Annotated in this window: 50 protein-coding genes and 2 tRNA genes; 21 read left to right on the top strand and 31 right to left on the bottom strand. The window is 61.0% G+C overall.

Annotation, left to right across the window (positions count from 1 at the left end):
• Positions 1-180: 180 nt before the first annotated feature.
• Positions 181-543, bottom strand: coding sequence for a VOC family protein (locus EGN72_RS03725; protein WP_127045310.1), 363 nt, complete (start codon positions 541-543; stop codon positions 181-183).
• Between the two features lie 147 nt (positions 544-690).
• Between EGN72_RS03725 and EGN72_RS03730 the strand changes: the two genes are divergently transcribed.
• Positions 691-1,284, top strand: a complete 594-nt coding sequence (locus EGN72_RS03730; protein ID WP_127045311.1) for a glutathione S-transferase — start codon at positions 691-693, stop codon at positions 1,282-1,284.
• A 153-nt stretch (positions 1,285-1,437) separates the two neighbouring features.
• Here the strand turns inward: EGN72_RS03730 and EGN72_RS03735 are convergent, their stop codons facing one another.
• Positions 1,438-1,755 (bottom strand): DUF3775 domain-containing protein, encoded by a 318-nt coding sequence (locus EGN72_RS03735; RefSeq protein WP_127045312.1) that lies wholly within the window; start codon positions 1,753-1,755, stop codon positions 1,438-1,440.
• A 136-nt stretch (positions 1,756-1,891) separates the two neighbouring features.
• Here EGN72_RS03735 and EGN72_RS03740 point away from each other — a divergent pair, with 136 nt between their 5' ends.
• From EGN72_RS03740 to EGN72_RS03750, 3 genes are read left to right on the top strand one after another with little or no spacing between them, the layout of a single operon-like run.
• A complete protein-coding gene (locus tag EGN72_RS03740) occupies positions 1,892-2,572 on the top strand; it encodes a type 1 glutamine amidotransferase (protein WP_127045313.1) in 681 nt (226 codons plus the stop codon).
• A 24-nt stretch (positions 2,573-2,596) separates the two neighbouring features.
• On the top strand, positions 2,597-3,952 hold the full coding sequence (locus EGN72_RS03745; protein ID WP_127045314.1) for a glutamine synthetase family protein: 1,356 nt from the start codon (positions 2,597-2,599) through the stop codon (positions 3,950-3,952).
• A complete protein-coding gene (locus EGN72_RS03750) occupies positions 3,949-5,232 on the top strand; it encodes an FAD-binding oxidoreductase (RefSeq protein WP_127045315.1) in 1,284 nt (427 codons plus the stop codon). Before EGN72_RS03745 ends, EGN72_RS03750 begins: the two co-directional genes overlap by 4 nt.
• Before the next feature lie 39 nt (positions 5,233-5,271).
• Here EGN72_RS03750 and phaR read toward each other — a convergent pair whose 3' ends face one another.
• The 3 genes from phaR to phaC form a co-directional block, all read right to left on the bottom strand.
• Positions 5,272-5,832, bottom strand: coding sequence for a polyhydroxyalkanoate synthesis repressor PhaR (gene phaR / locus EGN72_RS03755; RefSeq protein ID WP_127045316.1), 561 nt, complete (start codon positions 5,830-5,832; stop codon positions 5,272-5,274).
• Between the two features lie 138 nt (positions 5,833-5,970).
• Positions 5,971-6,420, bottom strand: a complete 450-nt coding sequence (locus EGN72_RS03760) for a Phasin (RefSeq protein WP_127045359.1) — start codon at positions 6,418-6,420, stop codon at positions 5,971-5,973.
• A 135-nt stretch (positions 6,421-6,555) separates the two neighbouring features.
• A complete protein-coding gene (gene phaC / locus EGN72_RS03765; RefSeq protein ID WP_127045317.1) occupies positions 6,556-8,361 on the bottom strand; it encodes a class I poly(R)-hydroxyalkanoic acid synthase in 1,806 nt (601 codons plus the stop codon).
• Positions 8,362-8,465: 104 nt separating this feature from the next.
• Between phaC and phaZ the strand changes: the two genes are divergently transcribed.
• Positions 8,466-9,758: a polyhydroxyalkanoate depolymerase gene (gene phaZ, locus EGN72_RS03770; RefSeq protein WP_127045318.1), complete on the top strand. Its 1,293-nt coding sequence runs from the start codon at positions 8,466-8,468 to the stop codon at positions 9,756-9,758.
• A 76-nt stretch (positions 9,759-9,834) separates the two neighbouring features.
• Here the strand turns inward: phaZ and EGN72_RS03775 are convergent, their stop codons facing one another.
• The 3 genes from EGN72_RS03775 to EGN72_RS03785 are packed head-to-tail and all read right to left on the bottom strand — an operon-like array spanning position 9,835 to position 12,283.
• A complete protein-coding gene (locus tag EGN72_RS03775) occupies positions 9,835-10,545 on the bottom strand; it encodes an alpha/beta fold hydrolase (protein ID WP_127045319.1) in 711 nt (236 codons plus the stop codon).
• A 6-nt stretch (positions 10,546-10,551) separates the two neighbouring features.
• Positions 10,552-11,532 (bottom strand): carboxylesterase, encoded by a 981-nt coding sequence (locus tag EGN72_RS03780; RefSeq protein ID WP_127045320.1) that lies wholly within the window; start codon positions 11,530-11,532, stop codon positions 10,552-10,554.
• Complete coding sequence (locus tag EGN72_RS03785) at positions 11,525-12,283, bottom strand: carboxylesterase (protein WP_127045321.1); 759 nt, start codon at positions 12,281-12,283, stop codon at positions 11,525-11,527. The genes EGN72_RS03780 and EGN72_RS03785 overlap by 8 nt, the downstream gene beginning before the upstream one ends.
• Positions 12,284-12,499: 216 nt before the next feature.
• Between EGN72_RS03785 and thrS the strand changes: the two genes are divergently transcribed.
• The 6 genes from thrS to EGN72_RS03815 all read left to right on the top strand — a co-directional run bounded on the left by thrS (position 12,500) and on the right by EGN72_RS03815 (position 17,508).
• Positions 12,500-14,446 (top strand): threonine--tRNA ligase, encoded by a 1,947-nt coding sequence (gene thrS / locus EGN72_RS03790; RefSeq protein WP_127045322.1) that lies wholly within the window; start codon positions 12,500-12,502, stop codon positions 14,444-14,446.
• 206 nt (positions 14,447-14,652) lie between these two features.
• Positions 14,653-14,943, top strand: a complete 291-nt coding sequence (locus EGN72_RS03795; RefSeq protein ID WP_127045323.1) for a DUF2282 domain-containing protein — start codon at positions 14,653-14,655, stop codon at positions 14,941-14,943.
• Between the two features lie 59 nt (positions 14,944-15,002).
• Positions 15,003-15,851 carry a DUF692 domain-containing protein gene (locus EGN72_RS03800; RefSeq protein WP_127045324.1) on the top strand — a complete coding sequence of 283 codons (849 nt, stop codon included), beginning with the start codon at positions 15,003-15,005 and terminating at the stop codon, positions 15,849-15,851.
• Entirely contained in the window at positions 15,848-16,588 is a 741-nt protein-coding gene (locus tag EGN72_RS03805; RefSeq protein WP_127045325.1) for a DUF2063 domain-containing protein, read from the top strand. Before EGN72_RS03800 ends, EGN72_RS03805 begins: the two co-directional genes overlap by 4 nt.
• On the top strand, positions 16,588-17,154 hold the full coding sequence (locus EGN72_RS03810) for a DoxX family membrane protein (RefSeq protein WP_127045326.1): 567 nt from the start codon (positions 16,588-16,590) through the stop codon (positions 17,152-17,154). Before EGN72_RS03805 ends, EGN72_RS03810 begins: the two co-directional genes overlap by 1 nt.
• Positions 17,155-17,301: 147 nt before the next feature.
• The gene (locus tag EGN72_RS03815) at positions 17,302-17,508 is read left to right on the top strand and encodes a cold-shock protein (protein WP_127045327.1); all 207 of its coding nucleotides are present in this window, start codon (positions 17,302-17,304) and stop codon (positions 17,506-17,508) included.
• A gap of 46 nt (positions 17,509-17,554) precedes the next feature.
• Here EGN72_RS03815 and EGN72_RS03820 read toward each other — a convergent pair whose 3' ends face one another.
• From EGN72_RS03820 to EGN72_RS03830, 3 genes are all read right to left on the bottom strand, one after another.
• Complete coding sequence (locus EGN72_RS03820) at positions 17,555-17,878, bottom strand: arsenate reductase family protein (RefSeq protein WP_127045328.1); 324 nt, start codon at positions 17,876-17,878, stop codon at positions 17,555-17,557.
• An 81-nt stretch (positions 17,879-17,959) separates the two neighbouring features.
• Positions 17,960-18,370, bottom strand: coding sequence for a DUF2177 family protein (locus EGN72_RS03825; RefSeq protein WP_127045329.1), 411 nt, complete (start codon positions 18,368-18,370; stop codon positions 17,960-17,962).
• Between the two features lie 70 nt (positions 18,371-18,440).
• Positions 18,441-19,037 carry a TetR/AcrR family transcriptional regulator gene (locus EGN72_RS03830; RefSeq protein WP_127045330.1) on the bottom strand — a complete coding sequence of 199 codons (597 nt, stop codon included), beginning with the start codon at positions 19,035-19,037 and terminating at the stop codon, positions 18,441-18,443.
• Between the two features lie 136 nt (positions 19,038-19,173).
• On the opposite strand from EGN72_RS03830, the gene EGN72_RS03835 reads away from it, so the two are divergent.
• The 6 genes from EGN72_RS03835 to EGN72_RS03860 all read left to right on the top strand — a co-directional run bounded on the left by EGN72_RS03835 (position 19,174) and on the right by EGN72_RS03860 (position 24,706).
• Positions 19,174-19,479 (top strand): hypothetical protein, encoded by a 306-nt coding sequence (locus EGN72_RS03835; RefSeq protein ID WP_127045331.1) that lies wholly within the window; start codon positions 19,174-19,176, stop codon positions 19,477-19,479.
• 116 nt (positions 19,480-19,595) lie between these two features.
• Positions 19,596-20,882, top strand: coding sequence for a homoserine dehydrogenase (locus tag EGN72_RS03840; RefSeq protein WP_127045332.1), 1,287 nt, complete (start codon positions 19,596-19,598; stop codon positions 20,880-20,882).
• Positions 20,883-21,554: a ceramidase domain-containing protein gene (locus tag EGN72_RS03845; protein ID WP_127045333.1), complete on the top strand. Its 672-nt coding sequence runs from the start codon at positions 20,883-20,885 to the stop codon at positions 21,552-21,554.
• A gap of 116 nt (positions 21,555-21,670) precedes the next feature.
• Positions 21,671-22,636 (top strand): class II fructose-bisphosphatase, encoded by a 966-nt coding sequence (glpX, locus tag EGN72_RS03850; protein WP_127045334.1) that lies wholly within the window; start codon positions 21,671-21,673, stop codon positions 22,634-22,636.
• Between the two features lie 149 nt (positions 22,637-22,785).
• Entirely contained in the window at positions 22,786-24,531 is a 1,746-nt protein-coding gene (gene recJ / locus EGN72_RS03855; protein ID WP_127045335.1) for a single-stranded-DNA-specific exonuclease RecJ, read from the top strand.
• Between the two features lie 100 nt (positions 24,532-24,631).
• A tRNA-Glu gene (locus EGN72_RS03860) sits at positions 24,632-24,706 on the top strand.
• Positions 24,707-25,257: 551 nt separating this feature from the next.
• Here the strand turns inward: EGN72_RS03860 and EGN72_RS03865 are convergent.
• From EGN72_RS03865 to EGN72_RS03905, 9 genes are all read right to left on the bottom strand, one after another.
• Positions 25,258-25,347: transfer RNA gene (locus EGN72_RS03865), tRNA-Ser, on the bottom strand.
• 81 nt (positions 25,348-25,428) lie between these two features.
• Positions 25,429-26,148: an alanyl-tRNA editing protein gene (locus tag EGN72_RS03870; protein ID WP_127045336.1), complete on the bottom strand. Its 720-nt coding sequence runs from the start codon at positions 26,146-26,148 to the stop codon at positions 25,429-25,431.
• Positions 26,145-28,610, bottom strand: a complete 2,466-nt coding sequence (locus EGN72_RS03875) for a DUF3772 domain-containing protein (protein ID WP_127045337.1) — start codon at positions 28,608-28,610, stop codon at positions 26,145-26,147. The genes EGN72_RS03870 and EGN72_RS03875 overlap by 4 nt, the downstream gene beginning before the upstream one ends.
• Positions 28,607-29,638: a cysteine synthase A gene (locus EGN72_RS03880; protein WP_127045338.1), complete on the bottom strand. Its 1,032-nt coding sequence runs from the start codon at positions 29,636-29,638 to the stop codon at positions 28,607-28,609. The genes EGN72_RS03875 and EGN72_RS03880 overlap by 4 nt, the downstream gene beginning before the upstream one ends.
• A 99-nt stretch (positions 29,639-29,737) precedes the next feature.
• Complete coding sequence (locus EGN72_RS03885; RefSeq protein WP_127045339.1) at positions 29,738-30,868, bottom strand: gamma-glutamylcyclotransferase; 1,131 nt, start codon at positions 30,866-30,868, stop codon at positions 29,738-29,740.
• A 5-nt stretch (positions 30,869-30,873) separates the two neighbouring features.
• Positions 30,874-31,314, bottom strand: coding sequence for a TrgA family protein (locus EGN72_RS03890; protein WP_127045340.1), 441 nt, complete (start codon positions 31,312-31,314; stop codon positions 30,874-30,876).
• Positions 31,315-31,336: 22 nt separating this feature from the next.
• Entirely contained in the window at positions 31,337-32,557 is a 1,221-nt protein-coding gene (locus EGN72_RS03895; protein WP_127045341.1) for a cyclopropane-fatty-acyl-phospholipid synthase family protein, read from the bottom strand.
• A 45-nt stretch (positions 32,558-32,602) separates the two neighbouring features.
• Positions 32,603-34,030 carry a deoxyribodipyrimidine photo-lyase gene (locus tag EGN72_RS03900; RefSeq protein WP_127045342.1) on the bottom strand — a complete coding sequence of 476 codons (1,428 nt, stop codon included), beginning with the start codon at positions 34,028-34,030 and terminating at the stop codon, positions 32,603-32,605.
• Between the two features lie 150 nt (positions 34,031-34,180).
• A complete protein-coding gene (locus tag EGN72_RS03905) occupies positions 34,181-35,413 on the bottom strand; it encodes an aminotransferase class V-fold PLP-dependent enzyme (RefSeq protein ID WP_127045343.1) in 1,233 nt (410 codons plus the stop codon).
• 212 nt (positions 35,414-35,625) lie between these two features.
• Between EGN72_RS03905 and EGN72_RS03910 the strand changes: the two genes are divergently transcribed.
• A complete protein-coding gene (locus EGN72_RS03910) occupies positions 35,626-36,681 on the top strand; it encodes a PotD/PotF family extracellular solute-binding protein (RefSeq protein WP_127045344.1) in 1,056 nt (351 codons plus the stop codon).
• Between the two features lie 201 nt (positions 36,682-36,882).
• Positions 36,883-37,770, top strand: a complete 888-nt coding sequence (yghX, locus tag EGN72_RS03915) for a YghX family hydrolase (protein ID WP_127045345.1) — start codon at positions 36,883-36,885, stop codon at positions 37,768-37,770.
• A gap of 43 nt (positions 37,771-37,813) precedes the next feature.
• Here the strand turns inward: yghX and EGN72_RS03920 are convergent, their stop codons facing one another.
• From EGN72_RS03920 to EGN72_RS03960, 9 genes are all read right to left on the bottom strand, one after another.
• A complete protein-coding gene (locus EGN72_RS03920; protein WP_127045346.1) occupies positions 37,814-38,812 on the bottom strand; it encodes an ABC transporter ATP-binding protein in 999 nt (332 codons plus the stop codon).
• The gene (locus EGN72_RS03925) at positions 38,809-39,807 is read right to left on the bottom strand and encodes an ABC transporter ATP-binding protein (protein ID WP_127045347.1); all 999 of its coding nucleotides are present in this window, start codon (positions 39,805-39,807) and stop codon (positions 38,809-38,811) included. Before EGN72_RS03925 ends, EGN72_RS03920 begins: the two co-directional genes overlap by 4 nt.
• Positions 39,804-40,991 carry an ABC transporter permease gene (locus EGN72_RS03930; RefSeq protein ID WP_127045348.1) on the bottom strand — a complete coding sequence of 396 codons (1,188 nt, stop codon included), beginning with the start codon at positions 40,989-40,991 and terminating at the stop codon, positions 39,804-39,806. The genes EGN72_RS03925 and EGN72_RS03930 overlap by 4 nt, the downstream gene beginning before the upstream one ends.
• A 4-nt stretch (positions 40,992-40,995) precedes the next feature.
• Complete coding sequence (locus EGN72_RS03935) at positions 40,996-42,003, bottom strand: ABC transporter permease (RefSeq protein WP_127045349.1); 1,008 nt, start codon at positions 42,001-42,003, stop codon at positions 40,996-40,998.
• 84 nt (positions 42,004-42,087) lie between these two features.
• Complete coding sequence (locus EGN72_RS03940; RefSeq protein ID WP_127045350.1) at positions 42,088-44,127, bottom strand: ABC transporter substrate-binding protein; 2,040 nt, start codon at positions 44,125-44,127, stop codon at positions 42,088-42,090.
• A gap of 241 nt (positions 44,128-44,368) precedes the next feature.
• On the bottom strand, positions 44,369-45,904 hold the full coding sequence (locus tag EGN72_RS03945) for an alkaline phosphatase family protein (protein WP_127045351.1): 1,536 nt from the start codon (positions 45,902-45,904) through the stop codon (positions 44,369-44,371).
• A 107-nt stretch (positions 45,905-46,011) separates the two neighbouring features.
• On the bottom strand, positions 46,012-46,842 hold the full coding sequence (locus tag EGN72_RS03950) for a universal stress protein (protein WP_127045352.1): 831 nt from the start codon (positions 46,840-46,842) through the stop codon (positions 46,012-46,014).
• A gap of 14 nt (positions 46,843-46,856) precedes the next feature.
• Positions 46,857-48,347 carry a SulP family inorganic anion transporter gene (locus EGN72_RS03955; protein WP_127045353.1) on the bottom strand — a complete coding sequence of 497 codons (1,491 nt, stop codon included), beginning with the start codon at positions 48,345-48,347 and terminating at the stop codon, positions 46,857-46,859.
• Between the two features lie 270 nt (positions 48,348-48,617).
• Complete coding sequence (locus tag EGN72_RS03960) at positions 48,618-49,673, bottom strand: Ldh family oxidoreductase (RefSeq protein ID WP_127045354.1); 1,056 nt, start codon at positions 49,671-49,673, stop codon at positions 48,618-48,620.
• Between the two features lie 134 nt (positions 49,674-49,807).
• Here EGN72_RS03960 and EGN72_RS03965 point away from each other — a divergent pair, with 134 nt between their 5' ends.
• Together EGN72_RS03965 and EGN72_RS03970 are read left to right on the top strand one after the other, a co-directional pair.
• Entirely contained in the window at positions 49,808-50,527 is a 720-nt protein-coding gene (locus EGN72_RS03965) for a GntR family transcriptional regulator (protein WP_127045355.1), read from the top strand.
• Positions 50,524-50,946 (top strand): VOC family protein, encoded by a 423-nt coding sequence (locus EGN72_RS03970; RefSeq protein ID WP_127045356.1) that lies wholly within the window; start codon positions 50,524-50,526, stop codon positions 50,944-50,946. Before EGN72_RS03965 ends, EGN72_RS03970 begins: the two co-directional genes overlap by 4 nt.
• Before the next feature lie 8 nt (positions 50,947-50,954).
• Here the strand turns inward: EGN72_RS03970 and purN are convergent, their stop codons facing one another.
• A complete protein-coding gene (purN, locus tag EGN72_RS03975) occupies positions 50,955-51,548 on the bottom strand; it encodes a phosphoribosylglycinamide formyltransferase (protein ID WP_127045357.1) in 594 nt (197 codons plus the stop codon).
• Positions 51,545-52,588, bottom strand: a complete 1,044-nt coding sequence (gene purM / locus EGN72_RS03980; RefSeq protein ID WP_127045358.1) for a phosphoribosylformylglycinamidine cyclo-ligase — start codon at positions 52,586-52,588, stop codon at positions 51,545-51,547. The genes purN and purM overlap by 4 nt, the downstream gene beginning before the upstream one ends.
• Positions 52,589-52,906: the final 318 nt, after the last annotated feature.

Genomic DNA, 52,906 nt, shown 5'->3' on the forward strand with positions numbered 1-52,906 from the left:
CCCCCCCCCCAGCCCCCTCGTGCCCTTTCATCTATTCACAAATATCCCGGGGGGTCCGGGGGGCTGGCCCCCCGGCTTTTGGCTTGGTCCGGGGGGCTGGCCCCCCGGCTTTTGGCTTGGTCCGGGGGGCTGGCCCCCCGGCTTTTGGCTCGAACCGGGGCGCCAGCCCCCCCCCGGAATTCAATCCATCCGCTCCAATAACTCCAGACGGTTGCCAAACGGGTCCGCCACATAAAGGCGGCGGATGCCGGGCAGGTCGGCGTCTGGCTGAAACGCGATCTGATGCCGCTGCAATACAGCGATCACGGCAGAGAGATCCGCCGTCTCCAGCGCCGGATGTGCCTTCTTGGCCGGCATGAACGGCGTCTCAATCCCCAGATGCAACCGCAGCGCGCCGCTTTCAAACCAGACCCCGCCACGCGCTTGCAAGGTGGCGGGCTTTTCAACCGGGGTCAGGCCCAGCACGCCTTGGTAAAAGGCCAAAGCCTCGGCCTCACCGCCCTTGGGCATGGCAAGTTGAACGTGATGCAGCGCAAAGAACATGAAACACCTTTCATTCCAGCCTCTCCCCCAGCCTAACGCAAAGGCGGCCAAAGCCCAGCCCCGGCTTTTGCGTTGATCTCTGTTGCGGGCTGGCCGAAGATGGCCGCGCGATTGCCCCCATAGCCCGCACCCAAGCACAGGATTCCCATGGTTCCCATCCTCTATTCCTTTCGCCGCTGCCCCTATGCGATGCGGGCGCGGCTGGCTGTGCAGGTCTCTGGCTTGGCGGTGGAGTTGCGGGAGATTTTGCTGAAAGCCAAGCCTGCGGCCTTTCTGGCCGCCTCCCCCAGCGGCACAGTGCCGTGCCTTGTCACCCGCGCGGGCGTAATCGACGAAAGTCTGGATATCATGCTCTGGGCCTTGGCGCAGAATGACCCCGAAGGCTGGCTTGCGATGCCCGAGGCGGGCCGGGACTGGATCGCCCGTGCCGATGGGCCGTTCAAACGCAGTCTGGACCGGGTGAAATATGCCAGCCGCTTTGACGCGCAGGAGGTGGACGCTGCGCGGGCCGAGGCGATGGCGTTTCTGACCGACCTGAACGGCGCAATGGGGGAATGGATCTTTGCGCGCCCCAGCCTTGCCGATTTCGCCTTGTTGCCCTTCGTGCGGCAATTCGCCTTTGTCGACAAGCCATGGTTTGATGCGCAACCCTGGCCCAGAGTTCACGCTTGGTTGGCGCGGTTTCTGAGCTCCAACCGGTTTGCAGCGATCATGGAAAAGCAGGCGGTTTGGGCGGCATAGCGGGCGGTGGGTTGCACCCACCCTACGGCTTGTGGCTTCGCGCCTGCGCCCGCCATGCCAATGCGCCCCTTGCCAGCGGTGACAGGTATTTTTGCCAAGATGAAGCCAGAGGTCTGCGCCCAATCTTAAAGGGGGCGGCGCCCGGCTGTGGGATCAGAGCAGGTCTTCTTCCTCGGCATCCACATCAACGCCCAAAGCATCCAGCCCGGCCTCTAGGTTTTCGGCCAGATGCGGCATGCCCATCAGGTAATCCGCCGTGGGCGTCGTTTTTTCGGTGCGGGCGGTCATCAGCGCTTCGGCATAATCCTCGGCGTCAAAGCTGCCGCGTCCGACCCATGCAATCGCCGTCAGATGGGCTTGTTCATCGTCATTCAGGTTTTCGATGAAGGCAGAGAGTTCTGCCTCGGCGACGCGGCCCTCGCGCGCTTGAAAAATTACCTGAACCACTTTGCTGGCGCTGATTTCGATCATTTCGGGCATCCTTTGTGCTTTGTCCAAGTTTGCGCCAAGCCGGGGCGCAGGGCAAGGCCCGACGCACCGCCGTTTCCCCCCTTGCCGCCCGACGGGGGAAAGGGCTAGGCTGCGCTGATCAACAAAAAGGTACGTCATGCTGATTGGCATTCTGCAAACCGGTCTCGCCCCCGATCAATTGATGGGGCAGATGGGGGATTATCCCGATATGTTTCAACGGCTTCTGGCCGGACACGGGTTCACGTTCAAAACCTGGCGCGTGTTGGAAGGCGAATTTCCGCCCGATGTCACTGCGGCGGATGGCTGGTTGATCACCGGCTCCAAGTTCGGTGCCTATGAGGATCATGCGTGGATCCCGCCGCTGGAGGATTTCATACGGGCCTCCTACGCCGCGCATGTGCCCATGGTAGGGATTTGCTTTGGCCATCAGATCATCGCGCAGGCGATGGGCGGCAAGGTGGAAAAATTCACCAAGGGCTGGGCGGTGGGGGCCACCGAATATGATTTCGGCGGCAAGACCCTGCGTCTGAACGCCTGGCATCAGGATCAGGTGGTCGAAAAGCCCGAGGCGGCGCAAGTGATTGGCAGCAATGACTTTTGCAGCAATGCGGCCTTGTTATACGATGATCGCATGTTCACTGTGCAGCCCCACCCCGAATTTCAGCCCGCCTTTGTCGATGGCCTGATGAAAACACGGGGCAAGGGTTTGGTGCCCGACCCGCTGCTGGAAGCCGCCGAGGCCAAGCTGGCCGCGCCCTTGGACGATCAAAGCATGGCAGGCCAGATCGCGGCCTTTTTCAAACAGCCGCGGGGCTGAAAGCTACAGGACCGGAGTTTTCCGATGACAAGATGGACAGATCAGATACCGGATGCCGCCAAGGCCTATATCGAAGGGCGCAGGCTGGACGAGGTGGAATGTATCATTGCCGATATTGCAGGGGTGGCGCGCGGCAAGGCGATGCCTGCCTCTAAATTCGCGACGCAAAAGAACTATTTTCTGCCCAATTCGATCTTTTTGCAGACGATCACGGGGGAATGGGCGGATAACCCGACCGGGCTGTTCACCGAGCCGGATATGGTGTTGGTGCCGGATTATTCCACCACCACCGCCGCCCCCTGGACCGCCGATATCACCTTGCAGGTGATCCATGATGCCGAAGATCAATCAGGCAATCCGGTTCCGACCGCGCCGCGCAATGTGTTGAAACGCATTGTCGATCTGTATCGCGCGCAGGGCTGGCAGCCGGTGGTGGCACCAGAGATGGAATTCTTTCTGACCGCCCGCAACCTTGACCCCAATATGCCGGTGATGCCGCCGATGGGGCGCTCTGGTCGGCGCGCGGCGGGCAAGCAGGCCTATTCTATGAGTGCGGTGGATGAATATGGCAAGGTGATCGACGATATCTATGACTTTGCCGAGGCGCAGGGCATGGAGATCGACGGGATCTTGCAGGAAGGCGGCGCGGGGCAGGTAGAGATCAACCTTGCGCATGGCGACCCGGTGCGGCTGGCGGATGAGATTTTCTTTTTCAAGCGGCTGATCCGCGAGGCGGCGCTGCGGCATGATTGCTTTGCCACCTTCATGGCCAAACCGATTGAGGGGGAGCCGGGATCAGCGATGCATATCCATCATTCGGTGGTGGATATCAAATCCGGCAAGAATATCTTTTCGGCCCCGGATGGTGCGGAAACCGATGCCTTCATGCATTTCACCGCCGGGATGCAGAACCATTTGCCGGGGGCGGTGGCCTTGCTTGCGCCTTACGTCAACAGCTATCGCCGCTATGTGCCGGATTTCGCGGCACCGATCAATCTTGAATGGGGCCGCGACAACCGCACCACGGGGCTGCGCGTGCCGATCTCAGGCCCCGAAGCGCGGCGTTTGGAAAACCGTCTGGCGGGGATGGATTGCAACCCTTATCTGGGGCTGGCGGCCTCTCTCGCCTGTGGCTATCTGGGGTTGATGGAACAGAAGATGCCGCGCGCGGAATGCACGGGCGATGCCTATAACATCGAAACCGATCTGCCCTATAACCTTGGCGATGCGCTGGATTTGCTGGAGCTGGACACCGCCCTGTGCGAGGCGCTGGGGCCAGAGTTCTGCAAGGTTTACGATTCCGTGAAACGCAATGAATACAAAGAGTTCTTGCAGGTTATCAGCCCTTGGGAACGTGAACATCTGCTGTTGAACGTATGAACCTGCTGCATGCCAATGACCGGACCGGGGAATACCCTGCGTCTTACTATGCCGCGACGGCGGTGGCGCATCAGCCTTTTGCGCCGCTGAAGGGGCAGGTGACGGCGGATGTCTGCATCATTGGCGGCGGCTATACCGGCTTGTCGGCGGCGCTGCATTGCGCGCAGGCGGGGCTGGATGTGGTGCTGCTGGAGGCGCATCGCGTGGGCTTTGGTGCCTCGGGGCGCAATGGCGGGCAGGTCGGGTCCGGGCAACGGCTGGAACAGGACGCGCTGGAAAAGCTGGCAGGCGCGGAAACGGCGCGCAAGCTGTGGGATATGGGCGAAGAGGCCAAGGCGCTGGTGCGGGATCTGGCCGCCGCGATGGGCCTGCCCTTTCATCCCGGTGTGGCGCATGCCTGTTACACGGATGCCGAGGTGGCCCATGCCCATGCCGCTGCCGAAAAGCTGGCGGTTCATTATGGCTATGACCAGATAGAGCCGCTGCCCGAAGGGTTGATCGGCTCTGCCGCGTTCAAGGGCGGCGATCTGGATCGCGGTGCCGGGCATCTGCATCCGTTGAATTTCGCGCTGGGGCTGGCCAAAGCGGCAGTTGCCGCAGGCGCGCGGATATTTGAGCGGTCAGAGGTGCATCACATCCAACACGGGCTGCGCCCTGTGGTGCAAACCAGCACCGGGCGCGTGACCTGCAACCATGTGATTCTGGCCGGTAACGGCTATCTGGGCCGGCTGGACCGCAAGGTTGCGGCGCGGGTGATGCCGATCAATAACTTCATCCTCGCCACAGAGCCGCTGGGCGAAAGCGCCGCCGGACTGCTGGCCGAGAATGTGGCGGTTGCCGACACAAAATTCGTGGTGAATTACTGGCGTTTGTCTGACGATAACCGCCTGCTGTTTGGCGGCGGTGAAAGCTATGGCTACCGCTTTCCCGATATCCTGCAAACCGTGCGCAAGCCGATGCTGGAGGTTTATCCGCAGTTGAAGGATGTAAAGATCGACTATGCCTGGGGCGGGACGCTGGCGATCACCATGAACCGCCTGCCCTGCTTTGCCCGCCCGCATCCGAATGTGCTGTCGGCCTCGGGCTATTCGGGGCATGGGGTGGCGCTGGCAACGCTGGCGGGCAAACTGATGGCAGAGGTGATACAGGGGCAAGCCAGCGGGTTTGACCTGTTGGCCACCCTGCCCCAGCCGCGATTCCCCGGTGGGGTGGCCTTCCGTTGGCCGCTGCTGGTCGCCGCGATGACATGGTATGGGCTGCGCGACCGGCTTGGGGTGTGACCCGCCGCCCGCGATACTTATGCGAAAACCCCTCTGGGATCAGAGTTTCGACAGCTTCTTTTGCAGCTCTGCCAATTGCGCCTTGATGTCGCGCAACTCCTCTGATTCGCTTTGCGGGCTGCGCTCATCTTCAGGTGCGGGGCCGGTGCTGCCCCAGCCGGGCATGCCGCCCATGATGGTTTTCAAGAACGCTTCCTGCTGTTTGCGCATCGCATCAAACCCCGGCACGGCAGCCATCGGGTTGGGCACTTTGGTCAGGTTTTCCACCATCTTCGACTGGCTGTCGCGCAGCATATCGAAAGAGGCCGACAGGAATTGTGGCACGATAGAGCCGACACCCGTGGTATAGCTGCGCACCAGATCGTTCAGCACATTGGTCGGCAAGACGCTTTCGCCTTTGCTTTCATGTTCCGCCACGATTTGCAGCAGGTATTGCCGCGTCAGATCATCGCCGGATTTCAGATCAATGATCTGCACATCGCGCCCCTTACGGATGAAGCCTGCGATATCTTCCAGCGTCACATAATCAGAGGTTTCGGTATTATAGAGGCGGCGGCTCGCATAACGCTTGATCAGCAGCGGCGTTTCCGTTTCGGCCATCTTGCCCCCCTTGGGATTTATTGCACTGCGGAAAAGCTTACGGCAGCGCAGAAAAAAAGAAAAGAGCGGGCTTCGAGAAGCCCGCTCTTGGCGCATCAACCGGCAGGGAGAGGCCGGGACGCATATAATCCGGTTGGATTACTTTGCAGCAGAAGCCACTTTCTTCGCAGCGGTCTGAACGTCAGCCGTTGCTTTTTTCACAGCAGCGGTGGTTTCTTCGGTGACTTCTTTGCCAGCAGCCAGCATCAGCTCAACCGTTTCCATCTGCACTTTTTTCGCAACTTCAGCGAAAGCGGCCAGGTTTTCAGCAGCCATTTCAGCAGCGACCGAAGCGAAATCGGTTGCGGCTTTGGTGTAGTCAGCCGGGTCAGCCTTGGCGGTGGTCACGGTCGAAACCTTGGCGATGGTGTCTTTTGCCCATTTCGAGGTGATCTCGGTGGACTTTTCAGCAGCTTCCAGAGCCACTTTCGACATTTTTTCAGCCATAGCAGCTTGGGTTTTGAACGCGTTCTGGAACGCGGTGTTGTCAACCGGGAATGCAGCCATCATGTCCTGAACCATTTTCGTCATGTCGGGGGTCTTAGTCATTTTCATTCTCCAAATCAGCGGAAGGTGTTTAGCGTTTCCTTGGAGATGTATATAGATGCTGCACTGCGGCATTGCAAGCAATTTTTTCTGCATCGCAGCATCTTTTTCAAAAATGCCGCGATGCAGCATTTTCACCTAACCCTTGGCAATGCCCTTTGGCACCGCGCTGACATAGGTTCCGGGTGCGGGGGCCAATACCGGGTTTTCCGGGCCACCCGGATCGCGCGCCGGCACCTGCTTACCAGACTGCCCCGACAGCCATTCGCCCCAGCGCGGCCACCAGCTTTCCTTGTGAAAGCTGGCCCCTTCCATGAAATCCTCGGGCGTGGTGAGCGGGGCGTCATTGGTGTAATGCCCGTATTTTTGCTTGGTCGGCGGATTCACGATGCCTGCGATATGGCCCGATTGCGCCATGATGAAGGTTTTATCCTTGGAGCCGAACTGCGCCATACCGCGATAGCTGCTTTTCCACGCCGCGATATGGTCCGTCTCGCAGGCGATGGCACAGAGCGGCACCTTGATCTCGCTTAGGCTGACCGGCTCTCCGAACACCGGAAAGACGCCTTTGGCCAGACCGTCCTCTTTGCACAGCCCGCGGATATATTCGACCGACATCTTGGCCGGCAGGTTGGTGCCATCGCCGTTCCAGAACAAAAGGTCAAAAGCGGGCGGTGCCTCGCCCAGCATGTAACTTTTGATCGCGGGTTGATAGATCAGGTCGTTGGAGCGCAGGAAAGAGAAGGTGCGCGACATGAAGGTCTTGTCCAGAATACCATCCACCGCGACCTGCCGTTCGATCCCGTCCACGAAATCATCCGACAGGAACACGCCCACCTCGCCCTGATCTGAGAAATCGGTGAGGGTGGTAAAGAAGGTGGCCGATTTCACGGTTTTGTCACCAGCCTTTTGCAGATGCGCCAGCGTCAGCGACAGCGTGGTCCCCGCGATGCAATAGCCCACGGCATTCACCTGTTTGGTGCCGCAGATCCGGCGCACCTCGGCCATGGCGCGCAGATAGCCGTCGCGGATATAGTCATCCATCCCGACATCGGCATAAGACGGGTCGGGGTTGACCCAAGACACGACGAACAGGGTAAAGCCCTGATCCACGATCCATTTGATCAGGCTGTTCTGGGGCTTCAGGTCAAGGATGTAGAACTTGTTGATCCATGGCGGAAAGATCACCAGCGGAATATCATGCACGGTTTCGGTGGTGGGGCTGTATTGGATCAGCTCCATCATCTTGTTGCGATAGACCACGGCGCCGGGGGTGGTGGCGATATTCTCGCCCACTTTGAACGCCTCTTTATCCGCCAGCGTCACCAGCAAATCGCCATTGTTGCCTTCGATATCGCGCACAAGGTTTTCCAGACCAGCCACAAGGCTTTCGCCATCGGTGGCCACGGCGCGTTCCAGCGCATCGGGGTTGGTGCCCAGAAAATTGGTGGGCGACATCATATCGACGATCTGGCGGGTAAAATATTCGACCCGGCGTTTATCATTCGGCTCAAGGTGTTCCAAACTATCCACAGTGTTGGAAATCATTTCGGAATTGAGCAAATATTGTTGTTTTAAATAATTGAAAAACGGATGATCTTCCCACAGCGGGTTTGAAAAACGACGGTCTTTCGGCGTCGGATCGGCGGGGGCCTTCAGTTCGCCTTTCAGCAAAACCTGCTGGGCGTCGACATAGTGTTTCAGGGTCTTGCCCCAATAGCTGACCTGATTCTCGAGGATTTTGGAGGGATTTTGCATCATCTCGGCGACATAGGCGGTCGCGGCCTTCATATAAACGTCTTGCCCCGGCCCGCTGAGCGAGGGGTCCGCCGCTTTACGTTTGGTCAAGGCAGCCGTCAGGCGTTTGGACAGCTCTTCGACCTTTGCCAAATTCGCATTCAGGCGATCCAAACGGGCCTGCTCGTCATTCTGAGTTGTTGCCATATTAACTTTCCCCCCTTATATTCGCTGCATCGCAGCATGACGCCCGTGTTCGCTAAAGTGAACGCCGCAAAAATTGCCGCAACCCTGAAGGCCTTGGAGCTGACATGAAGTATATGATGACCTACGACCTGATGGAAAGTGCGCGTAACACGAATGAGTGGTTGGGCGCCACCGCGCGCGCCATGGCGTCTTATCCGGCCTTTGCCTTGTCGATGAACCCGATGGTCAAATTGACCGCCGCCTGGGGCGAGGTTACGGAACGCACATTCGCCCGCATGGTCGACAAACCCGACTGGGGCATCCGTTCCATTCCCGGCCCCGAAGGCCAGGACCATTTGATCGACGTGAAAAAGGTGGTGGAGCGCCCCTTCGGCGATCTGATCCAGTTTTTCGTGCGCCGCCGGGAACCGATGAAGCGCAAGGTTTTGCTGGTGGCCCCGATGTCCGGGCATTACGCAACGCTGGTGCGATCGACCGTCACCAGCTTGCTGCCCGATTGCGATGTTTATGTGACCGACTGGCATAATGCGCGCGATATTCCGGTATCGGCAGGCAAGTTCGATGTCGAAGATTACACGCTCTACCTCGTTGATTTCATGCGTGAACTTGGCCCCGATACGCATGTGATCGCGGTTTGCCAGCCGGTGCCTTTGACGCTGGCCGCCACCGCCTATCTGGCTGCCGAAGACCCGGATGCACAGCCGCGCAGCCTGACCCTGATCGGCGGCCCGGTGGACCCGGATGCCGCCGCGACCGAGGTGACGGATTTTGGCCGCCGGGTGACGATGGGCCAGTTGGAACAAACCGCCATTCAGCGCGTCGGCTTCATGTATAAAGGCGCGGGCCGGATGGTTTATCCGGGCCTGTTGCAGCTGCAAAGCTTCATTTCGATGAATGCCGAACGCCATGGCAAAGCGTTTCAGGAACAGATCTTGCGCGTGGCGCGGGGTGAGGCATCTGATCACGATGCGCATAACCGCTTTTACGATGAATATCTGGCCGTGATGGATATGCCTGCGGAATTTTATCTGTCCACGGTGGAGCGTATCTTCAAGAATCGCGAGATTGCGAAGAACGAATTCACGGTAAACGGCAAGCGCGTGGATATTGGGGCGATCACCCGAGTCGCGGTGAAAACGGTTGAAGGGTCCAAGGATGATATCTCGGCCCCCGGCCAATGTATCGCCGCTTTGGCGCTGTGCACCGGCTTGCCGGACAGCAAGAAGGCCAGCCACCTTGAGGATGGCGCGGGCCATTACGGGATTTTCGCTGGCAAAAGCTGGCGTTTGAATATTCGCCCCTTGGTGCTGGATTTCATCGACGCCAATTCCGGCGACGATACACCCGATACGGCGGCTAAAAAGCCGGCGGCGGCAAAGGCAAAAGCGGCGTCCTGACCCGGACCGGATGAATGAACAAAGGCCCTCGGCAATGCGCCGGGGGCCTTTTGCATTTCGGCGCCTGCCCCTGTTGTCAGCGCAGAATCAGCGGGCCATCAAAGAACATCTGAAGCGCACGGCTGACCGCCTCCGGCTGTTCCAACGGCAGCAGATGCCCTGCGTTTTCAATGACCTGCACGCGGGCAGATGGCATCAATTCCGCCATGAAGCTTTGCCGCCGCACCGGCACCAACCCATCCTGCGCCCCTGCCAGCACCAAGGCCGGCATCGCCGCACGCCGCAGGGTCTTTTGCTGATCGCGGCGGCGTTGCAGGGCGCGGGATTGTGCGGTGAACACCTCCTCGCCCAAGGCCAGCGCCATATCCTCTACCAAGGCCATGATGTCCTCGCGTCCCGGCAGGTTGGCAAGTGCGCGCGGCGGCAGTTCCTCGGCCATGGCCTGCACCAACCGACCGGTGCGCGCCAAAATCATCCGCTTTTCGCGCACGGCGGCGGCATCCGGGGTTTCGCCCAGCGGATCGGCGGACAGGAAAGCAACCTTGCTGACCCGCCCCAGATCGCGGCGCATCACATCCAGCGCCACATGCGCGCCAAGGCCCAAGCCCGCAAGCGCAAAGCGCGCGGGGGCAGCGGCAAGGATATGGCCCGAGATTTCCTCGATCGTATTGCCCGGATGAGGCAGCGCCACCGTCACCGCCCGACCCCGCGACAGATCAACGATCTGCTGGCCGAAAAGCCGCGCGTCCGACATCAGACCGGGGATCAGGATCAAGGGGTCATTCATCTGGGGTCACAGGCCCTTTGCCCAGTCAAGGATGCGGGCGGTGGCAGCGGCGGTTTGGCCGGGGCTCATGATATCGCCAGCGATTACATGGGCATAGGGGTCATCCGCCTCGGTCAATATTGGGTGATAGACTGCGGCCCCTGCCCCCCATTCCGCCGCGATGCGCGCGGTGACTGTGGGCTGCACCACGCGGTCTTGCAGGGAAAACAGGAACAGCGCCGGGGGGATGGCCGCTGTGTAATCTTGTCGCAGCGCCTCTTGCACCAAAGCCTCCATCGGGATGGCGGCAACAGTGGGATAGCGCGTGGTCCAAAGCCGCGCATGATCGGCGTTGCGCGTGTCAAAGCTGCGTTCAGCCCCTGCCACGACAGGCCCCCAATAGCGCACGAAAGGCAGGTTGAGGATGAAGGACGCGGTTGGGTCGATCCCGAAATTGGGCGAGACGAAAACCATCCCCGCCACGCTTTCGGCGCGCGCAGGGTCCAATGCGGCAAGGGCCGCCAATGTGCCCCCGGTAGAGGTGGAGATGACGATCACACGGTCGCCCAAGCGCCGCCCGATGGCCAGTGCCTCATCCATATCACGGATCCAGTCCCCCGCCGCAGGCTCTGCCATCGGGGCCGATCCGCGCCCATGGCCCGACAACCGGGTGAAAAACAGATTGGCCCCCAAAGCGGCGGCAACCTGATCCGGCACCGGACGGATTTCATGCTTGGTGGCGGAAAAACCGTGGATATAGATCACCGAAAGCGGGGTTTTCACGCCTTTGTCCCCGGCCCAGATGATCTCTTTTTCCGTGCTGGGCACGATATCGGTATAGGCCGCTTCTTGCGCGGCAAGATAGGCATCAAGATCCGCGCCCAGGCTTTGCGCATCAAAGCGGGCGCTGCGGTCGACGGGTTTCTTGGGGGCGATGGCAAAGGCCAAGGCGACCAGCGCGATCAGGACCAGCAGGACGCGGCCCAAGGCTTTGCCGAATTTACGCATGATGGGCCTTTCCCAGAAGATCGGTGATGGCGGTGGTGATCATCGCCAAACATTCCGGCGTGGAAAAGCGGTGGTCTGCGCCTTTTACAAGGGTCAGGCGCAGATCGGGGCTGTCGGCATGATCCATCAAGCGCAGGGCAACCGCAGGCGGCACATCAGTATCGGCAGTGCCTTGCAGCAGCCGCACCGGGAATGGCAGGTGCAGCGGGCTGCGCAGCACAAGGCGGTCGCGCCCGTCTTCGATCAGGCGTTTGGTGATGATATACGGTTCCTCGGAATAATCCGACGGCAGCGCCACCTGCCCCGCCGCCAGTTCGGCCTTTTGCGCAGGGGTAAAGCCTGCCCACATGCTGTCTTCGGTGAAATCGGGTGCTGCGGCGATGCCCACCAGCCCGGCAATCCGGGCGGGCCGCGCGCGGGCGACCAGCAGCGAAATCCACCCCCCCATGGAGGAACCGACAAGGATTTGCGGCCCTGTGGTCAAACGGGTGATCGCCTCCAGCGCGTCTTCGAACCAATCGCCGATCGCACCATCCAGAAAATGGCCAGAGGATTGGCCATGGCCGGAATAATCCATACGCAAAAAAGCGCGACCCGTCTCTTTGGCCCAGTCTTCCAGAAAAATCGCCTTCGTCCCTTCCATGTCGGATTTGAACCCGCCCAGAAACACCACGCCCGGCCCCTGCCCGGCGGTCTGGTGATAGGCGATGCTGCGGTTTTGCCCGGTGGTCAGAAAGCTTGGCTTGGTCATATGTGCCCCGATAGGTTTCCCCAAGCTATAGACCACGACAGGGCATGGGCCAAGCCTTTGACTGCCCCGGCGCGGCCCTGATTATGCACCGCAAACACTGACCTCCCGTTGAGAATTCGGCGGCGGTTGACTTTCAAACCGCGGGACGCCATTTAGACGCCGACATAAACCCGCAACCGGGCGCATCGTGGGCGCCAAACCGAGGAGGTGGCCCAGATGGCCCAGATTTCCCTGACCTTTCCCGATGGCAATATTCGTCACTATGACGCAGGCGTGACCCCTGCCGAAGTGGCGGCCAGCATTGCTGTCAGCCTTGCCAAAAAGGCCATCAGCGCCACCGTGAACGGCGCGCATTTCGATCTGCAATGGCCGATCACGGCGGATGCCACCATTTCCTTGAACACGCTGGCCGATGATGCCGCCGCACTGGAGTTGATCCGGCACGATATGGCGCATGTGATGGCGCGCGCGGTGCAAGAGATCTGGCCCGATGTGAAGGTGACGATTGGTCCGGTCATCAAGGATGGCTGGTATTACGATTTCGACCGGGCGGAACCCTTTACCCCCGAAGACCTTGGCGCGATTGAAGCGAAGATGAAACAGATCATCAACGCGCGCGACCCCGTCCGCACCGAAGTCTGGGACCGCGCCCGCGCCATTGCGCATTATGAGGCCAAGGGCGAACCCTATAAGGTGGAGTTGATCGAAAGCATCCCGGGTGCCGAAGACCTGCGGATGTATTGGCACGGCCATTGGCAAGACCTGTGCCGGGGCCCGCATTTGCAAAACACCGGGCAGCTTCCGGCGGATGCGTTCAAACTGATGTCGGTTGCCGGGGCCTATTGGCGCGGCGACAGCAACCGCGCCATGCTTCAACGGATTTACGGCGTGGCGTTCAAGAACCGCGAAGACCTGAAGGCCCATCTGACCCTGCTGGAAGAAGCCGCAAAGCGCGACCACCGCAAGCTGGGCCGCGAGATGAACCTGTTTCACATGCAGGAAGAGGCACCGGGCCAGATTTTCTGGCACCCGAACGGCTGGACGATTTACACGCAGCTGCAAGACTACATGCGCCGCAAGCAGCGCGCCGATGGCTATGTAGAGGTGAACACGCCGCAGGTGGTGAACCGCAAGCTGTGGGAAGCCTCGGGCCATTGGGAGAGTTATCAGGAAAACATGTTCATCGTGGAAGTGGATGAAGACCACGCCCGCGAAAAGACCATTAATGCGCTGAAACCGATGAACTGCCCCTGCCATGTGCAGATTTTCAACGTGGGCCTGAAATCCTATCGCGACCTTCCGCTGCGGATGGCAGAGTTTGGGTCTTGCAACCGCTATGAACCCTCTGGCGCGCTGCATGGCATCATGCGCGTGCGCGGCTTTACACAAGACGACGGGCATATCTTTTGCCGCGAAGAACAGATCGAATCTGAATCGAAGAAATTCATCGAATTCCTGAGCCGTATCTACGCCGATCTCGGCTTTGACAAATGGCGCATCAAACTGTCCACCCGCCCTGAAAAGCGGGTTGGAACGGATGCAAGTTGGGACATGATGGAAGAGGCGCTGGCCAATGCTTGCAAGGCGGCGGGTCACGACTTTGAATTGTTCCCGGGCGAAGGTGCATTCTATGCGCCCAAGTTGGAATTCGTGCTGACCGATGCGATTGGCCGTGACTGGCAATGCGGCACCTTGCAACTGGACCCGAACATTCCAGCCCGTCTTGGCGCAAGTTATATCGGCGAGGATGGCGCAAAGCACACGCCTTATATGCTGCACCGCGCCTGCCTTGGGTCGTTCGAACGCTTTATCGGCATTCTGATCGAAAGCCATGCGGGCAAGCTGCCGTTCTGGATTGCGCCGCGTCAGGTTGTGGTGGCGGCAATCGTCTCGGACGCAGATGATTACGCGATGGAGGTTTGCGCCGCGCTGAATGCCGCCGGGGTGCGGGCCGAAGTTGATCTGCGCAATGAAAAGATCAACTACAAGATTCGCGAACATTCGGTCGGTAAAGTGCCGGTTATTCTGGCCGTTGGCATGCGGGAGGTAGAGGAAAAAACCGTTTCCGTCCGCCGCTTGGGTGAAACAAAAACCGAAACCTTGGCGCTGGACGACGTGATCACGGATTTGGGCAAAGAAGCCAAGGCGCCGGACCTGCGCTAAACAAGCCATTGAAAACCATAAGAAAGCGCCGTTCCTGCGGCGCTTTTTTCTTTTTACAGAGCCCTGAAATTTTTCCCGTTTCATGTTACAATTTTTCACGGCCCTGTTTTACACGGCCCTGTTATTGGCCTGTTACCGCTGGCGTGCCGTAGCAATTGGACATCGCAATAACGCGATCTACTCGAAACTGCTCAAGGGAGAGAATTATGTCGATGAATACCAAAACGATTGCTGTTGCAGGTGCTTTGGCTGCGGCTCTGGCCGCCCATGTTGCCCCGGCTTCGGCACAGGAAGCCAAGGAAAAATGCTTTGGCGTGGCGCTGGCTGGCCAGAATGATTGCGCGGCCGGCCCCGGCACCACCTGTGCAGGTTCGTCCAAGGTCGACTATCAGGGCAACGCATGGAAGCTGGTCCCGGCGGGCACCTGCACCACGATGGAACTGCCCGAAGGCCGCATGGGCAGCCTCGAAGCGCTTGACCGCGACATGGCAAGCTGATCACGCCTGCCCTCCCCTCCGCACCGGGGGGGGAGGGCAAATTTCCCGGAGGAGTTCGGATGTTCGACAGCGTTGCACAGGCCCTGCCCCCGCGCCCCGGCATTGGCTATAAGCCCCAGCATTTCAAGGATATTCTGGAAAATCCGGGCGCCGTTGCATGGCTGGAAATCCATGCCGAGAATTACATGGGCGATGGCGGACGGCCCCATGCGCAACTGCGCCTTCTGGCCGAACGCTTTGCCTTTTCGGTGCATGGTGTCGGCCTGTCAATCGGCGGTGAGGCACCGCTGGATGAGGCGCATCTGTCCCGCCTGAAACATCTGTGCGACTGGCTGCAACCGGCCAGCTTTTCCGAACATCTGGCGTGGTCCAGCCATGACGACACCTTTCTGAACGACCTTTTGCCCCTGCCCTATACCGCAGAAACCGTGACCCGCGTGGCCGACCATATCGACCGCGTGCAAGAGGTGTTGGGGCGGCGGATGCTGCTGGAAAACCCCTCGTCTTATCTGGCCTTTGCCGGGGCCGAGATGTCGGAAACCGATTTCCTGCGCGACGTGGCGCGGCGCACCGGTTGCGGCCTGTTGCTGGATGTGAATAACGTCTTTGTTTCTGCCACCAATCTGACCTTTGACGCCGCCGCCTATCTGGCTGATTTTCCAACCGATTTGGTGGGTGAAGTGCATCTGGGCGGCCATTTCGCGGATAGTGATGACCATGGCGCGCCGCTGCTGATCGACAGCCATAATGCGGCGGTGGTTGACCCGGTCTGGCAGCTTTATGCGGGCCTGATTGGCCGTGCCGGACCGCTGCCCACGCTGATCGAATGGGATAATGATGTGCCGGATTGGCCGGTGCTGCGCGCCGAGGCTGCGCGCGCCGCACAGATTCTGGACCCGGTCGCATGAGCCAGTCCAGCTTCACCGCCGCCTTGCTGGACCCGGAAAAACCGGTGCCAGAGGGGCTGATTGACGCCGCGGGCCAACCTGCCGGGCGGCGCTTTGCGGTCTATCGCAACAATGTGGTGAACAGCCTGACCGAGGCTTTGGAACAGGGATTCCCGGTGCTGCAAAAGCTGCTGGGGGCCGCGTATTTCACCGCCCTTGCCGGGGTCTTTGTGCGCGCCCATCCGCCCAAATCGCGGCTGATGATGTTTTACGGTGCGGAACTGCCTGATTTTTTGGCACAATTCCCGCCGCTGGCACATCTGCCCTATTTGCCCGATGTCGCCCGGGTGGAGCTTGCTTTGCGCGCCTCTTATCATGCCGCCGATGCCCCGCCGCTGCCCCCCGAGGTTCTGGGCGCGCTGACGCCCGACGCTTTCATGGCCGCGCGCTTTACCCTTGCGCCAGCGCTGCGGCTGATCCGGTCGGACTATCCGGTCTGGTCGATCTGGCAGGCCAACACAAAACCGGACGCCCCGGCCCCCGTGATGCGCCCCGAGGCCGCGCTGATCCTGCGGCCCGAATTTGACCCCGCCCCGCATCTGCTGCCCCTTGGCGGCGCGGATTTTATCGCCGCGCTGATGCAGGGCCAAACCATCGCCGAAGCGGTCGATGCCGCAGGCGAAGGCTTTGACCCAAGCGCCTGTCTGGGTCTGCTGATCCACGGCGGCGCCCTTATCGGATTAAGTGAGGAACCCTGATGAACCAATTGATTTTGCGTTATAATCGCGTTGCAGCATGGCTGGACGCGGCAAGCCCCGCTTTGCTGCCACTGGCCGCGCGCTTTGTCTTTGCGGCTGTGTTGCTGATCTATTTCTGGGCCTCGGCGCTGACCAAACTCGGCCCCGGCCCCTTGGGGTTTCTGATGCCCACCGATGGGGCCTATATCCAGATTTTCCCCAAGACGACCGAGGCGTTCGGCTATGATTTCGGCCAGTTCGGGCTGTTTCACTGGGCCGTTGTCACGGCGGGAACCTTGGCGGAATTCCTGCTGCCTTTCCTGATCCTTGTGGGCCTGTTCACCCGCTTGGCGGCGCTGGGGATGATCGGGTTTATCGCGGTGCAATCCTGGGTCGATGTGCAGGGGCATGGTGTTGGTGGCGACCATCTGGGCGGCCTGTTCGACCGCGCCTCGGATGCGCTGATCTGGGATCAACGCGTGCTGTGGGTCTTTGTGCTGGTGGTTCTGGTCCTGAAAGGGGGCGGCGCGCTGTCGCTTGACCGGATTTTGGCCGGTCGCATCGGCGCCGCTTCACAAGGTTCTTGATTTTTCTGCGGCTTTCGGCATGATTTTCCCTGTGACGACAGAGTTTCTACCAGATCCTGACCCTACGGCAGCCGATCAGAATGGAAGACCTGGCAGCACGTTCTCGCGGCATGTCGCCGGGGGGTGGATTGATGAAGGAGAAGCGGCATGCCTACCGGCACCGTAAAATGGTTTAACAGCACCAAGGGCTATGGGTTCATCGCGCCGGATGACGGCGGGAAGGACGTGTTTGTCCATATTTCAGCAGTAGAACGCGCGGGATTGACCGGGCTGAGCGACAACCAGAAAATCGGCTATGAGATGCAATCGGGCCGTGATGGCAAGCAATCGGCCGGCGATTTGCGGCTGCTCTGACAGGTCTTGGGTTTGCAGCGGCCCGCGCCAAACGGGCCGCTCGCCCTTACAGATATTTCGCCTGAACCGCCTCATCCCAGCCAAAGGTAAGGCCTTGATCGCTGCGGATCACCGGGCGTTTCATCAAGGTGGGCTGCTGTTTTAGCTGCTCGTCCGGCTCTGACGCTTTCAGCCAGTCAGAGGCCCCGCGCCATGTCGTCGATTTCTGGTTGATGATCTGGCCGCCAAATTCCCGCACGAATTCAAGGATTTCAGCCTCGGTCAGCGGGGTTGCGCGCACGTCATGGAACTGCGGCGCGTGGCCTGCGGCCTCAAGGGCTTTCATGGCTTTCTTGCAGGTGTCGCAGGTGGAAATTCCGTAAAGGATCATGGGGGTTCCTGTTGTCTTTGCCGGGGCGGGCGGTGCCAAGGCGCTGATTATACATGACAAACCGCCAAGGCGGCCTTTGCGTCACCCCGCAAAGGCAAGGGCAACACGCGCGCCAATATAGGCGCAAACGCCGCTGATGACAGCCCCCCATGTCATATCAATCAGCACCATTTGCGGGTGCCAGTCGCGCATCACGGCCCAGGATGTCAACTCATATGTGCCATAGGCCAGCAGGCCCAAGGCCGCCCCGTTCAACAGCGCCGTGCTGGCCGCCCCATCGCGCAGCGCGGGCAGGCCTGCGAAATAGGTCAGCCCGACCATATACAGCAGGTAAAACGCCACCGCAGGCAGAATGCGCACCGTGTCCAGCATCGCATCGCCCAGATGGCTGCGGAACACCGCGCCCAGAAACAGGCCCAGCATCAGCGCATCCGCCACCAGAAAGGCAAGCGAGGTTGCCGCGAAAAAGATCAACAGGCTGGTCAGGGCCATAAAGCACTCCTTCATTCATCCTTTGGCGACCTAGGGCGATCCCCGCCAAAGGCGAGCGTAAAATGCAGCGCTAGGCCTGCGGGCGGCCCACGGCGCGCAAGGCCATCTCGGCGTAAAGGGTTTGCACATCGCCCCGGCTAAGCCGTCCGCCTTCGCGATACCAGTTTGTCACCCCGGTCAGCATGGCAATCAGCGCCAGTGTCGCCATCTTGGGGTCGGGCAGCGTAAAGGCCCCCGATTGCACCCCGGACAGCAGAATCGCCTGCAACCGGTCTTCATATTGGCGGCGCAGGGATTCGATGGTGGCAAAATTCTCGGGCGAGAGGTTGCGCAATTCCATATAGGCGATGAACACCGCCTCGGGCCGATCAAGGTGATAGCCGATGTGAAAGCGGGCGAATTGATCCAGCGCGGCGGCGGGGCTGTCGGTTGGGGGCAGGCTGGCCAGCGCGGCCAGCAGGTTGGTCATGTGGTCCTGCATCAGATCGAACAGCAGCGCCTGTTTATCCGCCGTATAGAGGTAAAGCGCACCCGCCTGCACGCCCACCTCAGCCGCGATCTGCCGCATGGAGACGGCGGCAAAGCCGTGGCGGGCAAACAGCCGCAGTGCCGCGTCGCGAATACGCGGGCCAGTGATTTCGGAATGAGAGCCGGTTTTGCGCGCCATGGGGGTTTTCTATCTGAATGATCGTTCAATTCAAGCAGAGGATCGCTTGGCCCTTTGGGTTTTGCGGCGCTTGCCCCTTTGAAGGCAGGGCGATAAGGTCGCCCCACTGGTTCGAAGTTGCGTGAAGGCCCCAAGAATGCGCCCTGCCCTGTTTGCCTTTGCGATGACGACCCTGTTGGCGGCTTGCGCAACCTTCCCTGAGGTGGACGCAGCACAGGCGCGGCTTGCCAGCACCGGCCCCGCGCCGCAACTTGTCCCGATTGAAGGGTTGATCGCGCAAGCAAGTCCCGGTCGCGCCAGTCAGGCGGCATCGGATGCGCTGGCGGGGCGGGCGGCCAATCTGCGGGCGCGGGCAGCAGCAATGCGCGGCCCGGTGCACAGCCCCGCCACACGCGCGCGGCTTGCCGCAGCGATTGCGGCCTATCCGTCAAAGTTCAACTGACGCGCGGCAGGTTTTTCCCGGCAGCCCATGGGTTTTGCCGCCGTGCCGCGTTGCATGCGCAGGCGTGACAGGCTAACAGTCGCGTCAGATATGCCCCCCTGCTGATGGAGATTACTATGGCAGCCCCTTTGCGCTTAGGTCTGGCCGGTCTTGGAACGGTGGGGATTGGCGTGGTGCAGATTGTGCAGAAACATGCGCAGATGATCGCCGCCCGCGCGGGCCGCGAGGTGGTGATCACCGCCGTTTCCGCCCGCGACAAAACCAAGAACCGCGATGCCGATTTGTCCGGCTTTGCATGGGAAACCGACCCGGTGGCCTTGGCGCAGCGCGATGATGTCGATGTGTTCATCGAGGTGATGGGCGGCCATGAAGGCCCGGCCCGCCACGCCACCGAAGCCGCGCTTGCCGCCGGAAAAGATGTGGTCACGGCCAACAAGGCGCTGCTGGCCCATCACGGCCACGCGCTTGCCCTGTCAGCAGAGGCGGCAGGCCGGGTGATCCGCTTTGAAGCGGCGGTGGCCGGTGGCATCCCGGTGATCAAGGCGCTGACCGAGGGGCTTGCCGCCAATGGGATGCGCCGCGTCATGGGGGTGATGAACGGCACCTGCAACTATATCCTGACCCGGATGGAGGATGCGGGCCTGCCCTATGATCAGGTGTTCGAGGAAGCGCGCCAGCTTGGCTATCTGGAGGCAGACCCAAATCTGGATGTGGGCGGGATTGATGCGGGGCACAAGCTGTCCTTGCTGGCCGCGATTGCCTTTGGCACCCAAGTCTCCTTTGACGCGGTGGAACTGGAAGGCATCGGCGCGATTTCCATCGACGATATCCGCCATGCCGCCGATATGGAGTATCGGATCAAACTGCTGGGCGTGGCCCGGATGACAGGGCGGGGGCTGGAACAGCGAATGACGCCTTGCCTCGTGCCGATGGAAAGCCCGCTGGGCCAGCTTTCGGGTGGCACCAATATGGTGGTGCTGGAAGGCGATAGCGTGGGCCAGATCGTGCTGCGAGGTGCGGGCGCAGGCATGGGGCCAACCGCCAGTGCGGTGATGGGCGATGTGGTCGATATCGCGCGCGGCGTTCGCGTGCCGGTGTTTGGTGTGCCCGCAGCCCAGCTTGCCCAACCCGTTGCGGCGGCGGTTGCCTCGGCCTCGGCCTGGTATCTGCGCATGACGCTTGTGGATAAGCCCGGTGCCTTGGCCAAGATCGCCACGGCTTTGGGTGAGGCTGGAATTTCCATCGACCGGATGCGGCAATATGGACATTCCGATGCCCATGCCCCGGTGTTGATCGTGACCCATAAGGCCACGCGCGACGATGTGAATGATGCCTTGACCCGCTTTGCCGCAACCGGTGTTGTGGTGGGCGCCCCTGTGGCCCTGCGTATCGAAGACGTCTGAATGGATTGGTTCGCCCCAGTCGATATTTACTGCGAACGGCTCGGCCCGGGGTTCTGGGCGGAACCCGTCAATGCGCTGAGCAACCTTGCCTTTCTGGCCGCCGCCCTTTGGGCCGGGCTGGAGGCCCGCAAGCGCGGCGCGGATGCGGTGATCTGGGCCTTGATCGGCATGGCCGGGCTGATCGGCGTCGGCTCTTTCCTGTTTCACACCTTTGCGAATACCTGGTCGGAATATGCCGATACGATTCCGATCTGGTCTTTCGTGGCGGCGTTCGTCTTTGTCTCCATGCATCGCATCGGGGGGGTGAAACCCGGCAAGATCGGGACGATTGCCCTTGGCGTGGCCGCGATTGTGGTGGTGACCATGCTGGCCAGCGGTGAAGGAGAGGCTGCGGCCCCCGGCATCCTAAACGGGTCGGAACAATATGCCCCCGCGCTGATCGCGCTTGTGGTGTTCTCCGTTCTCAGCCGCCGCCGCGCGCATCCGATGTGGCCGTGGATCTGGGCCGCGACCGGCACCTTCATGCTGTCATTGCTGTTTCGCACGCTGGATATGGCGGTGTGTGACAGCCTGCCGATGGGCAGCCATTTCATGTGGCATCTGCTGAACGGGGTGATGATCGCCCTGCTGCTGCAAATGCTGCTGCGCGCCGACCGGGCGCAGCCACGCTGACCCGCCAGCACAAAGCCGCCCAAGGCCAGCTTTCTGCGCGCCGTTAGCGCCAACATCATTGCCGCCCCCGCGCCCCCCCGCTAAGGGAAGGGAAACAGCCACTTGAGGATCAAAACATGGCCGATGCGCAGGAATTTCAGGATCGTTTGCTTTCATTGGGTCTTGCCCGCGTCTCCGAAGCTGCCGCATTGGCCTCGGCCAAGCTGATCGGGCGCGGAGATGAGAAGGCGGCAGACCAAGCCGCCGTCAATGCGATGCGCGACCAGTTGAACCTGCTGGATATCGCAGGCGTCGTGGTGATCGGCGAAGGCGAGCGGGACGAAGCCCCGATGCTGTTCATCGGCGAGGAGGTCGGCACCGGCAAAGGCCCGGCGGTGGATATCGCGCTGGACCCGCTGGAAGGCACCACGCTGACCGCCAAAGATATGCCCAACGCGCTGACGGTGATCGCCATGGCCCCGCGCGGCACGCTGCTGCACGCCCCCGATGTCTATATGGACAAACTGGCCATCGGCCCCGGCTATGCGGTTGATACGGTCACGCTGGATATGTCGCCTGCCGAACGGGTGCAGGCGCTGGCAAAGGCCAAGGGCTGCTCTGCCGCCGATATCACCGTCTGCGTGCTGGAACGCCCGCGCCACGAAGACATGATCGCGCAAATCCGGTCCACCGGGGCCGCGATCCGGCTGATCACCGATGGCGATGTCGCCGGTGTGATCCATTGCGCCGAGGCCGATGTGACCGGGATTGATATGTATATGGGCTCTGGCGGCGCACCCGAAGGCGTGCTGGCCGCGTCCGCGCTCAAATGCATGGGCGGGCAAATGTATGGCCGTTTGCTGTTCCGCAACGATGACGAACGTGGCCGCGCCGCCAAGGCCGGGATCACCGATCTGAACCGCATCTACACCCGCGACGAAATGGTCACTGCCGATGTGATCTTTGCCGCCACCGGGGTCACCGAAGGCTCCATCCTCTCGGGCATCAAATCCGAACCGGGTTGGGTCACCACCGAAACCTTGCTGATGCGGTCCAAAACCGGCTCTGTGCGCCGCATGACCTATCGCAGCCCGGTGAAATAACGCCACCAATGCTCCGGGGTCGTGTCACATCTGATTGCGCGGCCCCGGGCTTCATCTTGGCAAAAATACCTGATCCCGCCGCGGGCCACATCGGCACCGGTTGGACATAGGCCATTGCGCCGGACCCGATTTCTTGGCACTGCTGGCACATGATACCCGCCGCTTTCCTGAATGTTGACTCCTCTGCCACGGGCCGCCGTTGGGTTGGCCCGGATGCCGAAAGCCTGCGCCTGGCCGAGGCGATGGCGCAAATCACCAGATTGCCGCTGCCGCTTTGTGTGACGCTGGTCAAGCGCGGTGTCACGCCCGAGGATGTGCCCTCCTACATGGCCCCTTCCCTGCGCGACCTTCTGCCCGATCCGCTGACCCTGCGCGATATGGACAAGGCCACCAAGCGCTTTCTCGCCGCCCTGAAATCGCGGCAACGCATTGCAATCTTTGCCGATTACGATGTCGATGGCGGGGCCTCGGCGGCGCTGCTTATGGTCTGGTTGCGTGCCATGGGCCATAGCGCCACGCTCTATATCCCTGACCGCATCGACGAAGGTTACGGCCCCAATGTGCCCGCGATGGAAGGCTTGGCCCGCGACCATGATCTGATTATCTGCGTCGATTGCGGCACGCTGAGCCATGAACCGATTGCCGCGGCCAAAGCCGCCGATGTGGTGGTGCTGGATCACCACCTTGGCGCGGAAACCCTGCCCCCTGCCCATGCGGTTGTGAACCCGAACCGGCAGGATGAGGATGGCGCGCTGGCGCATCTTTGCGCGGCGTCCGTGGTGTTTTTGATGCTGGTAGAGGCGAACCGACAGTTGCGCGCCGAAGGCGTGACGGGGCCGGACCTGATGGCGATGCTCGATCTGGTGGCGCTGGCCACTGTGGCCGATGTGGCCCCGCTGATCGGCGTCAACCGGGCGCTGGTGCGCCAAGGGCTGAAGGTGATGGCGCGGCGCGAACGCATCGGCTTGCGCGCACTGGCCGATGTGGCGCGAATGGATCAGGCCCCCAACACCTATGCTTTGGGCTTTCTGCTGGGGCCGCGCGTCAACGCGGGGGGGCGCATCGGGGCCGCCGACCTTGGCGCGCGGCTTCTGGCGACCGAGGATGCCGCAGAGGCCGCAGCACTGGCCGAACGGCTGGACATGCTCAACACCGAGCGCCGCGATATCGAGGCTGCCGTGCGCGCCGCCGCCCTCGCCCAAGCCGAAGAGCGCGGGCTGGAGGGCCCCTTGGTCTGGGCAGCGGGGGCTGGCTGGCATCCCGGCGTTGTCGGCATCGTTGCGGCCCGGCTGAAAGAGGCAACCGGGCGCCCCGCCGTGGTGATCGGGGTGGAAGATGGTATCGGCAAAGGCTCTGGCCGGTCGGTGCCGGGGGTTGACCTTGGCGCGGCGATTCACCGTGTCGCCGCCGAAGGGCTGCTGCTGCGCGGCGGCGGGCACAAGATGGCCGCAGGCCTGACCGTGGATGAAGACCAGATTCCCGCCGCCATGGCCCGGCTGGCCGAATTGCTGGAACGCCAAGGCGCAGGCGCGGGCGGCCCTGCCGATTTGCGGCTGGACGGGCTCTTGATGCCTTCCGCCGCCACCCCTGCCCTGATCGAACAGATCGAGGCCGCAGGCCCCTTTGGGGCAGGCAGCTCTGCCCCGCGCTTTGCCTTTGCCAACCAACAGGTAACGGCCCGCCGCGTCGGCGAAAACCACCTGCGGATCAGCTTCGGCGATGGCATGGGCCAAAAGATCGAAGGAATCGCTTTTGGCGCTTTTGATGGCCCGCTTGGCCCCTTGCTGGAAAGCGGTGGCCATGCCCGTTTCCATCTGGCGGGGCGTTTGGAACTGAACAGCTTTGGTGGCCGCACCAAGGTGCAATTGCGCTTGGAAGATGCAGCAAGGGCCTGAAAACCCGTGTTTTTAAATGCAAAAATTTTTTGCGCAAAACTGCTTTTTTTCTCTTGCACCCCTCGGCCAGTCTCAGTAAAACCCCCCTCACAGAAAGCGCGGTCCGTTCGTCTATCGGTTAGGACATCAGGTTTTCAACCTGAGAAGAGGGGTTCGATTCCCCTACGGACTGCCACTTCTGCTCCCCCCCACAAATCAAATCGTGTGACTATTTGTTTGGTCTGCAACCCGTGATTTGCGTCCGCCCCTTGCTACGCATGGGCGCGGCACTGCGGCAAAGGCAGGCGGTTACCCCCTGCGTGAAGTCGCCCCCACATGCCACACCCGAAAGCTAGCGGCCCTGCAGCGGGATGAGGCGGCCTGAAACACGATCCACTCGGGCGGGATATCATTGGCTACGTCCGCCAACCCCATGAAAAAGGTGCGCCAGATGTGCGACAAGGGCCATGACGGGAAGGTTTTCCTTGTGGGATTGCCAAGAGGGACCGGAAAGGAATGCCTTTTTCAGTTTCCACAATTCAGAGAATTTGGCGTAGCAGGAGGGAGGGTCTAACCTCGGCGACTTCAAATCAGGACCGGTCGGCGAAGCATTATCCACGCGCGGCCAAATTGTAGGAGAAAAGTCAGACGACTCACCCCAGATTTAGCGCCTCAGCAAAAATGTGATGGGGGACAGATACGGGCCTAAACAGCCAAAGTAATTGCTAAAAATGAGATTGGAATAAATGGCGGAGCGAGAGGGATTCGAACCCTCGAGACGGTTCCCCGCCTACACACTTTCCAGGCGTGCGCCTTCGACCACTCGGCCACCGCTCCGTTGTGGGGTCTTTAGCCTGCATTCAAGGGTGGTGACAAGGGGGGGCAGAGAGAATTTCACCATTCTCTTGCACCGCGGCCTTAATCCACCAGGCTCAGGGTCACGCGGCGGTTCTGGCGGCCCTTGTTTTCGATCTTGCCAAGGGCGACGCGACCGATTTCGGCGGTGCGGGCGACATGGGTGCCGCCGCAGGGTTGCAGATCGACCTGCTGCGCCTCGGTCCCGATCCGGACCAGTCGCACGCGCCCATGCCCCATCGGCGGCATCACCGACATGGTTTTCACGATCCCCGGATTGGCCTGCAATTCCGCATCGGAGATCCAACTGTCCGTGACCGGAAAATCGCGATCAATCAGACGGTTGAGCGCCGTTTCCACGGCCTGTAAATCCTGCGGCGGCTCTGGCATCGCGAAATCAAGCCGCCCCCTTTCAACCCCGATCTGCCCACCGGTGACGGGCAAAGGGATGACAACCGACAGCAGATGCAGCGCGGTATGCACACGCATATGACGGTGGCGGCGCGACCAGTCCAACACCTGCCGCACGGGGGTTCCAACGGCCGGGATCTCTGCCGGCTCTGCGGGCAACAGGCCCACCTGCCCTGCCTCCAGCTTCACCGCTGTGGCGATGGCAAGCTTGTTGCGGCCCCAGATCAAATGGCCGCTGTCACCCGGCTGGCCGCCCCCGGTGGGATAAAACAGCGACCGGTCGAGGATGATGGCACCTTCCGGGCTATGGCCCAGAACCACCGCCTCTGCCTCGGTCAGATAGGCATCCTCGCGGAACAGTAGCTCGGTCATTTCGGCTTCCTTGGGGCTTTGGCCTTGGGCGTCTCAGCGGCGGGTTCCATCAGGGCGACAGGCTCACCGATGGCGCGCGCGGGTTCCTTTGCGGCCAGCATTTTCTCCAGCGCTTCGGGGTTGCGTATCCAGATGTCACGCTGACCGAAGGGAATTTCGATACCTTCCTCGGCAAAGCGACGGGCGATTTCGTGGTTGATCTCGGACCGCACGGCCAAAGAGAAATTGACATCGCGCAGGATTACCCGGATTTCAAAATCCAGACTGTCCGCACCAAAATTCACCAAAACCACAGTCGGCGGCGGGTTCAGCACGGCCAGCGGCTGTGCCTCGGCGATCTCTTGCAGGATCTTTTCGACCTTGCGCGTATCGCTGCCATAGGCCACGCCGACCTTGACGATCAGCCGTCCCGACAGGTTGAACCGCGTCCAGTTCGTCACCATGCCCGACACGAAATCAGAGTTCGGCACGATCACATCGGTGCGGTCAAAGGTCTGAATACGGGTGGAGCGCACGGAAATCCCGCGCACGGTGCCCATGACGCCATTCACCTCGATCCAGTCGCCTTCGGAAATCGGACGTTCGATCAGCAGGATGATACCGGCCACGAAGTTCGACACGATGTTTTGCAGGCCAAAACCGATACCCACAGACAGCGCCCCGGCCACAATGGCAAGGCCCGACAGATCAAGACCAGCCGCGTTAATCGAGATCAGCCCGGCAAGGAAAATCCCGACATAGCCGACGCCCGCAACGATGGCATTCTGCCCGCCTTGGTCCAATGTGGTCTTTGGCAGCACGGTGGTTTTCAGCGCGCCTTGCAGCAAACGGGTGGCCAGAAAGCCGAAGCCGAAGACAACCGCCAGCAAGATGAAATCGGTGGGCGAAATACGTGTGGCCCCGATCTGGAAGCCATCGCGCAGCTTGGTCATCACCTCGGTCAGATCAGAAATCCGCGCGCCCCAGATCAACGCGAAAAAGGGCGTTGACGCGAAGGTGAGGAAAAAGCCAATCAGCACCGGCACCAGCGCATCGCGCCCCCGCTCATCATTGCGGATGATCACGGCATAGATGGAGCCGACAAGGTTTTGCAGAATGAACAGCAGGCCTACCAGCCCCAGCGAGGCAACAGCCGGAAACACAATCCCCTGCCCTGCCCGCACATAACCCGCCGCCGCCAGAAGCGGGCCAACAACCGCCACCACCACGATCCCGCGGGACAAAAGCCCGATAATGCGCGAGGCAAAGGTGTTGGGGGCATCCTCGGGGGCGTCTTCATTGGCGCTTTTCAGCAGCAGCTTGCCCAAACGGAACAGAAAGAAACTGGCGATCAGAATGGTCGGAAACGCCAGCACGGCATTGGCCGCCTCGGACAATTCGGTTTCAGGCAGCAAGGCGTTGCGCAACACCTCCAGCGCCAGCGCGATGCCCAGCGCCTGTGACAGCCGCCGCGCCTTTGCGCGCGAGCCGATGCGCATCCGCAGATGGGTCGGCGCACTCGCCGCCGCCGGAAAGCTGCACGATCCCAACCAACGCGCAACAAAGATGATCAGGCCGATATAGACCAGTTCAGCCGCAACCACCTCGCCCAAGGGGCCGGGCATGCCCGACAGGATGATCGCGGTGGAAAAGGCCACCATACCCAGCGTCGGCACAATGACCTGCCCCAGCGAGGCGATGAAAGCCCAAAGCTCCCGCGCGCTGCTGCGGCCCCGGTCTTGCAATTGCACGGCAAAGGCTTCGATCAGGAACCGCCCCCGCAGAATGGTGAATGCGGCAAACAGCAACAGCGCCAGAATGGGGGGCAGCGTGTCCAGCAAAGCGTCGCGTTTGCTTTGGTTCTGCCAGTTGCGCAGCGATTCCTCGGTCAGGGCTTTGGCGGAGTTGAACAGCGCCGACACCGCAACAGGCCAATTCGCCGGGTTGATCGGCGAGGGCCAAAGCTGCAACAATGCCTCGGTCTGGCGTTCCCGCAACAATGAGTCGATCTCGGCGATCAACCCATCGGCGCGGCTATAGGCCTCTACCGCTGCGATGGCGGGGGCTTGCAACACGGCAAGCTGTTCGTTCAACGCCGCACGCCGCGCAGCAATATCCGGCGCTTCAGCACTGCCATCGGTGGGTGCAGCCCCCAGGGCATCAATCTGCGCGCGCACCGTTGTCAGCCGCGCCGAATTGGTGCCTTGCGCCGCCAGAAACCGCGCGCGCCAATCAGCGATTTCGCTGCGCAGGGTTTCCAGCCGCACTTCCGAGGAGCCCGGCTCCGAGATCAGCTCATCGGCGGTGTCGGCCAGCTTTTCCCATGCCTTGTAGTCCAAGGGCTGCTCGGTCGCCGCCGCTTCGGGCGTCGCACCATTGGAAAAGTTGGATTGCGCAAATGCGGCGCTGCCAAGCCCGACCCAAAGCAAGGCCAGCAGCAACGCCAGAACGAGGCGGATATGCCGAAAGGCGGTCTGCGTCATTCTTCGAACACGGTCGGCAGGGCGCGGCCCGGCTTGTCCAGCCAATCTGGCACCGGAAGACCCTTGGAATGCAGGAATTCCGGGTTGAACAGCTTGGACTGGTAGCGCGTGCCATAATCGCACAGGATCGTGACGATGGTCTTGCCCGGCCCCATATCGCGCGCCATCCGCATGGCCCCCGCAATATTGATACCCGACGACCCGCCAAGGCACAGCCCTTCTTCGGCAAGCAGATCAAAGACAATCGGCAGTGCCTCGGCATCCGGGATGCGGTAGCTGTAATCAGGCTTCAACCCTTCAAGGTTGGCGGTAATGCGCCCCTGCCCAATACCTTCGGTGATCGAGGAACCGGGGCTTTCCATCTTGCCGGTGGTATAGAAGGAATGCAGCGCCGCCCCTTCCGGGTCTGCCAATCCGATCTTGACGCCTTTGGGCTGCAACGCCAGTGCCATGCCCGCCAAAGTGCCCCCCGACCCCACGGCGCAGATAAACCCATCTACCTTGCCGCCGGTTTGTTCCCAAACCTCGGGACCGGTGGTTTCCACATGGGCCTGCCGGTTGGCCGTGTTGTCAAACTGATTGGCCCAGATCGCGCCATTTGGTTCGGTTTGTGCAAGTTTTTCGGCCAGACGGCCAGAATAGCGCACATAATTGTTCGGATTCTTATAAGGTGCCGCGGGAACCTGCACCAGTTCCGCCCCGGCAAGCCGCAGCATATCCTTCTTTTCCTGACTTTGCGTTTCAGGAATGACAATGACGGTGCGAAACCCCATCGAGGCCCCGACCAGCGCCAGCCCGATGCCGGTATTGCCCGCCGTGCCTTCGACAATGGTGCCACCGGGGCGCAACTGCCCCTTGGCAATCGCATCCTTGATGATGAACAGGGCTGCGCGGTCCTTGACCGACTGGCCGGGGTTCAGAAACTCCGCCTTGCCCAGAATTTCACAGCCCGTCGCCTCCGAGGCTTTGTTCAGCCGGATCAAGGGGGTCTTGCCAATGGCATCTGCCAGATCGCTATAAATGCGCATCCGATATTCCTTTATTCTGTTGCCCTTGGTGTAGGGGCAGGCGCGCAGAAACTCAAGCATTCCCCGCGCGCAGGCTGCATCAAATCAACTGCGCTGGGGTCAAGGTTCTGTGACAACCGCCCCGGCTTCCGCCTGCAAACGCGCACGTTCCCGGGCCAACCAGTAATAGCTAAGAAGCAAGGGCGCAGTCGTCGCCTCGCCACGCTGCACCAAGGCCTCGAAGGCGTCAAATGTCATCAGATGGCCCTTGATATCTTCCGCCTCCGACGCCTCGCCGCCAAGAATGGCCGCGCCATCGGGCAAATCGGTCAACGCAACGTAGGAATACAGATATTCCGTCTTGGCCCCCGGTGACGGGTAATAGGCGCCGATGGGGATCATCGCGCCCAAGGTCAGGCCCGCTTCCTCCACCGCTTCGCGCCGCGCCGCTTGCTCGGGCGTCTCGGCCGGGTCAATCCGGCCTGCAATCGCTTCCAACTGCCAGGGCTGCACATCGCCGCGCGCGTAGGGCCCCGTGCGGAACTGTTCCACAATCAAGACACGGTCGCGGACCGGATCATAGGGCAGCACCGTCACCGCATCACCCGAGACAAAGGCCGCCCGCTTGACCAATGGGCTGCGCGTGCCGTCAAACCGCTGGAAAGACAGGGAATACTCCTCAACCGCAAAGAACGCGGCATAGGCTTGGTGTCGCGCGTGCTGCGTGACATCACCGGGCGTGGCACTGCGCCGTGTTTCTGTTGGCCCCGGTTCCGCCGCCCGCACCCTGCTGGAGCCACGCACCAGCATCGGCTGCCAGCGCTGCGGGGCAATCTGCTGCGGAAAAACCGCCATCACATCCCCTGCAGTGGCCACGATCGTCGGGCCCCAGACCCCTGCCCAATCGGCAAGGTTCCAGCGCGCGCCGGGCTGCCAAAGGCCGGGATTGGGAAAATACACCAACGCCTGTTCCTGCCCCCCCGCCGCGCTGACGGTCAGCTTTTGGGTGTGATAACCGAACGGCCCTTCGTAATGGTCCAGCCGCGCCATATCCGTGGCCGACAGATCACGCAACAACAGCCCTTCGGCCTGCGCGCCTGCCTCGGGCTGAATCAGCGGGAAATCATGCCCCTGCGCCCAATACACCGCGTGATCCGCCAAAGACGCAGGTGCCACATCCGGCACGCGCCCCAAAACAACCGCGAGCAGCGGCACGTGGCACAGCGTCCCGTAAACAAACAGCGTTGCCATACCGATCAATCCCAGCGCTTCTTGGCCCATTCCGCGCAAAGACCGCCCAGAATACCACCGACAAACAACAGGCTTAGCAATTCGGGCGTCAACAGGCGCAACCCGTTTTCCAAGGCAAGCGCAAAAATATCGACAATCGCCTCCATCGGGCTGTCATAGCGCTTTTTGAACGCTTTGCGCACCATCAGAATGATGCAACAGACCAACACCGACCAAGCCGTGAACGTCACAGATGTGCGCACCCCAAAGCCCGCCGAGGCGCGATAGCCTTTGCCCGTCAACGACCCCATCACCATCCAGCCCGATATCAGCCCGATCACCGCACAAATCAGGGTGAACTGGCCGAATTGCGTGCCTTCAGGCATGCGCAGCTTGAAAGCTTCCGCGGTCAGAAATGCCGTGGCCCCAAAGAACACGGCGGCGATCAATCTGGAAATCGTTGGCATCGGGCCCCTGCGGTTTGGCCCGTCACGCCCCCTGCAGCGGCTTCGTGACGGTGATCTGCGTTACATCGCAGTTTCCGCCGTGAAAGGCCCCAGCGCAAGAGGTCAGATAGTAATTCCACATCCGCCGGAAGCGATCATCAAACCCAAGCCGGGCCACATCTTCCCAACGGGCATTGAACACCTCATGCCAGCGCCGCAGCGTGTCGCTGTAGCTTTTGCCAAACTCGACCGAGCCTTTGATATGCAGCCCCGCCTTCACCACCTCGGCCCGCAGCACGCTGGGGCTGGGAAGCATGCCACCCGGAAAGATGTGTTTCTGAATGAAATCAACACCTTTTCGATATACCTTAAAGCGTTTTTCCTGCAAGGTGATGATCTGCAAGGTGGCATGCCCGCCAGGCTTCAACCGATCCCGCAACGCGTTGAAATAGACGGGCCAGTATTTCTCGCCTACGGCCTCGAACATCTCGATGCTTGCCACGCCGTCATAAAGCCCGGTTTCATCGCGGTAATCCTGCAACTTGATCTCTACCCGGTCAGACAACCCGGCCTGTGCCATCCGTGCCACAGCATAGTCGTATTGCGCCTTGGAAATCGTCAACCCCGTCACGCGCAAACCGCGCTCCTTGGCGGCATATTCGGCAAAACCACCCCAGCCGCAGCCAATTTCCAGCACATGATCACCGGGCTTTACCCCCATCTGATCCACCATCGAGGCATATTTCTGCGCCTGTGCTTTTTCCAGACTCTCTTGCCCGGTGGTGAACAGGGCAGAGGAATAGGTCATCGTCTCGTCCAGCCAGAGCTTGTAAAAATCATTCCCCAAATCATAGTGATACGAGATATTCTTCTTGGCCTGCCGCTTGGAGTTGGAGCGCAAGACATGGCGCAGGCGTTCATACATGCGCACCAAAGCCATGCCATAGAACCCGTCATAAATCGCGTCATTATCGGCATGCACCAGATCCATGAAGGCTTGCAGATCGGGGGTAGACCACCAGCCCTCCAGATAGGCATCGGAAAAGCCGATATCGCCTTCGCGGATCAAGCGGGCAAACAGGTCCTTGTTATGCACCTCCAGCACAGCATGGGGGCCGGGCGCAGCACCTTCTGCCCGAAACCGCCGCCCGTCATCCAGCACAAGATCAAGCGTGCCATGGCCCAGACCCTGCGCCTGGCTGAACACCTGCGCAAAATAGCGCGGCAGGTTCTTTTGCCCGTCGGTGGTTGTCAGAATGTCCATCTTTTACCCCAGTTCTTCCCGCGGCAGCGCCGCCAATTCCTTTAGTTACGTCGCATCCGCGTCAGAGTTTCGCGCGGCATAGGCATCCAGTGCTCTTTTTCGCCCTGCAGCCAGATCGACCATCCGCGCAGGATAGCGCGCCTGCGCCGACAGCCCCCAAGACCGCGGCACCGCATCGAAATAGCTCAGCGCCTCTGGCCCCGGCTTGCGCGCCAGTTCGGCGATGAACCGATGGCGATAGGCGGCTTTGGGGTCAAATTTCTCGGCTTGGGTTTCGGGGTTGAACACCCGGAAATACAGCGCGGCATCGGGGCCAGACCCTGCCGCCCATTGCCAGCCCATCGCATTGGCCGCCGGGTCCCAATCGGTCAGACATTCGGCAAACCAACGCTGCCCCACCCGCCAATCGGTCAACAAATGTTTGGTCAGGTAAGAGGCGGCGATCATCCGCGCACGGTTATGCATGGTGCCCGTGACATACATCTCACGCATGGCGGCATCGACGAAAGGTTCCCCCGTCATCCCGCGCCGCCAACGCTCGGCATCCTCATTGTCATCGCGCCAGGCAAAACTGTCCCATTCCGCGCGCCAGTTCCGCGTGGCGATATGGGGCGTGTGGTAGATCAGGTGATAGGCAAATTCGCGCCAGACCAGTTCTTTCAGAAAATGCTCCGCCCCGGCGCGGCCTTCCTGCATGGCGCGCATCCCACCATGCCACACCATGCGCGGCCCGATCTCGCCATAGGTCAGGTTCTCGGACAAGCGCGAGGTTGCCTCTTGCGCCGGAAAATCCCGCGCCTCTTTGTATCGCTCCACCGGCCCGTCCAGAAACTGCGACAGACGCTCTTGTGCAACCGCCTCGCCAATGCCCTGATGGGGCAAGACAACCGAAGCCCCGCGCCGCATCGCGCGCGCCATCTGCCAATCGTCCAGTTGCGCGCTGTCAGGCCAGCTTGTCGGCGCGGCCAACCGCTTCGGCGCAGGTGCAGGGGCCGCCACGTCCAAGCCCTTCACCGCCCGCCAGAACGGCGAATACACCTTGTAATACCCGCCCTGCCCGGTCTGCACCGACATCGGCTCGAACAACAGATGCCCGGCATGGCTAACTGCCTCGACCCCGTCCGCCCGCAAGGCTGCCTTGACCACCTTGTCGCGCGCAATCGCCTCCGGGTCATAGAGCCGCGCCCAATGCACCGCCCCGGCGCCGGTCTCTTTCACCAACCCGCGCAACACCGAAAGCGCCTCTCCGCGCCGAAAGATCAACCGGCTGCCAATCGCCTCCAAAGCCTTGGCAAAAGCCGCAAGCCCAAGGCCCAAACGCCATTTTGCCGCCGCCCCAATGGCTTCCGTCTCAGGATCGAGGATGAACACCGGGATCACTGACCGCCCGGATTGCGCCGCTTGGCTCAACATCGGGTTGTCCGAAAGCCGCAAATCACGGCGGACCCAAAGGATCAAAGGCGTCTCAGGCATATGGCCCCATTCTTGTTTTGCACAGGTGTTACGCGTCCCCCCCAAAGATGGATCACTCTGCCCAATCTCATCTATTCAAAAATATCCCACGGGGGGACGTTCCTTTGCCCCGCAAAGGGACGTGGGGGGCGTGAAGCCCCCCTGCCGCGCTTAAAGAACTGCGTCCAAGGCTTTGATCAAACGCGCAATTTCCGCCTCCGATGTATAGTGCACAAAGCTCAGCCGCAGCACGCCTTGGTCGGGGTCGACCCCCATCGCTTGCAAGGCGCGCACAGCATAGAAATCACCACCTCCCGCCATGATCCCATGCGCGGCCAGCTCTGCCGCCACCGGCGCCGCCGCGCGGTCCAGCGCCAGCGCCACCGTCGGCGCCCGCCGCGCCGCATCGCGCGGGCCAAGCAACCGCAGATCGTTGCGGGCGGCCAGATGGTCCAGCAGGGGCTGCAACAGCGCAACCTCATGGCCGCGCATCAGATCATGCACCGCCCTGTTGCGCGCCGCAGGGCCCGCCGCCTGCCCCGGAAAATGATGATCATAAAGCGCATCAATATAGTCGGCCATCCCCGCACAAGCGGCAATCTGGGCATGGTCCGGCCCGGCGGGGGTAAAGCGTTTATACAAAACCCCCGCATTGAAATAATGGCATTGCGCCGGCAGCGCCGCCCCCACGCCACGACGGATCACCATGATCCCCTGATGCGGCCCATAGGTTTTATACGCCGAAAACAGATAGATATCGGCCCCAAGCCCCGCCACATCAGGCAGACCATGCGGCGCATAGCTGACGCCATCAACACAGGTAAACGCCCCCGCCGCCCGCGCCATGGCACAAATCTCGGCCACCGGGTTGATCTCGGCCACCACATTCGAGCAATGCGGAAAACACACCATCCGCACGCTTCCATCGGCCAGCAGGCTTTGCAGATCCTTGGGGTTCAGATGCCCGGTCTGCGGGTCAAGCGCCCATTCCCGCACCTCTACCCCGTCTTCGGCCAGCCGCCGCCAGACGCCGGAATTGGCCTCGTGGTCCTGATTGGTCACCACCACGGCCCCGCCCTGCGCTGTGATCAGCCGCCGCACGGCCTGCGCAAGCACGAATGTATTGGCGCTGGTCGATGGCCCAAAGGAAACCTCATCCCCCTCTACCCCCATCAGCGCGGCGAGGCGGCTGCGCGCCTCGTCCATCTCGGCCCCGGCCAGTTGCGACGCTTCGTAAGGCGCATAGGGTTGCACCTTGCGATGGGTGTAAAACCGCGTCAGCCGGTCAATCACCTGCCCACAGGTATAAGACCCGCCCGCATTCTCAAAAAACGCCTGCCCCGCAAGCGCTTCACTTTTGAACGCCGGAAACTGGCTGCGCACAAAATCAACGTCCAAGGCCATCGCCGTCTTCCCCCATCCCGATTGCTCTGCCCTGACCTTAGCCACGCCTCCGCCCGCCGCAAGCCCGAAGCGCCCGTAGGGAACCCCGCGCGCCCCCCGCGCGATTTATCGCGCTTTTCCCCCTTGAGCCGCGCGGCACAAACCCCTAGCTTTCTTGGGTCAGCAGCGGCGATCCACTCCGCCTGCCCTGTCCAACAGATGAGGAAAAACACATGAAAACCAAGAATAAACTGATGCTTGGCGCCGCTTTGGCCTTTGCCCTGCCCGTCACCGCAGCCTATGCCGCCGACCCTGAATTGATCGTGTTCGACTGGGCCGGTTTTGAAGATGAAAACCTGCTTACAGCCTATAAGGAAAAGCACGGCGATATCCCGACCTATGCCTTCTTTGGCGATGACGATGAGGCCTTCCAAAAGGTTGCCTCGGGTTTCAAGGCCGATGTGGCGCATCCTTGCTCTCAGATGGTGTCGAAATACCGCGACGCCGGGCTGATCGAGCCGTGGGATGTCAGCCGTATCCCGAACTTTGGCGAAATCTCGCCGCGCTTCCTGAAGTCCAGCATTTTCAAGGATGATACCGGCGTTTGGTATATCCCGACCGATTACGCCTATACCGCGATTGCATGGAACACGACCGATGTTCCGGCCGAAGACGTGGCAAGCCTCGCTGTCTTCCACAACCCGAAATATGCAGGCCGCATCTCGCTGCCCGACAATACCGATGATGTCTGGTCGCTGGCCCTGCTCGCCACTGGCGTTTCCGATTGGACCAATGTGACCGAAGAGCAGTTTCAGGCCGCCGCCGCATGGCTGCGCACGGCCCATGAAAACGTGGTCGCCTATTGGGCCGACCCGTCCGAACTGTCGCAGCTGATGGCGGGCGGTCAGGTGCAAGTAGCGTGGTCGTGGAACGACTCCATCGCGCTGATGCGCGAAGAAGGCTTCCCCGTGGGCTTTCAGCGTCAGGCGGCAGAAGGGGCGGCAAGCTGGTTCTGCGGCTATGTGAACTTCAAGGATGCCCCCGGCTCCGAAGACAAGGCCTATGATTTCATCAACTCCTGGCTGGATCACCGCTCCGCCCGTGGTCTGCTGGATGGCTTTGGCTATGCCCATACCAATGACGTCGCGATGGCGGAAATTCCGGCCGAAGATCTGGTTGCAGCCGATGTCAGCCCGATTGATACCACCTTGCTTGCCCAAACCCCGATCGACCCCGCGATGCGCGACCGGATGCTGGAAGAGTTTGAAAAGATCAAGGCAGGCTTCTAAGCACTGCTTGCCCTGCCCGGAGGCCAAATTCCGGGCAGGGCGCCATTGGGCGATTGAAACGTCCCCAAGGTTCATTTCCGGTCAGCCACAGACCGCGCCGACAAGCACAGCCCCCAACACGACATCGTGAACCGCTATCCTTTTGAAAGCGGGCAAAACTGGCTTAGCCTTTCGTTCTTACGCATGAATGGAGGTGTTAAGATGCCAAGGCTGACTGCAAAGGACTTTGACCCCAAACTTCTGGAACTTTACGATTTTTACGCGCATGGCATGATCACCAAGCGCCAGTTTCTGGATCGGGCCGCGAAATTTGCGGTGGCGGGGATGACAGCGTCGACGCTTCTGGGGCTGATGTCGCCGGATTATGCGATGGCCCAGCAAGTTTCGTTCAACGACCCAGATATCATCGCCGAATATATCACCTACCCCTCCCCTGCCGGCCATGGCGAGGTGCGCGGCTATCTGGTGCGCCCGGCTGCGGCCACCGGCAAACTGCCTGCCGTGGTCGTGGTGCATGAAAACCGTGGGCTCAATCCCTATATCGAGGACGTGGCGCGCAGGTTGGCAAAAGCCGGGTTTATGGCGCTTGCACCGGATGGGCTGACATCAGTCGGCGGCTATCCGGGCAATGATGCAGAGGGCCGCGAGTTGCAACAGAAGGTGGACCCCGAAAAGCTGATGAACGACTTTTTCGCCGCCGTTGAGTTCATGATGGCGCATGATGGATCAACCGGAAATGTGGGAATCACCGGGTTCTGCTATGGCGGTGGCGTTGCGAATGCGGCAGCCGTTGCCTACCCCGAACTCAAAGCCTCGGTGCCCTATTACGGTCGCCAACCTGCTGCCGCGGATGTGCCCCGTATTCAGGCCCCGTTGCTGATCCATTACGGCGCGTTGGACGAGCGGGTGAACGCCGGTTGGCCAGAGTTTGAAGCGGCGCTCAAGGCCAATGGCAAAACCTACGAGGCCTATATCTATGAAGGGGCCAACCACGGTTTCCACAATGACAGCACGCCCCGCTATGATGAAGCGATGGCCAAACTGTCATGGGATCGCACCGTGGCCCATTTCAAAACGCATTTGGCCTGACAGGCCGTTCCAGAACGGCCTTGAACGGCGTAAGCCGCGCTGTTCAAGGCTTCTCCAACAACTCTCGCCAGCGGTGGCAGGACACGGCATGCCCATCGCCGGGGTTTTCAAGGCTGGGTTCTTCGACCCGGCAACGGTCAATCACCATCGGGCAGCGGGTGTGGAATTTGCAGCCGGGGGGCTGATTGGTGGGGGATGGAATTTCGCCCGTCAGCTTTTGCCCGCCGCGCCGATCATCCGGGTCCAGCGACGGGATCGCGGAAAACAGCGCCTTGGTATAGGGGTGGCGCGGGGCCTTGAACAGTTGGCGGGTCGGCGCGGTTTCCACCAAGCGGCCCAGATACATCACCGCCAGATGGTCGCAAGTATGGGCCACCACAGAAAGATCATGGCTGATGAACAGGAAGGTCAGCCCCATATCACGCTGAATATCTTTCAACAGGTTCAGCACATCGGCCTGAATAGACACATCCAGCGCCGCCACGGATTCGTCGGCCACAATGAAATTGGGGCGCGACACCAGCGCGCGGGCAATCGAAATGCGTTGCCGCTGCCCGCCCGAAAACGCATGCGGAAAGCGGCGCAGATGTTCCAGATTCAACCGGCATTTCGCCGCAATCTCGCGCACGCGGGCATCGGTTTCCTCACGCGTTTTGGTCAGGCCCATCACCTCCAGCGGTTCTGCGATGATGTCACGCACGGTCATGCGCGGCGACAGGGCGGCGTAAGGGTCTTGAAAGATCAGTTGCGCGCGCTTGCGGTAATCGGTCAGCGCGGGGCCGCTGAGCGTGCCGATATCAAGGTCCACCTCATCATCGGCATAGCGCGCCCAGCCCCCCGTGATCGGCACCGCCTTGAGGAACGCGCGGCCCAGCGTGGTCTTGCCCGACCCGGATTCCCCCACCAGCCCAAAGAACGACCCGCGTTCGATATCAAGGCTGACATTATCCACCGCCTTCAAAATGGATTTGTTGAAGATGCTGGAGCCGACCTTGAACCCGACCGACAGGCCCCTTGCGGAAATCAGGGGTTTATCGCTCATGTCGCTGTCTCCGTCGCGTAAAGGTGGCATGCGGCGCTATGGGTCGGGCCCACCGGGATGCTTTGCGGCAGGGCGGTTTTGCAAATATCCCCAATGACCTGCGGGCAGCGGGTGTGAAAGACACAACCCGAAGGCCGCTCTAGCGGTGAGGGGATATCACCGGCCACCGGGGTCAGCGGCGCGTCCAGATCATCAAGCTTTGGCAAGGCCGCCAGCAGCCCTTGGGTATAGGGATGCTTGGGCTGGCGGATCACGGCGCGCACGGGGCCCTGTTCGATCAACTTGCCCAGATACATCACGGCAACCTTATCGGCGGTTTGCGCGATCACGCCCAGATCATGCGTGATAAAGATGATGCCCATATGAAATTCGGCCACCAGATCCTTCATCAAATCAATCACCTGCGCCTGAATCGTCACATCCAGCGCGGTTGTGGGTTCATCCGCGATCAAAAGGCTTGGCTTGGTCGACAGGGCCATCGCGATCATCGCGCGTTGCCGCATCCCGCCCGACAGTTCGAACGCATATTGATCGAACCGCTTTGACGGGTCCGAAATGCCGACCCGGTCCAGCATCTCGATGGAGATTTCCTTGGCCCGCGCCTTTGTCATGTCATTGTGGATCTGCAACTGCTCGACCATCTGGTCACCGATGGTGATGGCCGGGGCAAAACTGGCCATAGGTTCCTGAAAGATCATGGAAATCGCGCCGCCGCGCACCACCTTCAATTCACGCGCGTTGCGCAGGGCCAGCACATTTACCGGGCCTTTTTCCGTGTGCAGGATGATCTTGCTTTCGGGGCTATAAACCGCGTTCCGGGCGTTCAGATGCATCAAGGCCTTGGCCGTCACCGATTTGCCGGAACCGGATTCCCCCACCAGCCCCATCACCTCGCCCCGATCAATCGTGAAGCTGACATCATCGACAGCGGTGATCAGCCCCTCATCGGTGCGGAACTTCAGGGTCAGGTTTTGAACGTCTATCAGCAGGCTCATTTCTTGTTATCCGAATAGGGGTCTGCGGCGTCGCGCAAGCCATCGCCCACAAAAACGAAGGCCAGAACCAGCGCGATGAAGAAGAAAACGGGGATGAAATACCATTGGTAATTCAGCAAGACATCCGCCTTGGAGACGTTCTGCATCATCGCGCCAAGGCTGTTCACCGGGTCTTTCAACCCCAGCCCGATAAAGGACAGCGCGGTTTCCGACCGCACCATATAGGGGAAAGAGATCATCAGATCGACGATGATATAGCTGGTGAAACTGGGCAGCAGATGCCGCCGGATAATATGGCTGCTGGAGGCGCCGCACAATTCCGCCGCCAGCACATATTCCTGCGTGCGTTCGGTCAGCAGATGGGTGCGGATGCGGCGCGCCAGCGTGGGCCAGCCGATCAGCCCAAGGATGATAGAGATGAAAAAGAACCGCGTTTCCGATGACCATGTGTCGGGCATGAACGCCGCCAGCGCCATAAACAGCGGGATCGAGGGCACGGTTCGGATGGCGTCTGTGATCATCTGCAAGACGCTGTCAATCCAGCCGCCGAAATAGCCCGCAACCCCGCCGATTATCAGCGCCAGCACGAAAGAGATCACCACCCCCAGCGTGCCCACCGCCAGCGATGTCCAGATCGCGTGCAATGTGCGGCTGAAGATATCCTTGCCGCTGGCATCGGTGCCGAACAGGTGAATCTTGCCCCCTTCTATCCCGAAAAGATGCAGGTTTGACCGTATCAGCGCCAGATCGACCTGTTTGCCAAAGGCGGTAAAATCCACCCCGAAAATCGCATAGTCCCAATCGCGCACAAAGAACTGCATATAAAGCCGCTTGTCGCGGTTTTCCTTCACCACCCAGCGGAAATTCGTGGCCATGGACCGCTCTCGTTCCGTTGCATAGATGAAGGGGCGCCACGAAAACCCGTTCTCATCCCACATCTTCGGCATCTGCGGTGCGCCGTTTTCATATTGGTCATTGCGGCCTGCGATTGTCGGGTCATAGGGCGACAGGAAGGGCGCAAACAGGCCCATCAAGATCATGAGGATCAAGGCCCAGGCCGCAATCATCGCGGTGCGGTTGGATTTGAAACGGGCAAAGATCAACTGGCCTTGGGAGGCGGTGAAATAGGCCTCTTTCGCCTTTTGGTCGATATCGGGTGCTGTGGCGGTTTTGCGTGTGAACATGGCCCTACCCCATCAGCCCGCGTCGGACACGCGGATCAATCAAGGCCAGCAGAATATCGGTCACGAAGTTCAGCCCGACGATGCTGGCAGTCAGAAGGAAGATGATCGCCCCGGCAAGCTGCTGATCGTTGGATCGCGCAAGGCTTTCAAACAACAGCGCCCCGGCTTCGGTCAGCGTCAGGATCAGCGCGACGATGGGCAATTCGTTGAAAATGCGGTTCAGGTCAAACCCAAGCGAGTTGATGACCGGCCCAAGGCTGTGTTTCGCCGGATAGCGCCACAAGAGCCGCCCGCCCGATACCCCCCGCGCCGAGGCGGCGGTGACGTAAAGTTTGCCAATCTCATCCAGCATCAGCGCCCGCACGGTTTGCAGCGCAAAAGCAGTGGCCGACCAACCAAGGATGAACACGGGCAACCACGCCCGGCTCAGGAAATCGCCGAATTTTGCCCAAGACCACGCGGCATCGCGGTATTCCTTGGAAAACAGCCCCGTCAGGCTGTCACCGAAAAACACGGTGGAAAACAGCATGATAATCAGCGCCAGCAGGAAGTTTGGCAGGGCAAGGCCCAGATAGCTGACAAAGCGCAAAGAGTTATTGGCAAAGGCGTTGGAGGAGGAGGCTGACAAAATCCCGATCGGCACCGCGATCGCATAAGACAGGATCAGCGCCGCCATACAAATGCCCAGCGAAATCCAAAACTTATCTGCCAAAAGCTGGTTGATATTCAGCCGCAGGATGCAGCTATCGCCAAATTCGCCATGCACGAACACATTGTAAACCCAGCCGCCCCAGCGGGTCAGAAACGGTTTGTCCAAGCCCAGCCGCACCTTCTCGGCCTCAATATCCGCAAGCGAAATTTGCGAGCCGGAGGTGTTCTTGAAGGCAAGATAGCGCTCGGCGCAGGTGCCGGGCACCAGTTCCATCAGCGTGAAAACAATGAGTGAGACAGTCAGCAAGGTGACAAGGGCCAGAAAGGCACGGGTCAGCGCGAAACGGATCATGGGGCGCATCCTGACGAAGGGCAGAATTTTGGGGAGGAGCGGCAGGCGCGAACGCCTGCCACCAGATGAAGATCAGCGGATAAGTGGCTGATCTTACTCCTCAAGATACCATTGCGCCCCACGGTAGGGGTAGGTGCGATAGTATTCATAGGATGCGGTTTTGAATTCCGGCACGTTCTTGAGCTTGTTGTTCACATAGATCGGGTCCGGGGTCAGCGCCGTGCCGATGAACAGCACGTTTTCAACCATGGACGCGACCATGCGATTGGCAATCGCCTTGAACTCATCCGACCCTGCGGGTGTGGATTGCAAGGTGTTGATATCGTCCATCAGGGTTTTGACGTAATCCGGCGGCTCTACCCCGCTGGCGCCTTTGCTATCCACCCATTCGGCCCACAGCATGCCCGAACGATGCGCGAAGTAATTTTCGAACGGCGGCACCCACAGCTCATTATTGCCAAGGATGATGCCCAAAGGCTGGCCCTTTTCCCACAAGCCGACATCAAGCTGGTTGGACGATTGCGACGAGCGGTATTCATCCGGCGTCACCTCTTTCACCGTGGATTTGATGCCGACATTGGCCCAATCCTGACTGATAAGTTCGACCACCTGCCCCGCGATGCCCTGGGTTGCGAATTGCATGTTGATGACCAGCGGCTCACCATTCGGCAATTCGCGGAAGCCATCGCCATCCACATCTTTCAGGCCCAACTCGTCCAGCACCGCTTTGGCACCGTCCGCGTTATACTCCATCGCATAGGTTTTCCATTTCGGATCAATATATTCCGGCAGCGGCGAGAAGCCGGTATATTGCTGCAAAGTGCCTTGCCCGAAATAGGCGGTTTCGTTCAGCGCATCGCGGTTGATCGCCTCGGACATTGCTTTGCGGAACTTCACATCGCCGAACACGGCGCGCTTGGCCTCATCCGGGTGGGTGACGTTGAAGGAAATCGTCTGCATCGCGATTTTCGGCTTGAGCTGGATGGTGTAGCCACCCTTCTCCTGATTTTCCAACAGCAAAGGCGCGTCCGAAAGCTGGAGGCTTTGGGTCTTGTAATCCACCTCGCCGTTGACAAGCTTCAGCAAGCGGACCTCTTGGTCATTGGCAAAAAGCTCATCCATTTCATTGATATAGGGCAATTGCTGGCCCGTCGTGTCCACCATATGGAAATAGGGGTTGGCCACGAAATGCCGCCCCTCGGTGGTTTCGCGCACAACGATATGGCTTTCCAGCGTGGGGGCCGCATCGGCGGGCAGTTTGGCCAACAGATCCGGGCTGTTGAGCATGGGCGTCGCGGTGTCCATCCAGTCCGAGTTGCCGTAATAGGCGCGGATCGCGGCATAGCCGTTTTCAAAGCCCATCTCCTGCGCCAGCTTGTCGGCATCGGGGTTCACATCGGGGTGGAACTGGCCAAGGAAGTGCTTGGGCTGGAAGGCCTGTGCGAAATGGGTCGCGAAATGCGCCAGCAGGCCGGGTTTCGGTGCGGGCAAGTTGAACACGACCGTCACGTCATCGGGTGTGTCCACCGTCATCCGCTCGCCGCCCACGGTCACATAATCCTTGGGCTTTTCGTTGATATTCGGGTCCAGCGCCAGGTTGTCATACCAGAACTTCACATCGGCGGAGGTGAAGGGCTGACCATCAGACCATTTATGGCCCTTGCGCAGCGTAAAGGTAAGTTGTGTGTAGTCATCGTTCCACACCCAGGATTTCGCGATATTCGGGACGATGGTTTCAAGATCGTCGGCATAGCGCACAAGGTTCACATGGCGGATCGACATAAAATCCGATGTCCCCGCCTCTGTCGCGTTGGACAGCGCATCCAGCGTGCCGCCATATTTCCCGACCGAGGCATAGGGCACCACGACCAGCGGTTCCTCTGGCAGACGTTCGGCCAGTGGCGGCAGCGCCGGGTTGCCCCGGATCTGGCCATTGAACCCTTCGATGCCGGGGTTGGCGGTCATTTCCATGCTGCAAGAGGCGGCTGCCTGATAATCGGCAAGGTCAAACTGGCCCGGATAGGCCCCTGCCGCAACGCCGCCCATATCGGCCATGGTGATGGCGGGGCAATTGGCGAATGCGGCGATTGGCAGAACAAGCAGCGCAGCGCTGCTAAGAAGTAATTTCTTCATGATCTCTCCTGTCGTTGTCGAAAATGGAAGTTTCTTCCTTTTATTGGCGTATCCGCCTTATGTGACAAAAAGGCTACGAAGCGGGTCCTTTTTGGTATATGTCCAGAACCTCCTTCCGATTAAGACCAGATGGGTGGCGCAGGTCTGCAAGCAGCGCAGGGGCGCACGACAAGGCCCAAGTATGGGCCTTTGATGTTTTTTGCGTCAAGCGTGCTGTAGGGCAAAAAAACTGATGGATAGATCAATTTGGCTGTCGCGGGGCATGCGCGACCCCGGTTTCGGTGATCATCACCCGGTTAAACAGCCCGCCCGCGTGGCGCATACGGTGGTCGAGCATGGCACGCGTCATTTCCAGCAAAATCGGCTGGGCGGCAGGCTCTGCTGCAATATTGTGCAACTCTCCTGCCTCTGCGTGATCGAACAGCAAGGGCGGAAGCCCCGCGTTGAAATGCACAAGGCTATAGCGCGGGCCGCGCAGCACGGCGAAATTGGCAAGCTCCGGCGTCAGGCCCAGCGCGGCCTGTGCTTTGGTCGGTGAAATCGGATCGCCGAAATCCAGTTCGGAATAGCTGTGGCTGCGCCAATGGGTCGGCGTCTGCCCGCGCAAAAACGGCATCAGGCTGCGCCCATCCATCACATCGGGCGCGGTTTGGCCCAGCCAGTCCAGCAAGCTGGGCGCGATGTCGATGGATTCCGTGGGCGCGGTGATCTGCTGGCCATGCGCGGCAGGGCTGCGCGGGTCACGGATGATCAGCGGCGTATGATAGGCGGCATCATAGAAGGTCTGTTTGCCCCAAGCGTGATGATCGCCCAGCATCTCGCCATGATCCGCTGTCACGATCAGCAGCGTGTCATCATAAACGCCAGAGGCTTTCAGCGCCGCAATCACCCGCCCGATATGGTGATCCACCTCGGCGGCCAGCCCCAGATACACCGCGCGCAGGGTTGCGATGGCTTCGGCCGATGGCGCCAGATCCGGGAAGCCTTCGACCACAGTGGCAATCGCCCCGCGCCTTGTGCTGGCCGCAAGGAACGGATGGCGCGCCTGTTCGGCCGCCAGATCGCCTGCGGTCACAGGGGCCGGAATATCGGCGGGGTTCACCAACTGGTTATAGGGCGCAGGGGCCACCAGCGGCGGATGCGGGCGAATATAGGTCAGATGCGCAAACCAGCCCTGTGGCCGCCCCCGCAACCCGCGCAGGAACTGATCGGTCAGAAAGGCGGTATCACTATCCTCGGCGCGATACAGCGCGGGCGCGTTCAACGCAGGCCCGTTGGGGCGGAAAATCGCGGGGTATGGCGGCACGTCATACCCCTTTTCCAGCAGGTCTGCGCGCCATGGCAGGCTTGCCTCCAGACGCATTTCCACCGCTTCGTGAAAGCCCGGCATCACCTCCTCATAGCTGGTCAGCGCCGGGTCATTGGGGTGGCGGCCACGCGGGTCTTGGGCAGAATCGGTATAGCCATAAAGCAGCGGCACATAGCCCATCTTGCGCACCTCTGTCGCGATATTGGGCGTGTCTTGCGGCAAAGGCGTGCCATTGCGCACCGCCCGGTGGTTCATCGCATATTGCCCCGTCAGGATCGACGCGCGCGACGGCCCGCAAGGGTTCACCACCGAATAATGCCGCATGAAGCTGACCGCCTCACCCATCAAGGCCCGCAGGTTCGGCAAAGGTGTTACATCGGCCAGCGCCCCGGTAAGGCAATCGGCCCGCAACTGGTCGATGACGATGAACAAGACATTCGGCTTGGTGGCAGGGTTCGCGGCGGGCATTGCAAGGCCTTTCCGGCTGGCGCAGAGATTGCGCCCAGCAAACCGCCGACCTGCCCCGCGATCAAGCCCCAATCAACGCCTAGCCGCGCAAAGCCGGGCAGCGGCCCTTAGCGCACCAACATCACCGGCACTTTGCAAGATCGCACCATTTCCGTGGTGGTTGACCCGATGATCAGGCTGCGGATGCGGCTATGCCCATAGGCACCCATCACCAGCATCTGAAAGCCCTCTGCCTCCACCAGTTTGCCCAGCGCGGTTTCCGGCTGGCCTGCGACGTGCCGGATATCTGCCGCCAGCCCTGCCGCGCGCAGCCGTGCCTGTGCCTGCGCCAGACCTGCGGCAATCGCCGGGCCGTCGCCCACGCTGACCACGGTGATCGCCAAACCCTGATACAACGGACTGTGCGCGATATGATCCAGCGCGCGAATGGCCGAGGGGCCACCATCATAGGCAACCAGCACCCGCTTTACCGGCACGAAAGCCCGCGCCGCCACCAGCACCGGTGTTTTCGCCGCCCGCACGATACGTTCAAGGTTGGACCCCAGATGCCCCTTGGCAAAATCCGCCGCCTCACCGCGCTTTCCCACGACAATCAGGTCGAAATCCGTGCCCATCTCCTCCAGCAAATCACCATGCCGCAAACGGGTAGTGGCAACAGCCCCCGCCTCCGTCAGAACGGCTTTCGCATCCTCCAGAATGGCGCGGCCACGATGCATGACCAGCTTGGCCCGTTGTGCATCCAGATCGGCCAACTCCTCCAGCAACGCGGTGCGCGCGCCCAGCCGGATCGCGCCCGACAGGTCTTGCGCCCCCCCTTCCCGGCGGCCAAGCACATGCAACGCCTCTACCCCCGCCCCCAGCCGCGCACCGGCCCAACCGGCCAGTTCACAGACCGAATGCGCATAAAGAGAGCCATCCACCAAAGCGATAATCTTCATGTCTCTGCCCTCTCTCAATGTGCCAGCATCTTATCAAGCGCGCCGGGTTTGTCATGCAGCGCCAACTCGTCCACGATGGTTTCCGATGCCGCGTTCATGCCGACAATCTGCACCTCGGCCCCGTCACGGCGGAATTTCAGCACCGCCATATCCAAGGCCGCCACCGACGAAATATCCCAGATATGCGCCTCGGACACGTCAATGATAACCCGGTCCAGCACTTCGCGGAAATCAAAGGCTTTCATGAAATCCTCCACGCTTGCAAAGAACAACTGGCCCTCCACGCGGTAGGTCCGCTCTGCCCCATCTGCCGACAGGCTGGAGGTGACACGGAACAGTTGCGCGATTTTTCCGGCAAAGAAGATGCCAGACAGCAGCACCCCGATGCCCACGCCAATCGCAAGGTTATGGGTGTAGATCACCGCCGCCACCGTGGCCAGCATCACCACCGAACTGGATTTCGGATGCGTCCGCAGCGCAAGGATCGACGACCATGAAAACGTGCCGATACTGACCATGATCATGATCGCAACCAAAGCCGCCATCGGAATCCGGCTGACCCAATCGCCAAGCCCCACCACGAACACCAACAGCATCACACCTGCCACAAAGGTCGAAAGCCGCCCGCGCCCGCCGGATTTGACGTTGATGATCGACTGCCCGATCATCGCACAACCCGCCATGCCACCGATGAACCCGGTGGCGGTATTGGCCAGCCCCTGCCCGATACATTCCTGATTTCGGTCAGACGTGGTGTCGGTCAGGTCATCCACGATATTCTGGGTCATCAGGCTTTCCAGCAACCCCACCACAGCCACGGCAAGCGAATAGGGAAAGATGATCTGCAAGGTTTCCCATGTCAGCGGAATCTGCGGGATCAGAAACACCGGCAATGTGTCAGGCAACGCGCCCATATCCCCCACCGTGCGCACATCCCAGCCAAAGGCCAGCGTCAGCGCGGTCAACACGATGATCGTCACCAAAGGCGATGGCACGGCCTTGGTCACATACGGAAACAGATAGATAATCCCCAACCCCGCCGCGACCAAAGCATAGGTCAACCATGTCACCTTGGACGGGTCCAGTTCCGGCACCTGCGCCAGAAAGATCAGGATCGCCAGCGCATTCACAAAACCCGTCATCACCGATTTTGATACAAAGCGCATCACGCGGCCCAGTTTCAGCAACCCGGCCCCGATCTGCAACACCCCCGCCAACACGGTCGCCGCCAGCAAATATTGCAACCCATGGTCTTTGACCAAGGTCACCATCAACACCGCCGTCGCCGCCGTCGCCGCCGAAATCATCCCCGGCCGTCCGCCCGTAATCGCACAGATCACCGCAATCGAGAAACTGGCATAAAGCCCGACCTTCGGGTCCACCCCGGCAATGATCGAAAACGCAATCGCCTCAGGGATCAGCGCCAAAGCCACAACCAACCCCGACAAAAGATCAGCGCGAATATTGCCAAACCACTGCTGGCGATAAAGATGCATAGAAATCATGGTGCCCGCTTCCTCAATGGCCCAGCGCAGGGGCCAGCCCGTCCAAACAAGCGCCAACCCCTATAGAACCCGCCCCAAAATGCCAACCCTAGCGGCGTCATTCCCCCCAAAACACCGCTCCCCCTTTCATCTATTCACAAATATCCCGGGGGGTCCGGGGGGCTGGCCCCCCGGCGTTTGGTTCGGTCCGGGGGTTTGGCCTCCCGGCGTTTGGTTCGGTCCGGGGGCTGGCTCCCCGGCTTTCGGATCAGCCCGACCTCGGGCGGGCTTTCACCACGGCAAGCCCACCCCAAACCGCGCGGACAAACCTTCAAACGCAGCCACCGTCAACGGGTCCAAGGGCACGCCCATGGCCCTGCGCTCTGCGGCCTCGGCCCATTCGCGGTCGCCGGGGGCCAGAACGCGCGCGCCCTCGCGCGGTTTTGAGCCGCGCAATTGCGCCAGATAGCGCTGCATCGTGGCCCGCAGGATCGGCCCACCGATAAACCCCTCCGGGTCCATCACCATCACAAAGGCCCCCATCACGCGCGGGGTGGAATGATCCTCGCCGCCCATGAAAGGGATTTCCGGGCTAAGCCGCATCCCCGTCAGCGCTGCCGAAAAAATCTCGGCCACCCCGCCAAGGGCAGCCCCTTTGAAGCCAAATCCCGTGCCGCCCACCGGGGCCAGCATCGCCACCTGATGCGGGTCCAGAACCTCTGCCCCCGCCGCATCCGAGGCGGTATCAGGTGGCAATTCCACCCCCAGCGATTGATAAAGTTCCACGCGATTGAAGGGCACCGACGACGTTGCCATATCCAACAGCCACGGGTTTGCCTCGCCCGTGGGCACGCCCACCGCAATCGGATTGGTGCCGTGAAACCGCTCTGCCCCGTCATGCAAGCGCACAAAGCTGTCCGAATTGGCCACCACCAGCGCCACATAGCCCCGCTCTGCCGCAGCATAGGCATAGGCCCCCGCCGGGCCGAAATGGCTGGAATTCTGAATGCCCACCGCCGCAATCCCTTGCGTGGCCGCCATCCCTATCGCCAGTTCCAGCGCGTGATAGGTCGCCCGCGCGCCTTGGGCATGGCCTGCGTCCAACAGGCCAGACCCCGGTTTTACTTGCGTAAACCGCAATTGCGGGGCCTTTGCCACCTCGCCACCTTCCAGCACACGGGCGTAATAGGGCAACAACCGCACACCATGGCTATCAACCCCATGCAGCGATCCGTGCATCATCGACCGCGTGGCATCCCGCGCGGTTTCCGCATCCGCCCCCACCGCCCGAAACACTGCCTCACAAAAGCCGCCCAGCGCCGCCACCTCTGCCCGCCTTGTTTGCATGCTTGCCCCCTTTCGCCCTTCCACGCCGCTGACTAGGCCCGCCCCCTTGCGCGCTGTCAAGCAAAGCCAAGCCATCTTTCCAGCGCGGCGTTTTCCTGCAAAAAGGAAAGGCACAGCCTGCAACCGGATGCCCCATGCCCCTGCCCGCCGCCTTTCACCTTGACCTTGCGCCCGACCGCAATGCCCAGCAACAAGCCTCTGGCGCATTGCGCAACGCCATCCTGACCGGGCAACTGCCCCCTGGCACACGGCTTTCGGAACAAGAGATCGCCGATAGCATCGGCCTGTCACGCCAACCCGTGCGCGAGGCCTTCTTGCGGCTGGCAGGCGAAGGCTTGCTGGAAATCCGGCCCCAGCGCGGCACTTTCGTGTCCAAGATCACCGTCGAAGAGGTGCTTGCCGTCCGTTTCGTGCGCGAGGCGGTGGAGGCTGATCTGATCCGCATCGCCTGCACCCAACCCGACCCGGCGGCCATTGCCCAGTTGCGCGCGCTCTTGGACCTTCAGGCAAAGGCTGCCTCCCCCGCCGCCTTCATGCCGCTGGATGAGGCGTTCCACCGCCAGATCGCCGAGCTGGCAGGCCGCGCCCGTGCCTGGGACCATTTGCAAAAGCTGAAATCGCAGATGGACCGCGTGCGCTTCTTGCAGCTTCAGGAGTTCTCCATCCCCACGCTGATCGCCCAGCACAGCGCCATGGTTGACGCCATCGAGGCGCGCGCGCCCGACCGGGCCGAAGCCGAAATCCGCAAGCACCTGCGCCTGATTGAGGCCGATCTGGCCCAGATCGAAGCGGAATACCCCGATTATTTCACCCAAAGCCCCAACCACGACACGGCCAAAGGCCGCGCGGAATGATTGGCTATGTGACCTTTGGCGCCGATGACATTGCCGCCGCAGAACGGTTTTACGCCGCTTTTCTGCCCGCACTCGGCTATGTTCTGACCGTGTCAGACGAGGGGCTAAGCTGCACCCTGCCGCAAGCAGAAGGCACCAGCTTCGCCCCCCCTGATCTTTACATCAAAGCCCCCTTCAACGGCGGGCCCGCCTCGGTCGGCAATGGCACGATGCTGGCGTTTGAGGTGGCAACTCAGGCGATGGTGCGCAATCTGCACGCCGCCGCCTTGGCCGCAGGTGGGCAGGACGAAGGCGCGCCGGGGTTTCGCAGCGCCTACAGCCCGCAGTTCTATGTCGGCTATCTGCGCGACCCGCAAGGCAACAAACTCGCGCTCTATTGCAGCAACCGGGATGAGCCTGCGCGCCCCCCTGCCAGCTAGACCCTTGTTCAGGACCGCAATTCCAGCAACCCACGGTCCCCCGCGCCAAAGCGGCGCAAAACGGCGGGGTATAGCCTGTGTTCCTGCACCAAAACCCGTGCCGCCAGATCGTCTGGCGTGTCGCCCGGCACAACAGGCACCACCGCGCGGCCCAGCAGCGGGCCTGCATCCAGCACCGCTGTCACCTCATGCACCGAACAGCCGGCCTCTGTATCACCAGCGGCAAGCGCGCGGGCATGGGTGTGCAATCCGGGGTATTTCGGCAAAAGACTGGGGTGAATGTTCAGCATCCGCCCTTCAAACCGCGCCACGAAATCCGGGGTCAGCACCCGCATGAACCCCGCAAGGCACAGGATATCCGGCTTCGCCGCCAAAATCGGGTCCAGCAGCGCCGCCTCAAACGCCGCGCGATCGCGGCCATAGGGGCGGTGATCCACCGCTGCGGTGGCAATTCCCATTTCAGCGGCGCGCGTCAGCCCGCTTGCTTCCGGGTCGTTAGAGGCCACCAGAACAGGGCGGCAAGGGTGATCCCCCACCATATCCCGGCACAGGGCCACCATATTGGAACCACCCCCCGAAATCAGGATGGCAACGCGTTTCACAGCAATTTGCCTTTGTAGATCACGCCTTCCCCCGGCACGACGCGGCCCATGGTGACAACCGTTTCCCCCGCCGCCCGCAGCGTTTCGGCCAAAGCCTCGGCCCGGTCCGCGCTGACCACCAGCATCATGCCGATGCCGCAGTTAAAGGTTTTCAGCAGTTCCGGCTGGCTCATCCCTGCGGTTTCGGCCAACCAGCGGAACACCGGCGGCAAATTCCAGGACGACAGGTCAATCTCACAGGCCAAACCTTCGGGGATCACGCGCGGCGGGTTTTCGGTCAACCCGCCCCCGGTGATATGGGCCAGCGCATGCACGCCGCCGGCGCGCACCGCTTCCAGCGCCTGTTTGACATAAAGCCGGGTGGGGGCCAGCAGCGCCGCCCCCAAAGAGCCTTCAGCAAAGGGGCAATCGGCATCCCAGCCAAGGCCGGACAGTTCCACCACCTTGCGCACAAAGGAATACCCGTTGGAATGCACCCCGTTAGAGGCCAACCCCAACAGCACGTCCCCTTCCACCACGCCTTCGGGCAAAGCGCAGCCGCGTTCCATCGCGCCCACGGCAAAACCCGCAAGGTCAAAATCGCCCTTGTGATACATGCCGGGCATTTCCGCCGTCTCACCGCCGATCAGGGCGCAGCCAGAGGCCTCACAACCCGCCGCAATGCCGTTGATGATGCGCGTGGCCTGATCCAGCTCCAGCTTGCCAGTTGCGAAATAATCGAGGAAGAACAAAGGCTCCGCCCCTTGGCAGACCAGATCATTGACACACATCGCCACCAGATCGACGCCGATTGTATCGACATTGCCGGTATCAATCGCGATGCGCAGCTTGGTGCCCACACCGTCAGTTGCCGCCACCAGCACAGGGTCGGAATAGCCTGCCGCCTTCAGATCGAACAGCGCGCCAAAGCCACCCAAGCCCGACATGGTGCCGGGCCGATTGGTCCGCTTGGCTGCGGGTTTGATCCGCTCTACCAGCGCATTGCCCGCATCAATATCCACACCTGCATCGGCATAGGTCAGCCCGTTTTTACCCGTCATATCCGCCCCCGGCGTTGTCTGGGGCCAAGCTGCCCCAAGGATTCCCGCCCCAGATAAACGATTGCAGCGCGCGGCACAACAAAGCGAAAGGACCAGAAAAGCAAAAGGGCCAGCCCAAGGCTGACCCATTTTCTTCGCCGGGATTGCGGGGTGGCCCCAGGCAGGGCCACCCCGAAGCGGCCCTTATTGGGCGATGATCTTCTGCAGGGTCGCAGGCAGGTCGACGCCTGCATTGTCTTGCCCACCGGCCAAAGCGCCTTCGATCTGCGCGGCTTGGCTGACGGTCAGGTTGTCGAACGATGCGCCGGGCAGGATGCG

Origin of the sequence: Pseudorhodobacter sp. E13 (assembly GCF_003991405.1) — a bacterium.
Taxonomy (GTDB): domain Bacteria; phylum Pseudomonadota; class Alphaproteobacteria; order Rhodobacterales; family Rhodobacteraceae; genus Pseudorhodobacter.

Excerpts from the sequence above, each read along its gene's own strand:
- EGN72_RS03725 (WP_127045310.1), bottom strand. The coding sequence starts at position 543 with ATGTTCTTTGCGCTGCATCACGTTCAACTTGCCATGCCCAAGGGCGGT.
- EGN72_RS03730 (WP_127045311.1), top strand. The coding sequence starts at position 691 with ATGGTTCCCATCCTCTATTCCTTTCGCCGCTGCCCCTATGCGATGCGG.
- EGN72_RS03735 (WP_127045312.1), bottom strand. The coding sequence starts at position 1,755 with ATGATCGAAATCAGCGCCAGCAAAGTGGTTCAGGTAATTTTTCAAGCG.
- EGN72_RS03740 (WP_127045313.1), top strand. The coding sequence starts at position 1,892 with ATGCTGATTGGCATTCTGCAAACCGGTCTCGCCCCCGATCAATTGATG.
- EGN72_RS03745 (WP_127045314.1), top strand. The coding sequence starts at position 2,597 with ATGACAAGATGGACAGATCAGATACCGGATGCCGCCAAGGCCTATATC.
- EGN72_RS03750 (WP_127045315.1), top strand. The coding sequence starts at position 3,949 with ATGAACCTGCTGCATGCCAATGACCGGACCGGGGAATACCCTGCGTCT.
- phaR (WP_127045316.1), bottom strand. The coding sequence starts at position 5,832 with ATGGCCGAAACGGAAACGCCGCTGCTGATCAAGCGTTATGCGAGCCGC.
- EGN72_RS03760 (WP_127045359.1), bottom strand. The coding sequence starts at position 6,420 with ATGACTAAGACCCCCGACATGACGAAAATGGTTCAGGACATGATGGCT.
- phaC (WP_127045317.1), bottom strand. The coding sequence starts at position 8,361 with ATGGCAACAACTCAGAATGACGAGCAGGCCCGTTTGGATCGCCTGAAT.
- phaZ (WP_127045318.1), top strand. The coding sequence starts at position 8,466 with ATGAAGTATATGATGACCTACGACCTGATGGAAAGTGCGCGTAACACG.
- EGN72_RS03775 (WP_127045319.1), bottom strand. The coding sequence starts at position 10,545 with ATGAATGACCCCTTGATCCTGATCCCCGGTCTGATGTCGGACGCGCGG.
- EGN72_RS03780 (WP_127045320.1), bottom strand. The coding sequence starts at position 11,532 with ATGCGTAAATTCGGCAAAGCCTTGGGCCGCGTCCTGCTGGTCCTGATC.
- EGN72_RS03785 (WP_127045321.1), bottom strand. The coding sequence starts at position 12,283 with ATGACCAAGCCAAGCTTTCTGACCACCGGGCAAAACCGCAGCATCGCC.
- thrS (WP_127045322.1), top strand. The coding sequence starts at position 12,500 with ATGGCCCAGATTTCCCTGACCTTTCCCGATGGCAATATTCGTCACTAT.
- EGN72_RS03795 (WP_127045323.1), top strand. The coding sequence starts at position 14,653 with ATGTCGATGAATACCAAAACGATTGCTGTTGCAGGTGCTTTGGCTGCG.
- EGN72_RS03800 (WP_127045324.1), top strand. The coding sequence starts at position 15,003 with ATGTTCGACAGCGTTGCACAGGCCCTGCCCCCGCGCCCCGGCATTGGC.
- EGN72_RS03805 (WP_127045325.1), top strand. The coding sequence starts at position 15,848 with ATGAGCCAGTCCAGCTTCACCGCCGCCTTGCTGGACCCGGAAAAACCG.
- EGN72_RS03810 (WP_127045326.1), top strand. The coding sequence starts at position 16,588 with ATGAACCAATTGATTTTGCGTTATAATCGCGTTGCAGCATGGCTGGAC.
- EGN72_RS03815 (WP_127045327.1), top strand. The coding sequence starts at position 17,302 with ATGCCTACCGGCACCGTAAAATGGTTTAACAGCACCAAGGGCTATGGG.
- EGN72_RS03820 (WP_127045328.1), bottom strand. The coding sequence starts at position 17,878 with ATGATCCTTTACGGAATTTCCACCTGCGACACCTGCAAGAAAGCCATG.
- EGN72_RS03825 (WP_127045329.1), bottom strand. The coding sequence starts at position 18,370 with ATGGCCCTGACCAGCCTGTTGATCTTTTTCGCGGCAACCTCGCTTGCC.
- EGN72_RS03830 (WP_127045330.1), bottom strand. The coding sequence starts at position 19,037 with ATGGCGCGCAAAACCGGCTCTCATTCCGAAATCACTGGCCCGCGTATT.
- EGN72_RS03835 (WP_127045331.1), top strand. The coding sequence starts at position 19,174 with ATGCGCCCTGCCCTGTTTGCCTTTGCGATGACGACCCTGTTGGCGGCT.
- EGN72_RS03840 (WP_127045332.1), top strand. The coding sequence starts at position 19,596 with ATGGCAGCCCCTTTGCGCTTAGGTCTGGCCGGTCTTGGAACGGTGGGG.
- EGN72_RS03845 (WP_127045333.1), top strand. The coding sequence starts at position 20,883 with ATGGATTGGTTCGCCCCAGTCGATATTTACTGCGAACGGCTCGGCCCG.
- glpX (WP_127045334.1), top strand. The coding sequence starts at position 21,671 with ATGGCCGATGCGCAGGAATTTCAGGATCGTTTGCTTTCATTGGGTCTT.
- recJ (WP_127045335.1), top strand. The coding sequence starts at position 22,786 with ATGATACCCGCCGCTTTCCTGAATGTTGACTCCTCTGCCACGGGCCGC.
- EGN72_RS03870 (WP_127045336.1), bottom strand. The coding sequence starts at position 26,148 with ATGACCGAGCTACTGTTCCGCGAGGATGCCTATCTGACCGAGGCAGAG.
- EGN72_RS03875 (WP_127045337.1), bottom strand. The coding sequence starts at position 28,610 with ATGACGCAGACCGCCTTTCGGCATATCCGCCTCGTTCTGGCGTTGCTG.
- EGN72_RS03880 (WP_127045338.1), bottom strand. The coding sequence starts at position 29,638 with ATGCGCATTTATAGCGATCTGGCAGATGCCATTGGCAAGACCCCCTTG.
- EGN72_RS03885 (WP_127045339.1), bottom strand. The coding sequence starts at position 30,868 with ATGGCAACGCTGTTTGTTTACGGGACGCTGTGCCACGTGCCGCTGCTC.
- EGN72_RS03890 (WP_127045340.1), bottom strand. The coding sequence starts at position 31,314 with ATGCCAACGATTTCCAGATTGATCGCCGCCGTGTTCTTTGGGGCCACG.
- EGN72_RS03895 (WP_127045341.1), bottom strand. The coding sequence starts at position 32,557 with ATGGACATTCTGACAACCACCGACGGGCAAAAGAACCTGCCGCGCTAT.
- EGN72_RS03900 (WP_127045342.1), bottom strand. The coding sequence starts at position 34,030 with ATGCCTGAGACGCCTTTGATCCTTTGGGTCCGCCGTGATTTGCGGCTT.
- EGN72_RS03905 (WP_127045343.1), bottom strand. The coding sequence starts at position 35,413 with ATGGCCTTGGACGTTGATTTTGTGCGCAGCCAGTTTCCGGCGTTCAAA.
- EGN72_RS03910 (WP_127045344.1), top strand. The coding sequence starts at position 35,626 with ATGAAAACCAAGAATAAACTGATGCTTGGCGCCGCTTTGGCCTTTGCC.
- yghX (WP_127045345.1), top strand. The coding sequence starts at position 36,883 with ATGCCAAGGCTGACTGCAAAGGACTTTGACCCCAAACTTCTGGAACTT.
- EGN72_RS03920 (WP_127045346.1), bottom strand. The coding sequence starts at position 38,812 with ATGAGCGATAAACCCCTGATTTCCGCAAGGGGCCTGTCGGTCGGGTTC.
- EGN72_RS03925 (WP_127045347.1), bottom strand. The coding sequence starts at position 39,807 with ATGAGCCTGCTGATAGACGTTCAAAACCTGACCCTGAAGTTCCGCACC.
- EGN72_RS03930 (WP_127045348.1), bottom strand. The coding sequence starts at position 40,991 with ATGTTCACACGCAAAACCGCCACAGCACCCGATATCGACCAAAAGGCG.
- EGN72_RS03935 (WP_127045349.1), bottom strand. The coding sequence starts at position 42,003 with ATGCGCCCCATGATCCGTTTCGCGCTGACCCGTGCCTTTCTGGCCCTT.
- EGN72_RS03940 (WP_127045350.1), bottom strand. The coding sequence starts at position 44,127 with ATGAAGAAATTACTTCTTAGCAGCGCTGCGCTGCTTGTTCTGCCAATC.
- EGN72_RS03945 (WP_127045351.1), bottom strand. The coding sequence starts at position 45,904 with ATGCCCGCCGCGAACCCTGCCACCAAGCCGAATGTCTTGTTCATCGTC.
- EGN72_RS03950 (WP_127045352.1), bottom strand. The coding sequence starts at position 46,842 with ATGAAGATTATCGCTTTGGTGGATGGCTCTCTTTATGCGCATTCGGTC.
- EGN72_RS03955 (WP_127045353.1), bottom strand. The coding sequence starts at position 48,347 with ATGATTTCTATGCATCTTTATCGCCAGCAGTGGTTTGGCAATATTCGC.
- EGN72_RS03960 (WP_127045354.1), bottom strand. The coding sequence starts at position 49,673 with ATGCAAACAAGGCGGGCAGAGGTGGCGGCGCTGGGCGGCTTTTGTGAG.
- EGN72_RS03965 (WP_127045355.1), top strand. The coding sequence starts at position 49,808 with ATGCCCCTGCCCGCCGCCTTTCACCTTGACCTTGCGCCCGACCGCAAT.
- EGN72_RS03970 (WP_127045356.1), top strand. The coding sequence starts at position 50,524 with ATGATTGGCTATGTGACCTTTGGCGCCGATGACATTGCCGCCGCAGAA.
- purM (WP_127045358.1), bottom strand. The coding sequence starts at position 52,588 with ATGACGGGTAAAAACGGGCTGACCTATGCCGATGCAGGTGTGGATATT.